Below are 56,094 nucleotides of genomic sequence, written 5' to 3'. Positions count from 1 at the left end.
ACGAGATCCGCGCCTACGGGCATTCGGAATCGGCGGCGAAATATGCGGGCATCAGCCCGACCAAGATCATCGTCGTGTCATTGCTGATTTCGGGCGGTCTGGCCGGGATGATGGCGATCAACAACGTGCAGGGCGAGGCAGAGCGCCTGGTGCTGAACGCTGTCGAAGGTGCAGGTTTCATCGGCATCGCCGTGGCGCTGATGGGCCGCAGTCATCCGCTGGGCGTATTTCTGGCCGCCATCCTGTTCGGTTTTCTGTATCAGGGCGGGGCAGAGCTGGCACTGTGGACCTCGATCCCGCGCGAATTGATCGTGGTGATTCAGGCGTTGGTGATCCTGTTCACCGGCGCGCTGGACAACATGGTGCGGATGCCGCTGGAACGGTTTTTCCTGTCGCGTCGCAAACCGCCCAAGCCTGACGCAAAATCGACGCCTGCCGTGGGGACGAACTGATGGATCTGCTGACACTGCTGCAACTGCTGGATTCGACCCTGCGACTGGCAACACCGCTGCTGCTGGCCTGTCTGGCCGGTCTGTTTTCCGAACGCGCCGGCATCTTTGACATCGGGCTAGAGGGCAAGATGCTGGCCGCGGCATTCCTGTCTGCCGCGATTGCCGCGGTCACGGGCAGCGTTTGGCTGGGCCTGCTGGCGGGCATTTTTGCATCCCTGCTGTTGTCTGCGATCCATGGGCTTGCCTCGATCACGTTCCGGGGCAACCAGTTGATTTCGGGCGTCGCCATCAACTTTCTGGCTGCGGGTCTGACGGTCGTCATCGCCCAGAGCTGGTTTGCCGAAGGCGGACGCACGCCGCAGCTGGCGGGGGCCGCACGGTTCAATCCGATCACCCTGCCGGGGGCCGAGGCACTGCGTGACGTGCCTGTGCTGGGCCCCATCTACTATGAGCTGATTTCAGGCCATACGATCATCGTCTATCTTGCGCTGCTGATCGTGCCGATCACGGCCTGGGTGCTGTTTTCCACCCGTTTCGGTCTGCGCCTGCGGGCCGTGGGTGAAAATCCGGCGGCCGTCGATACAGCGGGCATCAGCGTCGTGGGCCTGCGGTTCGCGGCCGTGGCCATCTGTGGCGTGCTGTGCGGGATTGCGGGTGCCTATCTGGCGACCGCCCTGCAAGCGGGGTTCACCAAGGACATGAGCGCCGGACGTGGCTATATCGCGCTGGCCGCGCTGATCTTTGCAAAATGGCGGCCCGTCTATTGTCTGTGGGCCTGCCTGCTGTTCGGTTTCCTGCAAGCCATCGCGCTACGGTCCGACCTGATCGAACGGGTGTTGCAATTCAACATCCAGTCGCAGCTGCTGGACGCCCTGCCCTACATCCTGACCGTCGTCATTCTGGCTGGTTTCGTCGGAAAGGCGATTCCACCGCGCGCAGGGGGTGAACCCTACGTCAAAGAGCGGTAAGGGTGCTATGACAGCCGGGCGCGGTTCTGCGCCCGGTTATCGTTTTCGTGCCACTGTCCGGATCAGACATGCAGATATACCTACCCATCGCCGAAGTTTCGGTCGACGCGTTCCTGTTGCTGGGCCTCGGGGGGCTGGTTGGGCTGCTATCGGGCATGTTCGGTGTGGGCGGCGGGTTTCTGATCACGCCGCTCTTGTTTTTTGTGGGCATTCCTCCGGCGGTCGCGGTTGCGACATCGACAAACCAGATCGTTGCCTCCAGCTTTTCTGCTTTGCTGGCCCATGTGAAACGCAAGACGGTCGATTTCCGCATGGGCACCGTGCTGCTGATCGGCGGCCTGATCGGGTCGTCGCTGGGTCTGGTCGTGTTCAACTACCTGCGCGCACTGGGTCAGGTCGATCTGTTGGTGAACCTGTTCTACGTGGTGTTTCTGGGCACCATCGGGTCGCTGATGATGATCGAGAGCCTGAACGCCATGCGCCGGGCGCGAAACCCGTCGGGTCCGCGTCGCGCCCGCCGTCAGCACAACTGGGTGCACAAGCTGCCGCTGAAGGTCAAGTTCAGGGTTTCGGGCTTGTATATTTCGGTCGTGCCGCCGCTGCTGGTCGGCGTGTTCGTCGGCATTCTGTCCGCGATCATGGGCGTGGGTGGCGGGTTCGTGATGGTGCCTGCGATGATCTATCTGCTGGGCATGCCGACCAAGGTGGTGATCGGCACATCGCTGTTCCAGATCATTTTCGTGACATCCTACACGACCATGCTGCACGCCACGACGAACTATACCGTGGACATCGTGCTCGCCCTGCTCTTGATCGTCGGCGGCGTGATCGGCGCGCAATTCGGGGCGATTCTGGGTCTCCGGCTCAAGGCTGAACAGCTGCGCATCCTGCTGGCGTTGCTGGTGCTGCTGGTCTGCGGAAAACTGGCACTGGATTTGTTGCTGCAACCGGCCGAACTTTATTCCATCAGCACAGGAGGCGTTTGATGTTTCGTCTCATTCTTCTTTTGCTGACGCTGACCGGTGCTGCCCGTGCAGAAACCATCGTTCTGGGATTAAGCCAGGATTCCGTGTCGATCACCGCGACCTTTGACGGCGATGACATCCTGATCTTTGGTGCTGTCCGCCGCGACGCACCCGCCCCGACAGAGGACGGCGATCTGGGCGTCATCGTCACCGTGGCTGGCCCCGACCAGCGCGTGTCGGTCTATCGCAAGGCGCGTCGGTATGGCATCTGGATCAACACCGACGAGGTCGAGGTCGATCATGCCCCATCATTCTATGCGGTAGCGACATCCGGCCCCTTGCAAGAGGTTTTGCGTGACACGTCAGACCTGCGCGAAGAAATCACGATCCCCCGCGCAATCCGGTCCGTTGGCGCAACCGTGCAGGACAGCGCCGCATTCACCCAAGCATTGATCCGCATCCGCGAGGCCGACAACCTGTATCAGACCCAGATCAACGGCGTCGATCTGGAACAGGATACGCTATTCATGGCGTCATTCGCCCTGCCTGCCAATCTGACCGAAGGCGATTATGTGGCGCGTATTTTCCTGACCCGTGACGGTCGCCCCATCGACGAGGCGAGCACCGTCATTCCCGTGCAAAAGGTCGGACTGGAACGCTGGCTCTACAACCTCGCGCATTCCGATCCGCTGATCTACGGGATGATGTCGCTGGTCCTTGCGGCGGCCGCGGGCTGGGCTGCATCAGCCGGATTTGCTGCACTGCGCCGCTAGTGGTCGTCGGTTTCGGCCTGCAAGACCAAAGGCGCAGGACCGGGTTTCAGATCATCGACCCGCAGGACCGGTTCCGCCGGTTTGCCCAGACGGTTCCGCACGACCCAGCGCAACTGCGTTTCCGCCCGCGTGATCGCAACATAGGCAAGCCGTTTCCAAAGCGGCTGGCCCGCCTCGACCCGGCCCATGCGGGACGCCATTTCGATATCGGGGGCAAAGACCTGCACCGTGTCCCACTGACTTCCCTGGGCCTTGTGGATGGTGACAGCGGCCCCGTGCAGGAACGTCGCCCCCATCTTGGCAGCAAAGGGGATAAAGGGTTCGGCGTCGCCCTCGTGTTCGATCTTGACGATACTGGCCGCCGACATCTGCGGGTCCAGCGCGCCGATCAGGTGCAAGCGGCTGAAACCGGGCCGCTTGCCCGGCCCGAGGTAGATGACCTGCGCGCCCTTGATCAGGCCACGCGCCTCGAGGTCGAGCCGTTTCTTGCGGTGTTTCATCGGCAGTTCGATGCCGTCGCAGATCAGCGGCTCGCCTTCCAGCAGGCTGTCGGGCGGTGCATCAAAGGCCGCGCGAAAGGCGTGAATCAACCTGATGCGCGTCTTGTTCGTCCAGACCAGAACCGGCGATCGTGCCATCAGATCGGATTCGACCCTTTGGGCCATGACAACACGTTCGTCGCGCGCGGCGGCCTCTGCAATCATCCGCTCGAAATGGTAGAAATCCAGCATCGGGTCGGCCAGCGCATGCGCCAGATCAAGGATCGGGTTGTCGGCATCCTGACGATGGATACGATTAAGTGTCTGCACCCGGCTCTCTGGGAGTGTCTCGAACACCATGCCGCCGCTGGACTGGACCGGCGGCAACTGCGCCGGATCACCGAACAACAGCAAGGTGGGAAAGATCTCGCGCAGATCTTCGAACTGTTTTTGATCCAGCATCGAGGATTCATCGACGAACCCGATATCCAGTGGTTCCTCGCGGCGTTTCCAGCCGGTGATGAAATCACTGCCGCGCAGACCGGCGGCGGCCAGTGCCGCGGGAATGGATTTGTGCAATTCGTAGGACGCGGCGGCACGGTCCAGTGACAGGTCCGTCAGGCCCTCGATTTCAGGCCGTTCGCCCTGTCCTGCCAGCCATTCGGCCACCCGTTCGTATTCGGGATCATAGACCGGCGTGTAGAGAATGCGGTGGATCGTCGTCGCAGGCACACCACGATTGCGCAAGACGCTGGCGGCCTTGTTCGTCGGTGCCAGGATCGCCAGCGTGCGGCGGTTGGGACGCTTTTTGCTCTCGTAGTCGCCCGACACGATATCGACGCCAGCGGCCTCCAGCGCGCGATAGAGTTCGGCCAGCAACATCGTTTTGCCGCTGCCCGCCTTGCCGATCACGGCCATCACATCGGAATCGTCCGTCTGCGGCGGTTGCAGCAGGTCACCATCAAGGTCGATGCCCGCCTGTCGCAGGATGACGGCAACATTGTCCCAGGCCTGCGCCTGGTCATCGGAAAAGGTGATCGCGGGGGTTTTCATGGCCGCGACACTACCTGTGGTGGCCCGGCCCTGCCAGCGCTAACCTGACCTGCGCAACGGGATCGTGCGATGCCTTGTTCAGTTCCGCAGGCGCGCACCGCCGCAGTCGGACCGCAGACGAAAAAGGGCCCGCCAAACCGGCGGACCCTTTCCCTCGTGGTGCAAAACTTACCCGCGCTGTTCGGCGCGTGCATCCTCGACGGTGCGCAGGCCAGCGCGCGGGCTTTGAACCAGAACGGCCATGTTGCCGGGCTTGTGTTCGTTCTTGCGCATCTTGGTGTGGGCGGCGGGGATGTCGTCCCAGCCAAACACCTCTGACATGCATGGATCCAGCCTGCGTTCGATCATCAACTGGTTCGCGGCAGATGCCTGCTTGAGGTTGGCAAAATGGCTGCCTTGCAGACGTTTCTGGTGCATCCACATGTAGCGCACATCGAATGTCAGGTTATAGCCGGTGGTGCCTGCGCAGATCACGACCATACCGCCACGTTTGCACACAAAGGTGGACACCGGGAACGTCGCCTCGCCGGGGTGTTCGAACACCATGTCGACGTTCACCCCCTTGCCGGTGATGTCCCAGATCGCCTTGCCAAACTTGCGCGTTTCGGCAAACCATTCCTTGTATTCGGGCGTGTTGACCGTGGGCATCTGGCCCCAGCAGTTGAAATCGTTGCGGTTCAGTACGCCCTTTGCGCCCAGCGACATGACGAAATCACGTTTGGATTCGTCCGAAATCACGCCGATTGCGTTGGCACCTGCCGTGTTGATCAGCTGGATCGCATAGGACCCCAGACCGCCCGACGCCCCCCAGACCAGAACGTTCTGACCCGGCTTCAGCTCGTGCGGGTGGTGGCCGAACAGCATCCGGTAGGCCGTGGCCAGCGTCAGCGTATAGCAGGCGGCCTCTTCCCATGTCAGATGCTTGGGGCGCAGCATCAGCTGCTGCGACTGCACGCAGGTGAACTGGGCAAAGCTGCCGTCAGGTGTCTCGTATCCCCAGATGCGCTGGCTGGGGCTGTCCATCGGATCGCCGCCGTTGCAATGTTCGTCGTCGCCGTCGTCCTGATTGCAGTGAATCACCACCTCGTCGCCGACTTTCCAGCGTTTGACCTTGTCGCCCACGGCCCAGACAATCCCCGAGGCGTCGGACCCCGCGATGTGATAATCCGCCTTGTGCACGTCGAACGGGCTGAGGGGAATGCCGAGGCCGGCCCAGATCCCGTTGTAGTTAACGCCTGCGGCCATCACCATGACCAGCACTTCGTTGCTGTCAGGCTTGGGCACGTCAACGACTTCGATCTCGAATGCCTTGTCGGGTTCGCCGTGACGCTCGCGCCGGATCGTCCACGCATACATCTGGTCCGGCACGTGGCCGAGAGGCGGCAACTGGCCGACCTCGTAGAGTGTCTTTTCCGCCGCCGCTTCGGTTGCGCTTCGATCTAGGGCCATGTCCGTCTCCATCGCGATGATCCACCAATTCGCTGCACCGCAGTACCGGCGCAGGAATTGTTTATGCGGTTGCAGCGTAACTATGCAACCCCCATATCGCTATTTTTGTAATTTAATTACGTGACGGATTTTTGTGGTCCTTCGGTCGGAAAGTGATGCGCGATGCTTGCGGCATAATACGGCAGGACCTCTTGCCCCGCCGGCGTGATCTCGATCCGGCCGCCAACCTCTTGCAGCAGACCCCGATTGCCCAATCGACGCAGCGTATCCTCGACCAGTTCTGCAGCGGACCGACGGGGCAGCGGCATGTCCTGTTCTGCCAAGGCCGCAAGGCAGTCCCGTGCCCGGCCCAGTAGCGCCTCACGATCCAATCCCGGTGTTTCCAGCAACAGGCGCGCGACCAGCGGCGTTGCCAGGACAGGAACCACCTGACGCACACGTTCCATCAGTTCATTGGCGACCGCCTCGGTCGGATCGCCTGTCACCTCTTTCAGAAACAACGACAGCTCCAATGGCTGCCCGAACCCGACGGATGCTGTCCCGAATGTATCGAACCGCCGCGTCAGCCGCGCCCACAGATGCGATGACACGCCGCGCAGCACCGTCGATGCAGGCGGACGAAACCTGCGATTGCCCCTCTTGTGGGCGCGAATCAGAAACTGATCCTCGATGGTGCGGTCATAGTTCAGACCGACCGGGATAAAGATCACGTCCCGCCCGCCGGGTTTGTAATTGGTGACGATATAGCTCAGCAGGCCCAGCTTTGCTGGCCGGACCTCGCCTGTCAGGGACAGGCCGCCCTCGGGGAACATCGCTTGTGTCACACCATTATCCGTCGCCATCTGCACATAGCGCGCCAGCACCCGACGATACAGATTGCCCCGCGACCTGCGCCGGATGAAATAGGCCCCCAGCGCGCGGATCAGGGCAGACAACGGCCAGACCCGCGCCCATTCACCCACCGCATAGGACAATGCCCCCGCCCTGCTGACCAGATAGGTCACCAGCACATAATCCATGTTCGACCGATGGTTCATGACAAAGATGATGGTCGCATTCGGGTCGAGCGATTCGAGTTCCTGACGGGGGAATGTTGCGATCCGCACGCGGTAGAGAGAGTTCGACAGCCAGCGCGCGATCCGCATCCCGAAACTGAAATAGGCAGTGGCGGAAAACCCCGGCACGATCTCGCGCGCGTATTTCTGTGCCTTTTCGAAGGCGACGTTTTCGGGCGTGTTTTCTTCGCGGGCGTATTCGACGATCGCAGCCGTCACCTCTGGGTCATAGATCAGACGCTGGATCATGTCGTGCCGCCGGGCCAGCTTGAACGGCTCGATCGGACGGGCAAGTCGCTGATTCAATCGCGCGATGACACGTTCGGCCCGCTTGCGGAAAAACCAGCGCACCGAGGGAAACAGAAAATGCGACGCAAAGGTGACCCCGGCGAAAATCAGGATTAGCCCAAAAGCCCAGAATGGTAAGGTCACCGGTTGCGTCATGCGCCATTGGTGGCAGGGAATCCGGCTCACGACAATGGGAACACGGTAGATGCTGCGACGCGGCATCTTGACGTTGTAGCAAAGTGTCCTCTATTCAGTTCATTACGAAATTTTGTTGCGCGATGATCGGAGCCGTGATGACCGAGACCATGAAAGACCGCCCCTGGCTATTCCGGACCTATGCGGGTCATTCCACGGCCAAGGCATCCAACGCGCTGTATCGCGGCAACCTTGCAAAGGGTCAGACGGGCCTGTCGGTCGCATTCGACCTGCCGACCCAGACCGGATACGACAGCGACCATGAGTTGAGCCAGGGCGAAGTCGGCAAGGTCGGCGTGCCCGTCTGTCACCTGGGCGACATGCGCGCATTGTTCGACGCCATTCCGCTGGAACAGATGAACACCTCGATGACGATCAACGCGACGGCCCCGTGGTTGCTGGCGCTGTATATTGCAGTGGCCGAAGAACAGGGCGCCGATATCAGCGCGCTGCAGGGGACCGTGCAGAACGACATCATCAAGGAATATTTGTCGCGCGGCACCTACATCTGTCCGCCAGAAGCATCGTTGCGCATGATTACCGACGTGGCGGCTTATACGCGCGCGCATTTGCCGAAATGGAATCCGATGAATATCTGTTCCTATCATTTGCAAGAGGCTGGCGCGACACCAGAAGAAGAATTGTCATTCGCGCTTGCAACCGCAACGGCAGTGCTGGACGATTTGCGCGACAAGGTGTCCGAGGCGGACTTTCCGGAAATGGTCGGGCGAATCTCCTTTTTCGTGAATGCCGGAATTCGATTCGTGACAGAGTTGTGCAAGATGCGCGCCTTTGTCGAACTGTGGGACGAAATCTGTCGTGACCGCTATGGAGTCGAGGACGCGAAATACCGCAGGTTCCGCTATGGCGTGCAGGTAAACTCGCTTGGCCTGACCGAACAGCAGCCCGAAAACAACGTCTATCGCATCCTGATCGAAATGCTGGCCGTGACATTGTCCAAGAACGCCCGCGCGCGCGCCGTGCAATTGCCCGCGTGGAATGAGGCCCTGGGCCTGCCCCGGCCATGGGACCAGCAGTGGTCGTTGCGGATGCAGCAGATCCTGGCCTATGAAACCGACCTTTTGGAATACGAGGATCTGTTCGACGGAAACCCCGCAATCGAACGCAAGGTGGAAACCCTCAAGCAGGGCGCACGCGCAGAGCTTGCGCAGATCGACGCGATGGGCGGCGCGGTCAAGGCGATCGGCTACATGAAAAACCGCCTTGTCGAAAGCAACGCAGCACGGATTCGCGGCATCGAAAGCGGTCACACCACCGTCGTCGGCGTGAACAAATGGCAGGCGGGCGAACCGTCACCCCTGACCGCTGGCGAAGACGCGATCATGGTTGCGGATGCCGCGGCAGAGGCGGATCAACTGACGCGGCTGGCGGCCTGGAAACAGGACCGCGACCCTGCCGCTGTGGAACAGGCGATCGCCGCGCTGCGGGCTGCCGCCCGCGATGGCAGCAACATGATGCCGCCGTCGATCCAGGCTGCAAAAGCAGGGGTCACAACCGGCGAATGGGCAGGTATCCTGCGCGAGGTCTTCGGCCAGTTCCGTGGGCCGACGGGGGTCGCGCGTGCGCCGTCCAACCAGACCGAAGGATTGGACGATCTGCGCGCCCGCGTCGATGCGGTGTCATCCACCCTGGGGCGAAGGCTGAAATTCATGATCGGCAAGCCTGGGCTGGATGGTCATTCCAACGGGGCCGAACAGATTGCCGCACGCGCCCGCGATTGCGGCATGGACATCGCCTATGAGGGTATTCGCCTGTCCCCCGACGCGCTGGTCGCCGCGGCAAAGCAGGACGATCCGCATGTGATCGGTTTGTCAATTCTTTCGGGTTCGCACATCCCACTGATTGCGACATTCATGGAAAAGATGCGCGAAAACGGCCTGTCCCACATTCCGGTCGTCGCCGGGGGCATTATTCCGGACGAGGACGCAGTGCGGTTATTGGAAATGGGGATCGCCAAAGTCTATACGCCAAAGGACTTTGAATTGAATAGAATAATGGACGATATTGTAACACTGGTTAATCCCACGGCTGTCGCTGCCGAATAATACAACTTGATTTCATCCCCTCGTTAATGCGAATGCTCTGCGATAACGCGTTTGGAAAACAAACGTTCATATAGGAGCGTCTTCATGACCATTAACCTGAACGAAATGTCGCGCAAGGAACTCGAAAAACTGCGCAAGGATGTCGACAAGGCCCTTAAATCCATCGAAGGCCGCGAGCTGAAAATGGCCCAGGAAGCTGCTGCCAAGGCAGCCGCGGAATATGGTTTCACACTGGCCGACCTGTCGAGTTTGCCGGGTGCGAAACGCGCGGCTTCAACGAAATCAGCGCCGAAATATCGCAACCCGAACGATGCGACGCAAACCTGGACCGGCAAAGGCCGTCAGCCAGACTGGTTCAAGACCGCTATCGCGGCCGGAACCGATCCGTCCACGCTGGAAATCTGATCTTTCAGCGTTGCAAGGCGCGCCGGAGATCCTCGTAGGTATAACCATCGAGGATCTCGCCGCTTGATCCCTTGCGAAAATCGGGGGCGACGGGCAGACAGCCCAACCCACACATCAGATGCACGCTGCGGTTACGCCCAGACACATACCACAGCCGCCCGCCGGGGGTTGAAACGTAGCCGTCCAGATAAAAATCGGCGTCCCCTTCGACATCCATCAGACTGGGCAATTCATTGAAATAGCCCGGATCATAGGCCCCGTGCGTGTGATAGGATGCGGTCACTGCCAGATCAGGTGGAAATGGGGCTGAACAGCTATCAATCGTCCCCTTTTCCGGTCGGCTGGCAACCAGGTCGCCGTCGGCATCGTATCCCAGAAACCCACAGTATTCGCGCCGTTCGGCGAAAGACACCGCTTGCAGGTCGGCGAGTGTCCGTTCGGCCAGGGCCAGCTCATCCAGGTCCTGCGCTGCGAGCGAGGTCAGCGGCAGGCCCATCAAAATGATCTTCAGCAGGTGCCGCATCGCTTTTCTTTCGCCGTGGTTTCGACCAATACTAGCGTCAAATTGCAAAGGAAGAACCCATGACACCTCACATTGCCGCCAAGCCTGGCGATATCGCTGAAACCGTCTTGATGCCCGGCGATCCCTACCGCGCGAAATGGGCGGCAGAAACCTATCTGACCGACGCCGTCTGCATCAACGAGGTCCGGGGCATGCTGGGCTTTACCGGGATGTGGAACGGAAACCGCGTCACGATCATGGGGTCCGGCATGGGCATGCCATCCATGTCGATCTACGCCAACGAACTGATGAAGGACTACGGCGCGCAGACCATCATCCGCATCGGAAGCTGCGGCGGCATGCAGGACAACGTCAAGGTCCGCGACGTCGTGCTTGCCATGACGGCCACATCGACAGGCACGCCATCATCGACGATCTTTCGTGAAATCGACTATGCGCCAGTGTGCGATTTCGGGCTGTTGCAGGCCGCCTATGCCGCGTCGCAAAAGCGTGACACGCCGACCCATGTCGGCAGCATCTATTCGTCCGACACGTTTTACGCGGAACGCAACGACCTGACCGAACAGATGATCCGCCACGGGGTTCTGGCCGTCGAAATGGAAGCGGCTGAACTGTACATTCTGGCAGCCCGCTACAAGCGCCGGGCGCTGGCAGTCATGACCGTGTCCGATCACATCATCACGGGCGAATCACTGCCCAGCGACCAGCGGGAACGCACGTTCGGCGATATGGTGGAAATCGCGCTCGAGGCCGCCTTCGCCTAACGCCCGTGACTGCGGTCGTATGAATTCAGCGGCGGCTCCGACCAAGGGGCCGCCTCTTTTGTGTCCAACACCTGCATATCAAGGGGATGGCAGACCGCGACATCGGATGAATGTTGCGCACTGCAATCGCCGCCCGGACAGGCGGACAACACCGCCAGCAGGTCGATCTCGGCCATCAGATCCAGATAATCCCCGGCGCGGACCGGGCTTGCCTTCATGAAATACTGGCCAGTGTCTGCGGTGAAACCGGTGCACATGAACACGTTCAGCACATCATGGACATGCGGTTCGGCCTCGACCAGCGACAGGCCGGATGCATCCGACAAGGCGCGGGTCAGGTTGGAATGGCAGCAGTGATGATACTGCGCCCCGCCCAGCAGATTGGCCGTGTAGGGATCGCAGCGCGTGCCGATCACATCGTGAACCGCGCCGCCGAAGGCATCGCGCCCGTACCACCCCAGACTGTCCGCCACGATGGTCGCGATAGGCCGCAAATACGGAAAACAGGACCAAAGCCGATCCCCGGTCGTCACATGCGACCCGTGCAGGGCCCGCGTCTTTCCTGAATAGAAACGTTCGGACAGGTCATGCGCGTTGAACAGGTTCAAATCACCAACCTGCGGACCATCGGGACACAGGATGCGCAGCACCTGCCCCGCCCGCACCCGCACAAAACCCGCATCGCGCGGTGGCACCCGCACGGTGTCCACGACCTGCATCGGCTGATGCGCGCGGTCCAATGCGGGTTGCGGCACGGGCAACGCATCATTGGGATAGCAAATCACCGGCGGCACTGCGCGGCGTGCGTCGGCATCCTCTGGCGGCATGTCATTCACAGTCATCCTCGCACCTCTCATTTGTCGTCGCGCCAAATGAAAACGCCGTCCCAGTCATGGGACGGCGTTTCTGCACCTACGTCATACAGAGCAAATCAAACGATCCGCTCGACCATCATGTGCTTGATTTCCGCAATCGCCTTGGCGGGGTTCAGACCCTTGGGGCAGGTTTTCGCACAGTTCATGATGGTGTGGCAGCGATACAGTTTGAACGGATCCTCGAGGTCGTCCAGACGCTCGCCTGTTGCCTCATCACGGCTGTCAACGATCCAGCGGTGTGCCGCCAAGAGCGCCGCCGGGCCAAGGTAGCGGTCCGAATTCCACCAATAGCTGGGGCAGGACGTCGAACAGCAGGCGCACATGATGCACTCATACCGACCATCCAGTTTCTCGCGGTCCTCGATAGACTGCTTCCATTCCTTGGCGGGCGCGTTTGTCTTGGTTTCCAGCCAGGGCATGATGCTGGCGTGCTGCGCGTAGAAATGCGTCAGGTCCGGGATCAGGTCCTTGACCACGGGCATATGCGGCAGCGGATAAATCTTGATGTCGCCCTTGGCCTCGTCCAGGCCAGAGATACAGGCCAGCGTGTTCACGCCGTCGATGTTCATGGCACAGGACCCGCAGATCCCCTCGCGGCAGGACCGGCGAAAGGTCAGCGTGGGGTCTATGTCTGTCTTGATCTTGATCAGGGCATCCAGGACCATCGGGCCGCAGTTGTCCAGATCGACGTAATAGGTGTCCAGACGCGGGTTTTTGCCATCGTCGGGGTTCCAGCGATAGACCTGCACCTTCTTGGTGTTGGTTGCACCCTCGGGCTTGGGCCATGTCTTGCCCGTCACCATGCGGCTGTTCTTGGGAAGCGTCAGTTCGACCATGTCTCAGACCTTTCGTCGGTGGGCGGATCGCCCGTCAAAGCGTGCCCTCAGCGGGCGGTATAAGGCGTCAGCGGTGCAGCACCGCTGAGCCGTGTGTAACATTCGGCATAGACCGTCGCAGGATCACGGCCGCGCAGGAAATCATCCGTCACGCCAATGGCGATTCCCGTCTGTACGCCCCGCGAACTGGACACGCCGATCGCGACCTGGCCTGTCGGCCCAGCGGCAGAGGCCGCCTGATCGGCACAGCGCGCCTCGATCTGCTGGATCGTCAGCGGTGCCGGTGGCCCGCAGGCCACCAGCACCGACAGTGCGATCAGGCTGATCCCGCGCAGCACCATCAGTAGACGCGCTTTTTCGGCGCGATCTTGGCCATGTCGATCCCGCCTTCGTCTTGGGTCGTCAGCGGATCGAGGTGGACCGGGCGATAATACAGGTCGGTCTTGTTGCCCGTGACCTTTGCCAGCGAATGCTTGCGCCAGTTGGTATCGTCACGCTCGGGGTAATCCTCGTGCGCATGTGCGCCGCGGCTTTCCTTGCGGGCCTCGGCAGAAACGATGGTCGCCAACGCATTTGGCATCAGGTTGGTCAGTTCCAGCGTTTCCATCAGGTCGCTATTCCAGACCATGCTGCGGTCCGTGACGTGCAGGTCATCCAGTTTCGCGGCAATGCCGGTCATGGTTTCCACGCCCTCGGCCAATGTCTTGTCCGTGCGGAATACGGCGGCATCGGCCTGCATGGCGTTTTGCATTTCCAGACGCAGCTCTGCGGTGGGGGTGCCACCGCTGGCGTGGCGCAGCCCGTCGAAACGATCGAACGCAGCATCGACCGATGCCTTGTTCAGGGGCGCGTTCGGCGTGTCGGGATCGACGACCTTGCCGGCGCGGATGGCAGCCGCACGACCAAACACCACGAGGTCGATCAGGCTGTTGGACCCAAGACGGTTCGCCCCGTGGACCGACGCACAGCCCGCCTCGCCCACGGCCATCAGGCCCGGCACGATGGCATCGGGGTTTTCCGCGGTCGGGTTCAGCACCTCGCCCCAATAGTTCGTGGGGATACCGCCCATGTTGTAGTGCACGGTCGGCTGCACGGGGATCGGTTCCTTGGTCAGGTCGACCCCGGCAAAGATGCGTGCGGATTCAGTGATACCCGGCAGACGCAGGTCCAGCGTTTCGGGCGGCAGGTGGTTCAGGTTCAGGTGGATGTGGTCCTTTTTCGGACCGACACCGCGACCCTCACGGATTTCCATCGTCATGCAACGGCTGACCACGTCACGGGACGCAAGGTCCTTGTAGGTGGGCGCATAGCGTTCCATGAACCGCTCGCCTTCGGAGTTGGTGAGGTAACCGCCCTCGCCGCGCGCGCCCTCTGTGATCAGGCAGCCTGCGCCGTAGATACCGGTGGGGTGGAACTGCACGAATTCCATGTCCTGCAGCGGCAGACCCTGACGGGCAACCATGCCGCCACCGTCGCCGGTGCAGGTATGGGCGGATGTCGCGCTGAAATAGGCACGGCCATAGCCGCCCGTCGCAAGCACCGTGGTCTTGGCGTTAAAGACATGCATCGTGCCGTCGTCAAGTTTCCACGCGACAACGCCCTGACACACACCGTCCTCGGACATGATCAGATCGGTCGCAAAATACTCGATATAGAACTCGGCCTTTTGCTTGAGCGATTGACCATAGAGCGTATGCAGGATGGCGTGCCCGGTGCGGTCGGCAGCCGCACAGGTGCGCTGCACGGGTGGGCCTTCACCGAATTCCGTGGTGTGACCGCCAAAGGGACGTTGATAGATTTCGCCCTTTTCGGTGCGCGAAAATGGCACGCCGTAGTGTTCCAGCTCGTACACGGCCTTGGGTGCCTCACGCGCGAGGTATTCCATGGCGTCGGTGTCGCCCAGCCAGTCGGACCCTTTGACGGTGTCGTACATGTGCCACTGCCAATGGTCGGGACCCATGTTGGACAAGGACGCCGCGATGCCGCCCTGGGCCGCAACGGTGTGTGAGCGGGTCGGAAACACCTTGGAAATGCAGGCCGTTTTCAGGCCCTGTTCCGCCAGACCCAGCGTCGCACGCAGGCCAGACCCACCAGCGCCGATGACGATGGCATCAAAGTTGTGGGTTTCGTAATCGTAAGCAGCCATTGGTCAGCTCCGGTTCAAAGTGCGAGACGCACGACGGCGAAAACACCGGCGGCGGCAGCAGCATAGCAAAGACAGATCATCGCAATGATCAGCGGTGTTTTCAGTGCGCCATGAATGTAATCTTCGATCAGCGTCTGCACACCACCGCGAAAGTGAAAGAAACTGACCGCGATGGTCAGTGCCGCGATCACGGACGGGAACGGGCGCTGATAATAGGCGACGACATCTGCGTAGGGCGCGCCGTAGATTGCGCCAAACGTGAATACGAAACACGGGATCAGGATCAGCAAAGCGACGGAAGATACCGTCATGAACCAGTGATGCTGGGTGCCGGATTTGGCGGACCCCATGCCGGTGGCGCGTTTACGGTCGGTCAAATATGCCATTGCTCGGCCCCCTTACAGCACGATGACGGTGAAGATGGTCAAGAGCACGGCGATCAGCACCATAGCCTGACCGGCCGTTTCGGCCTTGTCGATTTCCAGAAGATAGCCCTGATCCCAGATCAGGTGACGCAGACCGGCCAGCGTGTGATACCAAAGCGCTGCCATCGACAGGAACATGACCAGATCACCGAACCAGCTGGTCATGAAACCGTCAGCGGTTGCGAATGCATCCGGGCCGGACGCGGCCGCGACAAACCACCAGACGATCATCAGGCTGGCGACCAGCAGCGCGTTGCCTGTGATCCGGGTAAAGATGGACGTCATCGACGTCCACTGCGGACGATAGATCGTCAAATGCGGTGAAAGCGGGCGATTGCCCTGCTTGGCATCGGCCATAAGATTTCCCTTCGGTTCCCTTGGGCGCCGGGGCGAGCGGCGCATTTGTCCGTTATCTGCACCATTCCATACAGGAAGTCACGGAAATCATCCCCGGAATCACGCGTGAAATTGACGCGTCGGGCGAAATCCTGCGTTTCGTGATCACAAAATTTCAAAGCGTGATCACAACCGGTCACGGGTTGATGTAACCCTGCAGAAACCGCGCGATACCGGACAAGCGAGTCGCCCGCACTCCCAGCCGATCAGACCGGCATCAGCGCCCAGTAATCCAGATCCAGCAAGACATCCGTCAGGTATTTGCCCTCGGCATCGCGCAACGCACCTGTCGCACCTTTGGTGGCGACCAGACGCAGGCGGATGGCACCAACACCGGGGGCCGCCGTGTCGGCAATGTCCAGCACCTCGGACCATGCTCGAACGGTATCGCCGGCAAAGCAGGGGTTCGCATGGGCACCGCCGTTCAGCGCGACGATCATCTGCGCATTGGCCAATCCGTTGAACGACAGTGCACGGGCCAGGCTGATGACATGCCCACCATAGATCAGGCGTTTCCCATCCGGGCGGTTGGTGGCATCGAAATGCACCTTGGCCGTGTTCTGCCACAGCCGGGTGGCCAGCATGTGTTCGGCCTCTTCGATGGTGACACCATCGACGTGGTCGATCACCTCGCCGATCGCATAATCGCGCAAGCGATGCGGCTCGCCTGCCAGCTCAAAGTCATAGGCGCTGAAATCAAGGCCCGCCGGGATCACCAGTTCATCGGCCCCCACAGCGTCCATCAGTTTCGGGATCACGGTTTCCGGCGCAGGCCCGTCACCACGTTTGCGCACCATCACCCAGCGGACGTAGGACAGCAGTTCGTCGCCATGCTGATTGCGCCCCGTGGTGCGAACCCAGACAACGCCGCTTTTGCCGTTGGAGTTTTGCTTGACCCCGATAACCTCTGACGTGGCGGTGATCGTGTCACCGGGCCAGAGCGGTGTCAGCCAGCGACCTTCGGCATAACCGAGGTTGGCAACCGCATTCAGCGATACATCGGGGACTGTCTTGCCGAACACCGTATGAAAGGTGACCAGATCATCCAGCGGGCTGAACGGCAGACCGCAGGATTGCGCGAATGTATCGGCCGAATGCAGCGCGTGCCGGGCGGGATACAGCGCATGATACAACGCGCGTTCACCCATCTTGATGGTGCGCGGCACCGCATGGGTGATGACGTCACCCACGCGATAATCCTCGAAAAACCGCCCGGCGTTGGTTTTGGTCATTGCTGGCCCAGCTTCATGTCGGGATCGTAATCGGCGCTGATGTCCTTGGTGACGGCCTGACCACAGCGCATCACGCCATTGGCATGATCAAAGGCATAGGTCGGCGTGCCATACAGCTCCCACCCTTTGGACAGGGCATCGGACACCTTGTGGCAGAACGCGGATGTGTCGTCTTCGGTCAGCAGTCGATAAAGTTTTGTCATGTCTTATCCGAACGGGTTGTAGCCAAGCAGGATGTGGATTGCCGCGACGATCGCATAGATGACGATGGCGGCGACGATGGGAATGAATTCCTTGCGCGCGCTGCGGTGCGGTGGCGGGGTCCATTCCGGTTCGGCCCGGTTGATCAGGACGATTTCGGCCAGCGCCCAGACCAGCAACCCGCCGAACAACACGAACGACGGCACATCACCGTTGACCAGCAGATGCGCCACGGCCCAGATCGAAAAACCGATCAACTGCGGATGGCGGATCTTGCGACCCAGCCAGACGCGCGGCTTGCCGGGTTTGGGCGCACCGACCGCATAGATATAGAACGCCACCAACATCAGCAGGTTGTTCACGCCGGTGGACCAGCCAGCGCGCCCCCAATAGACCGCGCCGTCAGCAGCCCGGTAGCCGATCACCATCAAGACGACGGACGCGATGATCGCCAGGGCCGCAAACAGACGCCCTCGGTCGCCCATATCTGCCCGCGTTCCCGGGCTGACCCGTTTCCAGGTATGCGCCGCAACCCACAAAAGCAGGCCCAGAATAAGTAATGTCATGTCGTCTCCAATGCGGTGATGGCCTCTGCCTTGGCCAAGGTCGCCCGCGCGGTGACGATATGCAAGTTCTCAACGATGCGACCGTCCACGACGGCAACACCCTGTCCCGCGGCAGCCGCCGCGTCAAAGGCCGCGATCTGACGCCGGGCCAGATCAATATCCGCCTCTGACGGACCAAAGACCCGGTTGGCGATGTCCAGCTGCGCAGGATGGATCAGGGATTTGCCATCGAACCCCATGGCGCGACCGTCGGTGCATTCTGCCTGCAACCCTTCATCATCCTTGAACGCGTTGAATACACCGTCAATCGCCGTGATTCCCGCCGCACGCGCCGCCAGCAGGCAATGTTGCAGCGCGGTGCGCATGCCGTCGCGGGTTTGCGCGGCCAGATCCTTGGCCAGATCATTGGTGCCCATCACGATCCCGGCCAATCGGGGATGCGCGCAGATGGTTTGCGCATTCAGGACGCCCAAAGGCGTTTCCATCATCGCCCACAGCGGCACATCACCCACGACATCCGCAACCGCATCCAGATCGGCAGGGCTGTCGACCTTGGGGATCAGGACACCATCGCAGGGCATGCCCGCAGCGGCCCGGGCATCATCCTGGCCCCATTCGGTGTCAAAGCCGTTGATCCGCACCAGCGTCATCCGTGCACCATATCCGCCCTGTTCCAATGCTGCGCGCAGGGTGTCGCGCGCTGCGACCTTGGCGTCGGGTGAAACCGCATCCTCGAGGTCGAACAGGATCACGTCGCAGGGCAGGTCACGCGCCTTGTCCAGCGCGCGCGGCTTTGACCCGGGGATATAGAGTGCGGAACGGGTGGGACGATGGCGCATGCGGCCTCCATGTAACAAAGTTGCGCGCACAAGGCCAAATTCAGACGAATTGTTCAAGCCATTTTTCACCCCACGGAACCGGGCCGATTTCCGCACATGCCATGGGTCAGAACCGGCGGAATGCGGCGTGATGCAAAAATATTGTGACCAATCGACGCAACCAATTCCGACCTGCGCCGTTGAGTGACCAGAGGCGGACGGAGCAACCGATCGCCAAATAAAACTAAAGCAAGGTACTGAAAATGAAAAAGTTTCTCGCAACCACCGCTATCGCTCTTGTCGTGTCCAACGGCGCATTCGCAGCCAGCCACGAGGCAGAAACCGACACCATGGCACCTGCCGCCGAAGGCACCATGACCGACGAAATGCAATCCGGCGACACGATGATGGACACCGATTCCACCACCGAAATGGACACCGCAGAGCCCGTTGAGGACGCAGCGGAAGAAACCATGGACGCAGCCGGCGAAACGATGGATGCCGCAGGCGAAACCATGGACGAGACCATGGATGCAGCCGAACAGAACATGGAAGACACCGCTGACAACGTCGATGCGACCATGGAAGAGACAGCCGATGACATGACGGCCATGTCACCGCTGGACGGCTACACCCAGCTGATGAATGCTGACGTGACAGCCGAACAGCTGACAGATGCAGCCGTCTTTGGCACCAACGACGAAGAAATCGGCGAGATCAGCGACCTGATCGTCAGCGATGACGGCATGATCCAGCAGGTCGTCATCGAAGTCGGCGGCTTCCTTGGTCTGGGTGAAAAGGCCGTCGCGGTCGATTTTGCCGACGTGACCATCATGCAGGAAACCGATGGCGACGATATCCGCGCGTCGATCCCGCAGACCGAAGAGCAGCTGGAAGAACTGCCCGAGTATGAAGCCGAGATGTAATCTCTTTTTATACCGGAACATTGGCCGCTCCCCTTGGGGGCGGCCTTTTTTATTTCGTCAGGTCAGTGAAAGCCAGATCAGCCTGATCCCGGTCAGTGTCAGCGCGACATAGGTGATCCCGAAAAACAGTCTTTCGGATACGAAATAATGCGCCCGCACACCCAGCCACGCCCCCAGCAGTGCAACCGGTGCCAATATCAGGTCGGCCAGCAGGCTTTGCGCGGTAAAAATGCCCAGGAATCCATAGGGCACGAACTTCATCAGGTTTATGGCCCAGAATACGATCACACTGGTCGCCTGATACCGCGTCTTGTCCATGCCCATGCCCAGCGTGAATACCGCCACAGGCGGCCCGCCTGCATGACTGACGAAACTGGTAAAACCCGCGACCGATCCAGCGACCCAGGCCCAACCCCGCGAAAACGCGAAATTTGGGATGTTCAGCACGCCAGCAGCACGCGCCCATTGATAGGCAACAAACGCCAGGCAGATGACCCCGATCAGGATGCGGAAGCTGTCCGCATTCACGAATGAATAGATCACCGCCCCCAAGGCCACCCCCGGCACGGCCCCGACGATCAGCCCGCGCGCCGACGGACCATCCCATTTGCGCCAGTAAGGGCGCAGCGACGCAGCATCGATCAACATCAGCAAGGGCAACATCACGCCCAGCGCCAAGCCCGGGTCGACCAGCAGTGCCAACACGGCTGCCGAAACAAAGGCGGCACCCGATCCGAACCCTGCCTTGGAAATTCCGGCGAACAGCACGGCAGGCACTGCGACGACATAAAACATCGGGTCGAGCGGGGTCATGAAACGCTTTCACACAGGGGATTTTCAAATTGTTAGCGACGAAAGCACGCATTGACCATGACCGTCGCACTTGCAGGCTGACCACCAAAGGACTAACCCAACGCCCAAGTTTAACTTGCTAGACAGGAACCATTCCATGGCCAGACCCAAGATTGCACTGATCGGCGCCGGACAGATCGGCGGCACACTCGCCCACCTCGCAGCGGTTAAGGAACTGGGCGACGTCGTCCTGTTCGACATCGCCGAGGGCGCACCGCAGGGCAAGGCGCTGGATATCGCCGAATCCGGTCCTTCGGGCAAATTCGACGGTTCCTTCAAGGGCACGAATGACTACGCCGATATCGCTGGCGCAGATGTCTGCATCGTGACCGCCGGCGTGCCGCGCAAGCCGGGCATGAGCCGCGACGACCTGCTGGGCATCAACCTCAAGGTCATGAAGGCCGTGGGCGAAGGCATCAAGGAACACGCCCCCGATGCATTCGTCATCTGCATCACCAACCCGCTGGATGCGATGGTCTGGGCACTGCGCGAATTCAGCGGCCTGCCCCACAACAAGGTCTGCGGCATGGCCGGTGTGCTCGACAGCGCCCGCTTCCGCCACTTCCTCGCCGAGGAATTCAAGGTCTCGATGCGCGATGTGACTGCATTCGTGCTGGGTGGCCACGGCGACACGATGGTGCCGCTGACACGCTATTCCACCGTTGCAGGCATCCCCCTGCCCGATCTGGTCGACATGGGCTGGACCACCCAGGACAAGCTGGACGCCATCGTGCAGCGCACCCGTGACGGCGGCGCGGAAATCGTCGGCCTGCTGAAAACCGGATCAGCGTTCTACGCGCCCGCCACGTCAGCCATCGAAATGGCCGAATCGTTCCTCAAGGACCAAAAGCGCGTCCTGCCCTGTGCGGCACATGTCGATGGGGCCTACGGCCTCGACGGGTTCTATGTCGGTGTGCCGACTGTCATCGGTGCAGGCGGTGTCGAACGCGTCGTGGAAATCAAGATGAACAAGGAAGAGCAGGCGATGTTCGACAAATCCGTCGACGCGGTGAAGGGCCTTGTGTCCGCCTGCAAGGAAATCGATCCTTCGCTCGCCTGATCACACAGGATTGCACGGTTGAAAAAGGGCGCCCCGCGGGGCGCCCTTTGTCGTTTCAGAACGGATCACCGTGAACAAAATGTGTCTTGTGATCACACGCGATATTACTGTGATCACAAATGTCGGTTTTCCGCTGCATCCCGGCAAGTGTTCTTTTTTTCAACCCTGAAATATGCAATCCCGCTGCAAACTGATCCACACGAAGGACGCGCCATGAACATCCACGAATACCAGGCCAAGGCCCTGCTGCGCCAATACGGTGCCCCGGTCAGCGACGGCCGCGCCGTCACCCGCGCCGAAGAGGCGAAAACCGCCGCAGGCGAACTGGACGGACCGCTGTGGGTCGTCAAGGCGCAGATCCACGCTGGTGGTCGCGGCAAGGGCAAATTCAAGGAATCCGACGCCGGTGATGCTGGCGGCGTGCGTCTTGCCAAATCCGTCGAAGAAGCCGCAGAACAGGCCAAGAAAATGCTGGGCCGCACGCTGGTCACGCATCAGACCGGCCCCGCAGGCAAGGTCGTGAACCGCATCTACATCGAGGACGGCTCTGGCATCGAAACCGAACTCTACCTTGCGCTGTTGGTTGATCGCCAGACCAGCCGCATCGGGTTCGTCTGTTCCACCGAAGGTGGCATGGACATCGAAGAAGTGGCCGAAAACACCCCCGAAAAGATCCTGAATTTCACCGTCGATCCCGCAACCGGCTATCAGCCGTTCCACGGCCGTCGCGTTGCATTCGCGCTGGGACTGACCGGTGGTCAGGTCAAGCAATGCGTTCAGCTGATGGGTCAGCTGTACAAGGCATTCGTCGAAAAAGACATGGAAATGCTGGAAATCAACCCGCTGATCGTGACCGACAAGGGCGATCTGAAGGTGCTGGATGCCAAGGTCAGCTTTGACGGAAACGCGGTCTACCGCCACGCGGACATCGCCGCCCTGCGCGACGAAACCGAAGAAGACCCCAAGGAACTGGCCGCCAGCAAATACGACCTGAACTATATCGCGCTGGACGGTGAAATCGGCTGCATGGTCAACGGCGCCGGCCTTGCGATGGCGACGATGGACATCATCAAGCTGTATGGCGCAGAGCCTGCGAACTTTCTCGACGTGGGCGGCGGTGCGACCAAGGAAAAGGTCACCGAGGCCTTCAAGATCATCACCTCTGACCCCAACGTCAAAGGCATTCTGGTCAACATCTTTGGCGGCATCATGCGCTGCGATGTCATCGCAGAGGGCGTTGTATCCGCCGTCAAGGAAGTGGGCCTCAAGGTTCCGCTGGTCGTCCGCCTCGAAGGCACCAACGTCGAAAAGGGCAAGGAGATCATCAACAACTCCGGCCTTGACGTGATTGCTGCCGACGACCTCAAGGACGGCGCGCAAAAGATCGTCAAAGCGGTCAAGGGCTGAGGCAAGAGCGATGGACGTCGTCGCCCACATCGGCATCCCCAAGACTGGATCGTCCGCGATCCAGTCAATGCTGCGCAGCAATCGCGCGGCATTGGAACGCCAGGGCGTCGTCTATCGCAATTTCTCGTCCCAACTCAGCCATGCGGAATTTCTGATAGCGGGCCATCATCTGGTTGGCGTTCCGATCAAGGATCAGGGCATTCGTGCCCTGTTCAACCTGCGTGGACCGGATGATTATGCGCGTGTCACGCACCAGCTCGAGGCCGATCTGGACAAGGTGATCGCCGACCACCCCGACAAGCAATTGCTGATCTCCTGCGAGATGTTGGGCTGGCCGATGCGCGGGCCACGGTTCATCCAATCCTTTACCAACTGGCTCAAGGCGCGGTTCACGACGGTGCGGGTCATCGTCTACCTGCGGGCGCAAGACAGCTGGATCTTGTCGAACTATTCGCAGCAGTTGAAAAACGGCAGCGCCGAGACGTTCGATGCCTATCTGGCCCGTCAAAAGGTGCCTGATTACGCTGTGTTCCTGACGCGTTGGGAACGTGCGGTGGGTGCTGATGCCGTCACCGTTCGCCTATTTGATCGCGCACGGCTGCGGGGCGGTGATCTGGGTCAGGATTTCTGCGCCGCCCTGGGTGTCACCCTGCCCGACACCCAAGAAGCCCCCACCCGCAATGCGACCTTGTCAGCCCGTGGCAGCCGCTGGATGCGCAGGTTGAACGCCCTGTCCGGTGGGCTGGGCAACAGCCGTCCGGGGTTCGCGATCATGCGCGTGTTGCGGCGCGGCCTGATCGCCTGCGATCTGGGTGATGGTGGGCGCTTGCGCCTGACCGATGCACAGCGGGAAACGCTGCTGGCCCAGACCGGCCCCGGCAATGCCGCAGTCCGCAATCGCTGGTTCCCGCAGCTCGACAGGCTGTTCCCGACCATGCCCGAAACAGTGACGCCATGACCTACCCCGAAAGGACGACCATGACGAAAATCCTTGCCCCGATATGTGCGATTGCACTTTTGTCGGCGTGCAGCGGTGCGGGCCTTGACGTTCGGACCGGGCCGCAGGCGGCCGCACCATCCGGCGATACCGGAAGGTTTGCGGCCACAACTGACATGACCACGCCGACGCAAGTCATCATCGCAGCGCCGTTGACGGCAATGCGATCAACGTCCGAAACCCCAGCCGATGTGACGGGCGGACAGATCCCGACCGCGACGGCGTTCAACTAACTTTCAACACGACAGACCAGATGGCGAAGCCTTCGTCATGCTAAAGAGGTAAAAAATGGCCATTCTCGTAGACGAAAACACCCGCGTGATCTGCCAGGGCCTGACCGGCTCTCAGGGGACGTTCCACACTGAACAGGCAATCGCCTACGGCACCAAGATGGTCGGCGGCGTTACCCCCGGCAAAGGCGGCCAGACACATCTGGACCTGCCCGTGTTCGATTCCGTGCACGAGGCCCGCGCCCGCACAGAGGCGAACGCCTCTGTCATCTACGTCCCGCCGCCCTTTGCTGCCGATTCCATCCTCGAGGCGATCGACGCCGAAATGGAACTGATCATCTGCATCACCGAAGGCATCCCGGTGCTGGACATGATGCGCGTGAAAAAGGCGCTGGAAGGGTCGAAATCCCGTCTGATCGGGCCGAACTGCCCCGGCGTGATCACGCCTGACGCCTGCAAGATCGGCATCATGCCCGGCCACATCCACAAACGTGGGTCCGTCGGTGTTGTGTCGCGCTCGGGCACACTTACATACGAGGCTGTGAAACAGACATCCGACAGCGGCCTTGGCCAGTCCACAGCAGTGGGCATCGGCGGTGACCCCATCAAGGGAACCGAGCATATCGACGTGCTGGAAATGTTCCTGGCTGACCCCGAAACCCATTCGATCATCATGATCGGTGAAATCGGCGGTTCCGCCGAAGAAGAAGCCGCACAGTTCCTGGCAGACGAACGCAAGGCCGGTCGCTGGAAGCCCACCGCCGGTTTCATCGCCGGGCGCACCGCACCTCCGGGCCGTCGCATGGGCCATGCCGGTGCCATCGTCGCCGGCGGCAAGGGTGACGCGGAATCCAAGATCGAAGCGATGAAATCCGCCGGTATCGTGGTTGCCGACAGCCCCGCCACGCTGGGTGAGGCCGTCCTGGCCGCAATCGACAAGAACTAAATTTAGCCGGGCAGGCCAATGGCCTGCCCATTCAACTGTGGCGGGATCAGCCCGTCCGACCGTCAGGTGATCAGATGAACGACCAGTCCCCCAACGACGTTTTCCACGGGTCCAGCTTCTTGCAGGGCCATAATGCCGAATATGTCGAACAGCTGTACGCACGCTATGCCGACAATCCGGCAGCGGTCGACGAAAGCTGGCACGCGTTTTTCAAATCCCTTGGCGACGCCCCCGCTGATGCCAAGGCCGAAGCCGCAGGCGCAAGCTGGAACCGCATGGACTGGCCGCCGGTGCCGAACGATGACCTGACAGCTGCGCTTGATGGTCAGTGGGCGCAGGAACCTGCCGCCGCCGCCAAAAAGATCGAGGCAAAAGCCGCTGAAAAGGGTGTGGGCCTGTCCCAGACACAGGTGCGCAATGCTGTGCTGGATAGCCTGCGCGCGCTGATGCTGATCCGCGCATACCGTATTCGCGGCCACCTGATCGCCGATCTGGACCCGCTGGGCATGCGCGAACAGACGCCGCATCCCGAACTCGATCCCGCATCCTATGGCTTTACCAAGGCTGACATGGATCGCCCGATTTTCATCGACAACGTGCTTGGCCTCGAAGTGGCCACCATGAACGAGATCATGGCGATCGTGAAACGCACCTATTGCGGCACCTTTGCGCTGCAGTACATGCATATCTCGAACCCGGACGAGGCCGCCTGGCTGAAGGAACGCATCGAAGGTCTGGGCAAGGAAATCACCTTTACCCAGAACGGCCGCAAGGCGATCCTGAACAAGCTGGTCGAGGCAGAGGGTTTCGAAAAATTCCTGCACGTCAAATACATGGGCACCAAGCGGTTTGGTCTGGACGGCGGTGAATCCCTGATCCCTGCGATGGAACAGATCATCAAACGCGGCGGCCAGCTGGGGCTGGAGGAAATCGTCATCGGCATGCCGCACCGCGGCCGCCTGTCCGTCCTCGCCAACGTCATGAGCAAACCCTACCGCGCGATTTTCAACGAATTCCAGGGCGGCAGCTTCAAGCCCGAAGAGGTCGAAGGCTCTGGCGACGTGAAATATCACCTCGGCGCATCCAGCGACCGGGAATTCGACGGGAATTCGGTTCACCTGTCGTTGACCGCGAACCCCAGCCACCTCGAGGCGGTGAACCCGGTCGTGCTGGGCAAGGTCCGCGCCAAGCAGGACGAAAAGAAAGACACCGAACGGACCAAGGTCATGGCCGTGCTGCTGCATGGTGACGCGGCCTTTGCCGGGCAGGGTGTCGTGGCCGAGGGTTTCCAGCTGTCAGGCATTCGCGGTCACCGCACGGGCGGCACCATGCATATCGTGGTGAATAACCAGATCGGTTTCACGACCTCGCCGCATTTCTCGCGCACTTCGCCCTATCCCACCGACATCGCGCTTATGGTCGAGGCCCCGATTTTCCACGTCAACGGCGATGACCCCGAGGCCGTGGTGCACGCCGCCCGCGTCGCGACCGAGTTCCGTCAGAAGTTCCACAAGGACGTGGTGCTGGACATCATCTGCTACCGCCGGTTCGGTCACAACGAAGGCGACGAGCCGATGTTCACCAACCCGGTGATGTACAAGAAAATCAAGAAGCAAAAGACGACGCTGACGCTTTACACGGATCGACTGGTCAAGGACGGCCTGATCCCCGAAGGCGAGATCGACGAAATGAAGGCCGCATTCCAGGCCACGCTGAACGAAGAGTTCGAGGCCGGCAAGGAATACAAGCCCAACAAGGCCGACTGGCTGGACGGCCGTTGGTCAGGTCTGGCGCGTGACAAGGACAACTATCAGCGCGGTCAGACCGCAATCGCACCGGAAACAATGGCAGAAATCGGTAGCGCCTTGATCAAGGCACCCGATGGATTCGCCACGCACAAGACGATCGACCGCCTGCTCAAGGCAAAAGCCGAAATGTTCGAGACCGGCAAAGGGTTCGACTGGGCAACCGGCGAGGCCTTGGCATTCGGTTCGCTGCTGACCGAAGGCTATCCCGTGCGTCTGGCCGGTCAGGACAGCACGCGCGGCACGTTCAGCCAGCGTCATTCCGCGTTGATCGATCAGAACACCGAGGACCGCTATTACCCGCTCAACAACATCCGCGATGGGCAGGCCAACTACGAAGTCATCGATTCCATGCTGTCGGAATATGCCGTGCTTGGTTTCGAATACGGCTATTCACTGGCCGAACCGAACACCCTGACCCTGTGGGAAGCGCAGTTTGGCGATTTTGCCAACGGCGCGCAGATCATGTTCGACCAGTTCATCAGTTCCGGCGAGGCCAAGTGGCTGCGGATGTCCGGGCTCGTCTGCCTGATGCCGCATGGTTACGAAGGCCAGGGACCGGAACATTCCAGCGCGCGTCTGGAACGGTTCTTGCAGATGTGCGGCAATGACAACTGGATCGTCGCAAACTGCACCACGCCCGCAAACTATTTCCACCTGCTGCGGCGTCAGATCCATCGTAGCTTCCGCAAACCGCTGATGCTGATGACGCCGAAATCGCTGTTGCGGCACAAGATGGCCGTGTCCGACGCCGAGGATTTCACGACAGGTTCGTCGTTCCACCGCGTCCTTTGGGATGACGCCGAAAAGGGTCATTCCGACACCAAACTGGTGGCAGATGACAAGATCAAGCGCGTCGTGATGTGTTCCGGCAAGGTCTATTACGATCTGCTCGAGGCACGCGACGAGGCCGGGATCGACGACATCTATCTGCTGCGGTTCGAACAGTTCTACCCCTTCCCCGCGCAATCGGCGGTCAAGGAACTGGAACGATTCAAGGACGCCGAAATGATCTGGTGTCAGGAAGAACCCAAGAACCAGGGGGCATGGACCTTTATGGAACCCAACCTTGACTGGTGCCTGACGCGCATCAACGCCAAGCATACGCGCCCGACCTACGTGGGCCGCGCCACATCCGCCAGCCCGGCCACGGGTCTGGCCAGCCAACACAAATCGACACAGGCGGCGCTTGTCGCCGAAGCCCTGAACCTCAAAGGAGCCAAGTAATGAGCACCGAAGTCCGCGTACCCACCCTTGGCGAATCCGTGACCGAAGCGACGGTCGCCACGTGGTTCAAGCAACCCGGCGATGCCGTGGCCGTTGACGAGATGCTGTGCGAGCTGGAAACTGACAAGGTCACGGTCGAGGTCCCCTCGCCCGTCGCCGGCACCCTGTCTGAAATCGTCGCCGCCGAAGGCGATACCGTCGGTGTCGACGCCCTGCTGGCCCAGATCAGCGAAGGCGAAGCAGCCAGCACCAAATCGGATGCCCCCAAGGCAGAGGCAAAGGCAGACGACACCAAATCGGATCAGGTCGACGACAGCTATACCGGCGACGCCCCTGCCCCCGCCGGAAACCGCACCGATACCGAAGACGCACCCTCCGCCAAAAAGCTGATGGCCGAAAAAGGTCTGTCGGCGGATGACGTGACCGGCACCGGCAAGGACGGTCGCATCATGAAAGGCGACGTGCTGGACGCGCTGTCCAAGCCGCAGGCCGCATCCGCGCCCGCACCTGCCGCACCGCGCCCTGCTGCACAGGCCGACCGCGAGGAACGGGTCAAGATGACGCGCCTGCGCCAGACCATCGCGCGCCGCCTCAAGGACAGCCAGAACACCGCGGCCATGCTGACGACCTATAACGAGGTCGACATGACGGCGGTCATGGACCTGCGCAATGAATACAAGGACCTGTTCTTAAAAAAGCACGGCGTAAAGCTTGGCTTTATGTCCTTTTTCACCAAGGCCTGCGTCCATGCGCTGCACGAGGTGCCAGAGGTCAACGCCGAAATCGACGGCACCGACGTTGTCTACAAGAACTATGTCAACATGGGCATCGCCGCCGGCACGCCGACCGGCCTCGTCGTGCCGGTCATCAATGACGCCGACCAGATGTCCTTTGCCGCCATCGAAAAGGCGATTGCCGAAAAGGGCGCAAAGGCGCGCGACGGCAAGCTGTCGATGGCCGAAATGCAGGGCGGCACCTTCACCATCTCCAACGGCGGTGTCTATGGGTCGCTGATGTCCTCGCCGATCCTGAACCCCCCGCAGTCCGGCATCCTCGGCATGCATAAAATCCAGGACCGTCCGATGGCCATCAACGGTCAGGTCGTGATCCGCCCGATGATGTATCTGGCCCTGTCCTACGACCACCGCATCGTCGACGGCAAAGGGGCCGTGACCTTCCTCGTCCGCGTCAAAGAGGCGCTCGAGGATCCGCGCCGGCTGTTGATGGACCTGTAAACCAACTGACCGCCGCGCCCAGCGCGGCGGTCTATGTCAAAGGACACCCCCATGACCCCCGAAATCACGGTCCTGGCCCTCGCAGGTATCCTCCAAGCGGTGCAATTCGCGCTGGTCTCGATCCGCGCCAACATCGAATTGCCAGCAGGCAAGACGATGGGCCCGCGCGATCCGGACCGCCTGGGCAAGCCCATCACCGAACAGGTCAGCCCGAAAACCGGCCGCCTGTTTCGTGCGCTGAACAACCATTTCGAGGGGTTGATCCTGTTTACGCTCGCCGTGGTGGTTGTCACGCTTGCCGACCGTGCCACGGGGTTTTCCGCGATCTGCGCCTGGACCTATCTGGCGGCACGCATCGCCTATGTTCCCGCGTATTACTTTGGACTCGTCCCGTGGCGGTCGATCATCTGGATGATCGGCTTTCTGGCGACGAACCTCATGCTACTGTCTGTTTTCGTCGTCTAGACGCAAACCCCACAATCTACGGAGGCCCTCATGGCCAGCTATGACGTCATCATCATCGGTTCCGGCCCCGGCGGCTATGTCTCGGCCATTCGCTGCGCGCAACTGGGCCTGAAAACCGCCTGCGTCGAAGGCCGCGATACGCTGGGCGGCACCTGCCTGAACGTCGGTTGCATCCCGTCCAAGGCGCTGCTGCACGCAACCCACATGCTGCACGAGGCAGAGCACAACTTTGCCGACATGGGCCTCAAGGGCAAAACGCCGTCTGTCGATTGGGACGCCATGCTGGCCTACAAGGACAAAACCGTGGGCCAGAATACCGGCGGCATCGAATTTCTGTTCAAGAAGAACAAGGTCGACTGGCTCAAGGGCTGGGGCAGCATCCCCGAGGCAGGCAAGGTCAAGGTCGGTGACGAGGTCCACGAGGCCAAGCACATCATCATCGCCACCGGGTCCGAACCGGCCCCGCTGAAAGGTGTCGAGGTCGACGAGGAAACCGTCGTCACATCGACCGGCGCGCTGAAGCTGAAGAAAATCCCCAAGTCGCTGGTGGTGATCGGTGGCGGCGTCATCGGGCTCGAGCTGGGCAGCGTCTATGCGCGTCTGGGATCAGAGGTGACGGTCGTCGAATACCTCGACGCGATCACCCCCGGTCAGGATGCAGAGGTCGCCCGCCAGTTCCAGAAACTGCTGACCAAGCAGGGGATCAAGTTCGTGCTGGGTGCAGCCGTCCAGGGCGTCACCGTCAAGAACAAGAAGGCGACCGTCAGCTACAAGATGCGCAAGGACGACGCAGAGGCTGAAATCACGGCGGACACGGTCCTGCTGGCGACCGGCAGACGCCCCTTTACCGACGGTCTTGGACTGTCGGATCTGGGTGTCGCCCTGTCGGATCGCGGCCAGATCGAGGTCGACGGCAGCTACAAGACCAACGTCGATGGCATCTACGCCATCGGCGATGCGATCAAGGGCCCGATGCTGGCCCACAAGGCCGAAGACGAAGGCATGGCCGTTGCCGAAATGCTCGCCGGTCAGAAACCGCATGTGAACTACAACGTGATCCCCGGCGTGATCTACACCCACCCCGAAGTCGGGAGTGTCGGCGAAACCGAGGAAACCCTGAAAAAGGCCGGTCGCGCCTACAAGGTCGGCAAGTTTCCGTTTCTGGGCAACGCACGGGCCAAGGCGAACCACGCAGGCGATGGTTTCGTGAAAATCCTCGCGGACAAGGAAACGGACCGCATCCTTGGCGCGCATATCATCGGGCCGATGGCGGGTGACCTGATTCACGAAATCTGTGTCGCCATGGAATTCGGCGCCGCAGCCGAGGATCTGGCCCGGACCTGCCACGCGCATCCGACCTATTCAGAGGCCGTGCGCGAGGCAGCACTGGCCTGTGGCGATGGTGCCATCCACGCTTGAAACACCTGTCGGCCCCCGGACCATATCCGGAGGCCGCGCTGTTTACGGTCATCGGCATCCCTGCCTGTACCGCCCCTCCCGTCTGCACGAACACAGTTAAATTTGCGTCAACGCACACAATCGCTGTTTTCCAAATATCCTCGGGGGGAGGCGCGTCCCGCGCCGGGGGGCAGACAGCCCCCCTCCTACGCCTTGAGCAGGCGCAGACCCTTGGTCACATCGGACCGGACCGCCAGCCGCAGGCCCGGCTCGTCACCCGCGCGCAGGGCCGCGATGATGTGCCGATGATCGACCGGCGGTGACGTACGGTTCAGCCGGCCATACAGCGCCCGCATCGTGGGGCCCAATTGCAACCAGACCGTTTCCGTCATCGCAAGGATCGCGGGGGCCTGTGCGCGCAGGTACAGCGTCCGATGAAATTCCAAGTTCATGCGGATATAGCCCGATGCATCATGCCGCGCGACCATCTGGCTGACGCCTTGATTGATCACCTCCAGCCTGTCGATCAACGCAAAATGCGCCCGTGGCAGCGCACGCGACGCCAGCTCTGGCTCCAGCAGGGCCCGTAGGGTGGCCAGCTCCTCGATTCGCTCGTTTGTCAGTGCAGGGGTCGTCACGCGCCCCGTCGCCGACATCGAAAGGGCACCCTCGGACACCAGACGCCTGACAGCCTCGCGGGCGGGGGTCATGGATACATCATGATCCCTTGCGATACCGCGTAGGGTCAGCGTTGTGCCGGGGTCGATATGCCCGTGCAGAATCTGCGCCCGCAACGCGCGAAACACCCGGTCGTGGGCAGCCCCCGACCCAGCGGCTGGGCGCACCGGGATCATTCCGTGTCAAACCGGACTGCGTGCAGCCGGTCTCCGTGATCGCGGAGCCAGCGGCGGTGCACGGCAAAATTGGGGTCCAGCCGTGCCACGATGGCCCAGAACGCGTCGGAATGGTTCATCTGTTCCAGATGCGCCACCTCATGCGCGGCAACGTAATCCAGCACCGCGGGGGGGGCCATGATCAGCCGCCAGGAATACATCAGGCCGCCCGTGCTGGTGCAGGACCCCCAGCGGGACCGCGTATCGCGCAAGGTCAGCTTGGTATAGCTGCGACCGATCAGGCCTGCGTAATGGTCGGACGCAGCCGCCAGCCGGTCGCGGGCACGCGCCTTGAGATAGGCGCGAATCGCAGGTGCACCGGCCCCGGGCGGTAGCAGCAACAGGTCGTCCCTGACCGTCACGCTCCGCACATCAGCAACCTGCACTGTGATGTCACGCCCCAGATAGGGCAACGCCTTACCCGGTCCGGCGGTCACAGCGGGGCGAATGTCGTCCAGATGCCCGCGCAACCAGTCTTCACGCTCGGTCAGGAAATCAATGGCCTGACGTTCCGGTGCACGCGGCGGCATGGTCAGCGTCACCTTGCCATCCAGCCGCGACACGCGCAGCGACAGACGACGCGCCCGCGCGGACCGCCGCAGGTCGACCTCAATCGGGGGGTTGCCAATACGCAGGGCGCGGCCCATATGCATCCTTTGATTACAGCTGTATGCGTCGGCTCTCGACACCGTCCCGCCCTTATGGCAGTGGACCGGGAACCGCCGCAAGGCCAGCCATGCAACCGAAGGAATACCCATGCCGAAGGAAGAGTGGGGCACCAAGCGCCTGTGCCCCGAAACAGGCAAGCGATTCTACGATCTCAACAAGGATCCGATCATCAGCCCCTACACGGGCAATGTGGTGACGATCGATACATCAAAGACTCGCACGATGGTCGCCGATGCCGCCGACGCACAATCCGCCAAGATCAAGGAAAGCGACGACGACGATGATCTGGTTCTCGATGATGACGAGGACGATGATGACGTGGATCTGGGCGATGATGTGCTCGAGGACGATGATGACGACGATACCGTCAGCCTCGACGACATCGCCGACGTGTCCAAGCCGGACGACGAATAAAATACCTGACCCGTGGCGTGATTTTAGCTCTTGATCTCGCCACGGGGGCTGCATAGACAGCCGCCAATGGGGCCTTAGCTCAGCTGGGAGAGCGCTTGCATGGCATGCAAGAGGTCAGGGGTTCGATCCCCCTAGGCTCCACCATTTCCCTATACTTGCAATGATTTGATCGGATGTTTCAGATCGATCCGCATGCCGTCCTTGCCGATGATCAGCGGCCCGGCCCATGTCTTGCGGGTCAGTGCGATCCAGTCGTCATCGCTGAAACCGGCCAGACCGTCTGGCACGAAATGCGTCAGCGCCAGACAGCCCACCCCCGCATCCCGCGCAATACGTCCGACATCATCCGCTGCCGTGTGACTGCGCAACAAATGGTGTCGCAACCGATTATCCCCGTTGCCCGTTGCCGCGACCAAGGCATCGACACCAGAGGGAAGAAGCGCCTCGTGGACCAGCAGATCGACGCCCCTCGCAAATTCTGCGAGGGCAGGCAGATAGGCCGTGTCGCCGGACAGGCATAGTCTGCCACCCCCGCCATCAAATCGCAGCGCGAAACTGTCGACCAGCGGCGGATGGTCGTTGCGCATTGCGCGCATGCAGACATCGCCCAAGTCGACATCATGCGCCGCGTCCAGCACGCGGATCTGGACCAGACCTGCGAGGTCGACGCGACCCTCGTCCATGATGCGCAGCGCGATATCATCCTGCATCGCGTCCAGAAATGCCTGCCAATAGCGTTCGAGGCCCGCTGGCCCGTAGACCGTCACCGTTGTTTTCAAACCTGCCGTCCAGGCGGTGTGCAACAGCGGGCCCAGTTCGATGTAATGATCCGAATGCAGATGCGTGATGACGATGGTTTGCAGCGTCGGCAGATGAACACCTTGATCGCAAAGCGCGCGTGTCACGCCCAAACCGGCATCCACCACGATCCGCTGACCGCCCAGCACCACCAGTTGCGCGGTCGGCATCTGTGACCCCGGCCGGATCGCCGGACCACCCTTTACACCCAACAGGACGATATGATCGTCCCCGGCTGTGCTGGCATCAGTGGTCATGCCCATGGCCTGTGTCGCATCTGCGCGCCCCCCTTGTGTGCAAATGCCAACCTTGGCCAGGATGCATAAAATCGACAAGATCAAAGCCACATGATCGAGAGGAGCCTCAACGTGAATATTCTGGACGGTATCCATGCAAAACGGTTTGTGGTGGTTGGTCGGGTCGGCATGGATCTCTTTACCGCCCCCGGCGTCACCACCGAGGATGCAACAGAATTTCAGGCTGACATGGGCGGGTCATCCGCAAATATTGCAGCAGGGCTGGTCAAGCTCGGTGCAAAGGCGGCACTGGTGACCTGCGTATCGGACGATGCGGTTGGCAGCTTCTGCCTCCGGAAACTGCGCGACTACGGGATTGACTCATCCTACGTGAAAAAGGTGTCAGGAGAGCCGCGCAACTCTCTGGCGATCTACGAATCGCGCACCGAAAACCATCGCAACGTCATCTACCGCAACAACGCGGCCGACTTTCAGATGACAGTTGCAGATGTCGAGGCCGTCGATTGGTCCGCCTATTCCGCGCTTGTCACCGCAGGAACGGTTTTCGCCGCTGAACCATCCCGCAGCGCTGCATTCCGCGCCTTCGCATTGGCGCAGACCGCAGGCCTGCCCATCATCTTTGACGTGGACTATCGCCCCTACAGCTGGTCGTCAGCCCAAGACGCATCAGACGTGTTGTCGCGCGCTGGGGCCATGTCTGACGTGATCGTCGGCAATGACGACGAATTCGGATTCATGGCCGGGGACAAGGCCCGGGGTCTGGCCATGGCCCGCAGCCTCGTTGCCGGGCGCGCGCAGATCGCCATCTACAAAATGGGTGAAAACGGTGCCGTCACCATCACACCCGCAGGAGAGGACAGGACCGGCATCTACCGGGTCGATGCGCTGAAACCCACCGGCGCGGGTGACAGTTTCATGGCCGGGCTGCTTGCCTCGCTCGCCGATGGGTACGACCTGCGCTGCGCTGTCCTGCGCGGATCGGCCTGTGCTGCGATCGTGGTTGCGAAACCCGGTTGCGCGCCTGCGATGCCGGATGCTGCTGCACTTTCCGCGTTCCTGTCGGATCACCCCGGCCCCGGCTAGATCCCGCACACCCCGCAAGACGGCGGGTTCAGCGCTGGTCCCATGGGCCAGGCCCAGCTAGGCTGGTAAACAACCACACAGGGAAAATCCCATGTTTCGTTTCTGCGCATTGCTACTGATCCTCTTGGCCGGGCCAGCCCTTGCCCAGTCACGCGCACAGATCGAAACACAGTTTCGCAGCTGGCAGGAAGCGACGCTCTGGCCGCAGGTCAGCCGGGCGGGGGTCAGCCGGGCGGTTTTCGATGCGGCGCTGAACGGCGTGACGCTGGACTGGGATCTGCCCGATCTGGTCGCCCCCGGTTCCGCCCCCGCGCCGCGCGGTGTGCCGCGTCAGGCTGAATTTCGCGCGCCAGCCCGCTATTTTGCGCCCGACACGGTGAACGGGACGGCCAGCACCGGGCGCCAGATGGCGCAGCGCCATGCCGCGACACTGGCAGCGACGACACGTGCAACGGGCGTGCCCGCGCATATCATCCTCGCCATCTGGGGCCGCGAGAGCGCCTATGGTCGCGCCGCGATCCCGCATGATGCCGTTCGCGTTCTGGGAACCAAGGCGTTCATGAGCACCCGCGCCGATTATTTCACCGCGGAACTTGTCGCCGCCATGCAGATCATGCAGGCGGGCCACGTGTCACCGCGCGCCATGAAATCCAGCTGGGCGGGCGCATTGGGCCAGCCGCAATTCATGCCATCGAATTTTCTGCGCTATGCGGCGGATGGCAATGGTGACGGACGGGCCGACATCTGGGGATCAGAGGCGGATACCATCGCCAGCATCGGCACCTATCTCGCGCAGCATGGCTGGGTGGCGGGCCGCGACTGGGGATTCGAGGTGACGGTGCCCGGCAATCTGTCCTGCGCACTGGAAGGCCCGGATCAGGGCCGCCGCATCGCGGACTGGGAGGCAGCCGGCGTCTCGCGCGTCGGCAATCGCGCCTTTCCGGCGCATGAACGCGGACAAGTCGGATACCTGCTGATGCCCGCCGGACGCGGTGGTCCGGCGTTCATTGTCACACCGAATTTCTACGTGCTGAAGGACTACAACGAAAGCGACCTCTATGCGCTGTTCGTAGGCCACGTCGGGGACAAGATCGCCTATGGCGTTGGTCCGTTCACCGCCGGCTGGAACAGCATCGACACGCTGACACGCGGCCAGGTCGCCGCCATGCAGAGCAGCCTGATGCGGATGGGGCTGGATACCGGCGGCGCTGACGGACTGGCCGGGTTCCGCACACGTCGCAGCATCGGGCAGTGGCAACAGGCGACCGGTCAGTCACCGACCTGTTTTCCGAACCGCGCCATTCTACGCGCCCTGGGCGGATGATCACGGGGGCCTTGCCCCCGTACCCCCAGGATATTTTCAACCAGAAGAAGGCAGGCCCGCCAGAAGCCGTTTTGCCTGTTTCAGGTGCGGCATGTCATACATCTTGCCGTCGATGCCGATGGTTCCGACGTCAGGCTGATCGGCAAAGGCCTGCACGACGCGGCGTGCCAGTGCGATCTGTGCGTCGGTCGGCGTGAAATCAGCGTGGATCGCATCGACCTGTGCAGGATGTATCGCCAACCGTCCGACAAATCCGTCGCGGCGGGCGGCGCGACCCGTCTGTCGAAAACCATCGGCGTCGCGAAAATCAGCGTGCAATGTCTCGATGGCTGCGACACCTGCATTGGCCGCGCCCAAAAGGCACAGATCGCGCACCATCCGGTAGGGCGTGGTCAGGGTGCCATGCGCGTCACGGTTGCTGGTCGCGCCAAGCTCTGCTGCCAGATCCTCTGCCCCCCAGGTCATGGCAACGAGGCGCGGGTGTGCCGGGGCATAGCTGCCCAGCGCAAAGACGGCCGCAGGCGTTTCGGTCGCGATCACCATGATCCTGACACTGTTAGGCGGCATGCCTGCCGCCTGTTCCAGTGGTGTGATCATTTCGGCCAGCCGTGCGACATCGGTGCCGCCACTGGCTTTGGGTAAAACCACACCGTCGAGCCCGGGACGCACGACAGCGCGCAGGTCGTCCTGCGTCAGCCCACTGTCCAGCGGGTTGACGCGCACAAAGAACGCCCAATCGCGAGGGTTCGGGGTGATCCATGAGGACAACCCCGCGCGCGCCGCAGCCTTGTGGCCGGCGGCAACCGAATCCTCGAGGTCAAGGATCAGCACATCGGCACCGATGCCCTGTGCCTTGGCGAACTTGCGTTCGGAATCCGCGGGCACGAACAGCCAGGACCGCATCCTCATGCGGGGGCCTTGCGCATCAGCGCGTTGCGGGTCGCCTCGCAGACCAGTTGGTCGCGCTGGTTCAGGCCGCGATGCACAAAGGTAACGATCCCTTGGGTCGGGCGCGACTTGCTTTCGCGCATGGCCAGCACCTCGGTTTCGACCCGGATCGTGTCGCCGTAGAACACTGGCGATGGAAAGGTCGTGCGTTCGAACCCCAGATTGCCGACCGTGGTGCCCAATGTCGTTTCATGCACCGAAATGCCCACCACAAGCCCCAGGGTGAACAGTGAATTCACCAGCGGCTGGCCAAATTCTGTTTCAGCGGCAGCGGCATAATCCAGATGCAGCGCGGCGGGATTCATCGTGGCCGTGGTAAAGGTGATATTGTCAGCCTCTGTCACCGTGCGGCGGATGGCATGGGTGATGACCTGCCCCACGCGGAATTGGTCATACCACAGACCGCTCATGCGCGGCCTCGTGCGGCAAAGCGCGGGAGCATCGCGGAGAAGTCGCGGCCGGTACCGTCCTCATCCTCGACAAAGCGGCGATAGAGATCGGTCGCGGCCTGCCCCAGTGGCGTATCGGCATCGGCCCCTTCTGCGGCCTGCTGCGACAGGCGCAAGTCCTTGAGCATCAGGTCTGCGGCGAACCCGGGTCTGTAGCCATTATCGGCGGGCGAAGTCGGACCGACGCCGGGTGCCGGACAATAGGCGTTCATCGACCACGACGACCCGGAGGACGTGCTGACCACATCGAACATCGCCTGCCGGTCCAGCCCCAGTTTGTCCGCAAGGGCAAAGGCCTCGCAGGTGGCGATCATCGTGACGCCAAGGATCATGTTGTTGCAGATCTTGGCCGCCTGCCCGTTGCCTGACGGCCCGCAATGCACGGCCTTTTGGCCCATGATGTCGAACAGCGGTTTGGCACGGGCAAAGGCATCGGCGTCACCGCCGACCATGAAGGTCAGCGTGCCGCCCTGCGCGCCGCCAATGCCGCCAGAGACCGGCGCGTCCAGCGCCCCCAGACCCGCGGCCTGCGCATCGGCCGCGACAGCGCGGGCGCTGTCCACATCGACGGTCGAACAATCCAAGAGCACCGCACCTGCTGGCAGGGCCGGAATAACCTCGGCCGCGACCTGGCGCAGGATCGCGCCATTGGGCAGCATGGTGATCGCCACATCCGCGCCGGCACAGGCCGCAGCGGCACTGTCTGCCATCCGCAGGCCGTCAGGACGCGCGGCCAGATCGAAGCCCGTCACGTCATGGCCTGCCGCCATCAGGTTGGCCGCCATCGGACCGCCCATATTGCCCAAACCGATAAAAGCGATTTTCATAGTCGTTCCTTTGTTCATAGCACCAGCGCGTCGTCGCCCAACGGGGCAAGCATCGCGTCGATCTGTGCTTTGGTGACCTCTGCTGCCGTGCTGTGCGTCCATACCGGATTGCGGTCGCGGTCGATGATCGCCGCACGTATCCCTTCGAGAAAGTCGCCCTGCTGCTGCGCGCGAAAGGTATAGCGAAACTCTTGGCGCAAGGCTTCTGTCAGTCCGGTTCCGGCGCGCGCCGCGCGGATCAAACGCAAGGCACAGGCCATGGCCAGCGGCGCATTGCGCGACAGCGCCCTGGTCGCGGTTTCGGCAACAGCGCCCTCGGCCGCGCCGCAGGCCACGACGATACTGCCAAGCGCGTCATGGGCAAAAAGCGCGTCGATCTCGACCGCGTCCTTGGCCATTTGCGATGGTGGTGCGGTGTCCGTGACCTGATGAACCGCCGCCACATCACCGGTCCGTTCCAGCGTGTGGATCAGTTCAGCCCAGCGGTCGCGCGGCACGTAATGATCGGCAAAGCCCGCGTGGATCGCATCGCCCGGCCCCATGCGCGCTGCCGTCAGGCCAAGGTATTCACCCAGATGCCCCGGTGCGCGGCCCAGCAAATGCGAGCCGCCCACGTCGGGCACCAACCCGATGCTGCATTCGGGCATGGCGATCTGGCTGTTTTCGCAGACGATCCGGTGGCTGGCGTGGCAGCCGACACCGACGCCGCCGCCCATCGTGAACCCCTGCAAAAGCGTCACGATCGGTTTCCCATAGCCCGCGATCTGCGCGTTCATCCGGTATTCCTGCCGCCAGAAATCCTGACCAAATCCGAACTGCCCAGCCGTGCCTTGCGCATAGAGGTCGGCAATATCGCCGCCTGCACAGAAGGCTTTGTCGCCGGAGGCGTCGATTACGACCAGCCTGACCGCCGAGTCGCTGGCCCAGCGGTTCAGCGCAGCCTCAATTGCCTCGCTCATCGCGGCGGTCAGGGCGTTCAGCGCATCGGGTCGGTTCAGCGTGATCCGTCCGGCTGTGCCGATACGGCGAATGTCGATCTCACTCATGTCTGGGCCAAGAGTTGCCGCGCCACGATCAGACGCATGATTTCGTTCGTGCCCTCGAGGATCTGATGCACGCGCAAATCACGCACGATCTTTTCGATCCCGTAATCAGCGAGGTAGCCATAACCGCCATGCAATTGCAGGCATTGGTCTGCGACGCGTGATGCGGCCTCGGTCACGTGTTTTTTCGCCATGGCACAGAACATGGTGGCATCGGGCGCGCCGGTATCCAGTTTCCACGCAGCCTGCCGCAGAAACGTCCGCGCGGCCTGCAATTCGATCTCCATCTCGGCCAGCCGGAACTGAAGCGCCTGAAAATCCGTCAGCGCCTGACCGAAAGCCTTGCGTTCGCGCATATAGGCGATCGTGGCATCCATCGCGGCTTGTGCGCCGCCAAGTGCGCTGGCGGCGATATTCAGGCGGCCACCGTCCAGCCCTTTCATCGCATAGGCGAAACCGCGCCCCTCCTCGCCCAGCAGGGTAGCGGGGCAATCGTCCAGCTGCACCTGCCGGGTCGGCTGTGACCGCCAGCCCATCTTGTCCTCCAGACCGCCGAACGACAAACCCTGCGCGCCGTCGTCGACCAGATAGGCGCTGATACCACGCGGGCCGGCGTCACCACTGCGGGCCATCACGATATACAGGTCCGAATAACCACCGCCCGAAATGAACGCCTTGGTCCCCGTCAGCGCCCAGCCGTTGCCGGTCTGGACAGCCCTGGATTTCATCGCAGCGGCATCCGATCCGGACCCCGGTTCGGTCAGGCAATAACTGGCAAAGCGTTTCATCGCGATCAGGTCAGGCAACAGCGCCGCCCGTGTCGCATCGTCCGCAAAGCTGTCGATCATCGCAGCACACATGTTGTGGATCGACAGGAAACTGGCGACCGACGGGCAGGCCATCGACAGCGCCTCGAACACCAGTGTCGCGTCCAGCCGCGACAGGCCCGCACCGCCCGATTCCTCGCGCACATAAAGTCCGCCAAACCCAAGTTCGCCGACCTCTGGCCAGAGGTCCTTGGGGATGGTGCCAGCGGCCTCCCAGTCGCGGGCATGCGGTGCGATGCGATCCTGTCCAAAAGCATGGGCCATATCGTAAATGGCCGATTGTTCATCGGTCAGTGCAAAATCCATGGTCGTCCTCCCTGAAGTTGGACGATACCGAAACGCAGGCTGTGGGCAAGGCTTGCGGCGTCAGACGCCCTGCGACTTTTCCCAATGCCGCTTGATCCCCTTGGCCAGCGACCAACGGTGCACCTCTGACGGGCCGTCGTAGATGCGGAACGCCCGGATTTCGCGGAACACCTGTTCCACGATGGTCGCATCACTGACCCCCGTGCCGCCCATGACCTGCACACAGCGGTCGGCCACACGCATCAGCGCCTCGCTGACGGCGACCTTGGTCATCGAACTTTCGCGGCCGGCCCGTTCGCCGCGATCCAGCGCATCGGCGGTCCAGTCGATCATCAGGCGCGCCTGTTGCAGGTCGATCAGGTTGTCGGCCAGCATGAACCCCACGCCCTCGTGGTCGATCAGATGTTTGCCAAAGGCCCGCCTGCGGTTGGCGTAATCCGTCGCAATCTCGTTGCAACGGATGCAGGCCCCCAGCCAGCGCATGCAATGGGTCAGCCGCGCGGGGGCCAGACGCACCTGTGCGTATTTGAACCCCTCGCCCGGCTCGCCCAGCATCTGATCGGCGGGGATGCGCAGGTTTTCGATGTCGACGGTGCAGTGCCCGCCCGGCAGGCTGTTGTCGATCGTCTTGGGCTGGTGGACGATGCGGATCGCGGGGTTCGGCAAATCCACGAGGAACATGCAGGCCCCCTGTTCGGCCTTGGCCATGACGATCCCGATTTGTGCCTGTGCGGCACCCGTGATCCAGCATTTGCGCCCGTTCACGACCCAATGATTGCCATCGGGCTTGCAGGTCGTCTGCATCATCGACGGGTCTGATCCGGACCCGCCGTCCTCCCACGGCTCTGACATGAAAAATGCGGACCGCGCCGTGCCTGCCACCAGTGGGTCGAGAAAACGGCGTTTCAGGTCCTCTGACCCGACCTTGCCCAGCAGATAGATATTGCCCTCGTCCGGGGCGGCTGTGTTGCAGGCCAGAGGCCCCAGCGGTGACAGCCCCGATGCGATCAACACCTGCGCCGTTTCGCGGTGCGTCAGGTGGCTGTCATCCGCGCGGATATGCGGCGTCATGACGTCTGCCTTGCGGGCCAGAACACGCAGGTCAGCGATCACCTCCTCGGTCGGGCAATTGTGGTCGTCGCGGCGTGGGTCCTTTTCAAAGGGTGCAACGATGTCGCGAACGAATGCCTCGACGCGGGCGGCGATTTCTGTGGCGGATTCGGTCATTTCGGAGCCATGCGGATCGCGCCGTCCAGACGGATCACCTCGCCGTTGAGCATGGGGTTTTCAGCAATCGCCTGCACCAGACGCGCGTATTCATCAGGATCACCCAGACGGTTCGGGAACGGGACCTGCGCGCCCAGACTGTCCTGCGCCTCTTGCGGCAGGCTTTCCATCAGGGGGGTCAGGAACAGACCCGGTGCGATGGTCATGACCCGGATGCCGAACCGCGCCATTTCGCGCGCGGCAGGCAGGGTCAGCGCCGCGACACCGCCCTTGGACGCGGCATAGGCAGGCTGGCCGATCTGACCGTCGAATGCAGCGACGGATGCCGTATTGATGATGGCACCCCGTTCCTCGCCTATTGGGTCCAGCTTTTGCAGATGAGCCGCGAATTTTGACATCACGTTGAAGGTGCCGATCAGGTTGATGGTCACGATCCGGGTGAATTCCGCCAGCGGCAGGGGCGTGCCATCGCGGTTCACGATCTTGGCCGGTGGGCCGATGCCCGCGCAATTCACGCACAGGCGCGGCGGTGTCGGCCCGGCAAAGGCCGCATCCATCGCCTGCGTCACGGCGGCATCGTCTGTCACGTCAGCCCGGGCAAAGGTTCCGCCAATCTCAGCCGCGAGCGTCTGACCGAGGTCGGCGTTCATGTCGATGATCGTGACCTTTGCACCGGCTGTCGCCAGCCGCCGCGCGGTCGCAGCCCCCAGCCCCGAGGCCCCGCCAGCAACGACAACACCCATTCCCTGAATATCCATCACACCCTCCCACGATTGAATTGCCGCCACCCTAGCAGCGCCCGCCGCCTGCGCCACCCATAACGCGCCGTGACGCATCCGGCGGGCCGAGCGGCGATCTTGGCCTATCGTGGCAGAGCAGAGCACGCGATAAGGGGGTAATTCTCCGCGAAAGGGCTGCCTATGTTCCTGTCCATCACCGACGTGTTCAAAATCGGGGTCGGCCCGTCGTCGTCCCACACGATGGGGCCGATGACCGCAGCGGCGCTGTTTCTGGCGGACCTGCGTGGTGGTGTGGAACGCATCCCCGGCGCGGGCGATCTGGGCGCTGTGACCGTCACCCTGCACGGCAGTCTGGCGTTTACCGGCAAGGGCCACGCGACCGACCGCGCGGTGCGTCTGGGTCTGCTGGGCATGGAACCTGCGACATTCGACGCGGACAAGGCCGCGGCACTGGATGCAGAGCTGTTTGCGACAAAAACGATTCTGGCCGGCGGCCTGCCGCCGCTCCGGTTCGACCCCGACAAGGACGTGATTTTCGACTATGGCCCTGCGCTGGAGCTGCACGCCAATGCGCTGGTGTTTCGCGCGTTCGATACCGGCGGACGCCCCTATTACACCCAGACCTATTATTCCGTCGGCGGCGGTTTCGTGATGACAGAGGCCGAACTGCGGGCCGAACGCGATGGCGGCACGACAGCCCGCACGCCGGAACACACCTACCCCTACCCCTTTGCCACCGCGCGCGAGATGTTGGCGATGGGCGAGGCTTCGGGCAAGAGCATCGCCCAGATGAAACGCGCCAACGAGGCGCTGATCCACGGGCGCGCCGTCGACGCAAAAATCGACGCGATCTGGGCCGCGATGGACGATTGCATCGACCGTGGGCTGGCCACCGACGGCATTCTGCCCGGCGGGTTGAACGTGCGCCGCAGGGCCCGCGCGATCCATGACAAACTGCTGGCAGAACGTGGCACGAACCTGGCCCAGCCGCATGTCGCCAACGACTGGATGAGCGTCTACGCCATGGCCGTGAACGAGGAAAACGCCGCCGGTGGGCGTGTCGTCACCTCGCCTACGAACGGGGCGGCGGGCGTGGTGCCTGCCGTCGGGCGCTACTACCGCGATCACTGCGTCGGGGCCACATTGCAGGGCCTGCGCGATCTGCTGCTGACGGCGGCCGCCATCGGCGGGTTGATCAAACACAACGCCAGCATTTCGGGCGCAGAGGTCGGCTGTCAGGGCGAGGTGGGGTCAGCCGCCGCCATGGCTGCCGCCGGGTTATGCGCGGCCCTTGGCGGGACCAACGCGCAGATCGAGAATGCGGCAGAGATTGCGCTGGAACACCACCTTGGGATGACCTGCGACCCGGCAGCAGGGTTGGTGCAGGTGCCTTGTATCGAACGCAACGCGCTGGGCGCGATCAAGGCCGTCAGTGCGGCCAGCCTCGCCCTGCGCGGCGACGGGGCGCATTTCATGCCACTGGACAATTGCGTGCAGGTGATGCTGGAAACCGGGCGTGAAATGGACGCCAAGTACAAGGAAACCTCGACCGGCGGCATCGCGGTCAACCTGCCCGAATGCTGACGGTTGCAACGCACGGCGCAGCGCGGCACGATCGCACCGTCTGCAAGGGGGGAACAGCATGACCGAGACCTATATCTTTGGGGCCGCGCGCACGCCGATGGGCGCATTCATGGGCGAATTGGCCGGGGTTGAGGCCACGCAACTGGGCGCTGCCGCGATCACCGCAGCACTGTCGCAGTCGGGCATTGCGGCCGATCAGATCGACGAGGTGTTCATGGGCAATGTCCTGCCCGCCGGTCTGGGACAGGCCCCCGCGCGCCAGGCCGCCATCCATGCAGGCATCGCGCAGCGCACACCCTGCACCACCGTGTCAAAGGTCTGTGGTTCAGGCATGCGCGCCGCGATGTTCGCGCAGGACGCCATCGCCTTGGGCCATGCGGAACTGGTTGTCGCGGGCGGCATGGAAAGCATGTCGAACGCCCCCTACCTGCTACCCAAGGCGCGGGGCGGCTACCGGATCGGTCACGGACAGATGCTGGATCACATGATGCTGGACGGGCTGGAGGACGCCTATGACATTGCCCCGGACGGCACCCGCCGGGCGATGGGCACATTTGGCGAGGATTGCGCCGCGCATTACCATTTTTCCCGCCAGCAGCAGGATGATTTCGCCATCGCCAGCGTCACGCGCGCACAGCAGGCGGCGGCATCAGGCGCATTCGACTGGGAGGTGTCCCGCGTGACGGTCAAGACCCGCAAGGGCGATCAGGTCATCGACAGTGACGAAGGTCCGCGCCGGATCGACCCTGCGAAAATTCCCGGCCTGCGCACCGCGTTCAAAAAGGACGGCACCATCACGGCAGCGTCGTCATCCTCCATCAACGATGGTGCGGCAGCACTGATCATCGGCGGTGCGACCGCGGCCGAGGCGCATCAGCCCATCGCGCGGATCGTGGGTCAGGCGGCCTTTGCAGCGGCACCGGGCTGGTTCACCACCGCCCCCATTCACGCGATGGACCGGTTGTTCGAGCGCATCGGCTGGACCTACGCGGACGTCGACCTGTTCGAAATCAACGAGGCATTTGCCGTGGTGCCCATGGCCGCCATGAAAGACCGCGACATTTCCCATGACCGCGTCAACGTCCACGGCGGGGCTTGCGCGCTGGGGCATCCCATCGGCGCATCGGGCGCACGGATCATCGTGACCCTGCTTGGGGCCTTGCGCGCGCGGCGCCTGACACGCGGTGTCGCATCCATCTGCATTGGCGGCGGCGAAGGCACCGCCATCGCGGTCGAGCTGATCTAAAGCGGAAAGCCAAAGCGGTGGACAAGGTTGAGCCATACCTTGCGCCAACCGCCCTTGGTATCGACCTCGTTCAGCGCGTGCATCGTCAGCGCGGCCCCCAGCCAGCGGAACGGTTCGCGCGGGATGCGGCCGGGCAGCGTGCTGGCCAGCGCAAGGTCCAGATCGGGCGATCCGGTCTGGTCCAGCGCCTCTAGCCCCAGCCGCGCGCCGAAACGCGACCCGGTGACGCCAAACCCCGAATAGCCGCCCGCATAGATCCCCTTGCCGCCGTAGTAGGGTTGCAAATGCACCGCCATGCGGGTGGTCAGGTCAATCGGGCCGGACCACGCGTGCGAGAACTTGACGTCGCCCAGCTGCGGAAAGGTCTGCGCGAAATAGCCCGCCAGGCGTTCGTAGACCTGCGGTTGGCGGTCGCCCACCGGGTCGGTCGCGTCGTTGAAATAATAGCCGATCCGCCCGCCATAGACGATCCGGTTGTCACGGGTCAGCCGCATGTAGTTCAGCTGTTTGCGGGTGTCGTAGATGCCTTGCCGGTTGGACCAGCCGATGCGGTCCATCTGTTCGGGCGTCAGCGGTTCGGTTGCCAGAACCCGGTCGCGCATGGCCACGACATAGCGTTTGATGTGCTTGTGCCCCGCGCCCCAGGCATTGGTTGCAAACAGTACCCGCCGCGCGTCGATGCGCCCGTCGTGTGTGGTGATGCGCAGCTGCGCCCCCAGATCCGTGACCGACAGCATCGGCGTATGTTCATGCACCCGCACCCCCAGCGTCAGCGCAATCGCCTTGAGTCCCCAGGCCAGCTTTGCAGGCTGCACCGTTCCGGTCCGCTGCCGCGACCAGATCGCACCCTCGAACAGGGGTGACGCAACCTGAGCCTGTGTTGCGGCACGGTCCAGCATCACCGCGTCGTGGCCATGCTGCTGGTGCAGCGCGTATTCCTCTTTCAGGTCCGGCAGATGCGCAGGATCGACGGCAACCGTCATTTCACCGCCCCAAGTGAGGTCGGCGTCGATGCCGTAAGCTTCGATGGTGGCGCGCCAGGCGTCCAGATTTTCAATCCCCAGCCGTTCCAGCACGTCCATGTCACCCGGAAAAACCCGTTTGGCATTGCCCAGTCCGTGAATGACGGATGTGGATACGATCCCACCGGGTCGCCCTGATGCCCCGTGCGCGACCTTGCCTGCCTCGATCACCACTACATCGCGCCGGGGGTCACGCTGTTTGGCGATAATCGCAGCCCACAGGCCGGTGAACCCGCCCCCGACGATCAGCAGATCGGTGTCCGCCGGTCCGATCAGGTTCGGACAGCTGTCCGGGGCCGGTCCGTCATCCAGCCAGAACGGATAGAACGTGACGTCTGACAGCGCGGTCATGGGGCCGCGATCCCATAGCCTGCGGCATCCAGCGACACCGCCAGCTGCCGTGCAATCGCCAGCGCCGCCTCACCATCACCATGCACGCAGATCGTGTCGATGGGCACGCGCAACAGCCTGCCCCCTGTCGTGGTGATACCGCCGTCGCGCAACATCGCCACGATCCGGTCAGCAGCCACCTGCGGGTCATGGATCATGGCCCCGGGCTGGCTGCGGTCGGTCAGCGTGCCGTCGTCGTTATAGCTGCGATCGGCAAAGACTTCGGACGCCGTGGCGGCCCCCAGATCGCGGGCGGCCTGTTCCAGCGCCGTTTGCGGCATGACCACGAGGGTCAGATCAGGCTGCACGGCAAGTGCTGCGCGATAGCAGGTTGTCGCCATCTCTAGGTCCTCAGACGCCATGTTGGACAGCGCGCCATGTAGTTTGACATGCGCAAGACGCGCGCCGCGCGCCTGTGCAAGCGCCATCGCCGCCCCCAGCTGATATTGGATCATATGGGTCAATTCCGGTCCCGACAGCGGGATGCGGCGACGCCCAAACCCTTGCAGGTCGGCAAAGCCGGGGTGGGCACCGATGGCGACACCCGCCGCCAAGGCAAGATCCATCGTCCGCCCCATGGTGACCGGATCGCCCGCGTGAAATCCGCAGGCAATGTTGGCAGAACTGACGATGTCCAGCAGGGCCGCGTCATTGCCCATCGGCCAGGGACCGAACCCTTCGCCCATGTCGGCGTTCAGATCGACGGTACGGGTCATGGGGTTGGCTCCTCTGGGTCACCGGCGGTCACGCCGTCGATCAGTTGATAGGACAGCAGGTCGGGAATGTCAGCGGGGTCACGCACCAGCGGCCTGACCTGTGCCGCGACCTCGCGCAGGTGTTGCGCGACACTGCGATAGGCCGCATCGGCCTGTGCGGTGGTGACCCATTCAAACCGCAGGGGCGCACCACTGGCCGCCTGTGCGACTCGCGGGAGGTCGTCTGCGATCACCGTGCCGATGCGGGGGTAGCCGCCGACGGTCTGGCATTCTGCCAGCATGACAAACGGCGTCCCGTCTCCGGTGATCTGCACATCACCCGCCCGGATAAAATCCGACACCGGCCCCCGCGATCCTGCTGGCCCAAGGCGGTGTCCGTCGTAGTCAAGCGGGGATCCCGTGCGACTGCTGCGGGCACCGCGCCCAAAGGTGATCTGCGTCAGACGCTGGCGCGTGGCCGGATCAAACATCTGTGTTTGCGGACCGGGCATGATCCGCAGCAATCCGCCCGACAGGCGATCCTCGGGCGTGATGATCTGTGGCGGGCGGTCACGCTGCGGGTCCTGCCCGATCACCAGCGTATCACCTGCCGCAAGCGGTGCGCCCAGACCGACCGAAAGATGCGCCGACAGGCTGTCCAGCAGGCGGGCACCCGTGACACCACCCGCCGGCACGAGATAGCCGTAGGCCCCGGCCAGCACACCGCCGATCCGCAGATCCTGTCCCGGATGCAGCACGTGCGATGCATTCCAGCGCAGCGGCTGGCCGTCGATCTGCGCATCCATCCGCGCCCCTGTCAGCGCAAAGCGCATCGGCGCATCGGTGCGAAATGTGCCGCCCAATCCGGCCATCTCGATGCCGGCAACAACGTCGCTCAGCCCCAGCAGCGCGGCCCCCTCGATCATGGCAGCGCGGTCCATTGCGCCACCCGGCGACAACCCGACACCGATGCGCCCCGGCCGGCCCATGTCCTGCACCGTCATCAACGGTCCAGACTGATCAATGTGCAGGGCCGTCATGTCAGCATCCGGCATGTGGCACCGCCCAACCCGTCAGGCTGGTTCCGGCGCAATTGGTCGATGGTTCCGGCGTCGGTCGCCGCAAACTGCACAAAATCGCCCGCGCGTAGCGCAAAAGGATCAGGGCGGTCAGGCTGGAACGGCACAAAGGCGCAGCGGCCGATCCAGCGCCAGCCGGTCGGGCTGGGATTGGCAAACAGCACAAGCTGACGCAGGGCCGTCACCAGCGCACCCGCTGGCACCTGTGGCGTGAGGTCGGTCTGCCGCGGCATGTCCCATGCACCCGGCAGATGCCCCAGATAGGGCTGCCCCGGCGCAAAGCCGATGGCCAGCACCGAGAGCCGCACATCGGTCAGTGCAGCGATTGCTGCCGTTTCTGTCAGACCTGCGTGACGCGCCGCATCGGCCAATTGCGGCCCGTCGAAAACGGCCGGTATCGTCCATAGCCGCCCCGGCCCATCATCCGCGTCACCGGATGGCTGCGACAGCACCTCATGCAGACGGTCTGCCAGTTGCGCCCGCGAAATCCGGTCCGGCGCGAAACGCACCAGCACAGAGGCCAGCGCGGTCGCGATTTCGACCACGCCGTCGATCCTGGCGTGCTCGATTGCCCTGGCAGCGGTCAGGGCGGATTGCGTGGCGACAGCGAACCCATCGCCGAACCGCACCAGAATACCGTCCTGCCCCATCGGGTGCAGGTCCATCTGCGGGGCTGTCGTCGCCTCTGACACCTGGGGATCCTCTCTCGGGCACATCGCCGGGCAATGGTCACTGCCGTCATCGTTCTGCACTGACAGCATTGCCGTTTCCAGCCGAACACACAAGAAATCGCCATGAGGGTAGTCGACATGATCCCAAGTCCGGGGCAAGGTTCATGATGCGCGCTGGGGTTGCACCACGCCGTTCAAGGAGGTGAGCAAAGCAAGATGAAGATGCTGACGAACAGACGGCGCATTCTGGGTTGGGCGGGTGCCGCACTGGTTGCGCTGGCCGGGACCACCCCAGTTGTGGCGCAAACCGTCGACCTCGATTCGCTTGAATACGATCTGGTCCAGCTTGAGCCCAACTTTGTCTTTCTGTTTCCGATGGATGGTCTTGTGGTCGTGGGGGCCGATGGCCCCGCTGCCAATCCACAGGGATTGCTGACGGAACCCGCCCATGCGCTGACGCTGGAATGGCAAGGGCGGCGGGTCTACATCGACCGTGTCGATATTACCTTTGACCTGTTCCACATCGACTGGCTTCTGGTGCAGAGCAAATTTGACCGCGTCGATATGTTCGAAAACCAGATGTTCGCCAATCAGCAGGGCCTCGAGGTTGGCCGTCAGGTCATTTCGGACCCGGTGGCACCGGGTCAACGCCTGACCCGCTATTTTGTCATCGTCGGGAACAATGGCTATCTGATCAGTCCCGCAGACAGCAGCGCAAACGCATTTTCCGATCTGATCGCGGGCAGCATGACCTACCTGGGCAACGATGCGCCTTGGGGGCAATTGACACCGACACAACCGGCCACGTTCGGCGATTTCAGCGTGATGGTTGATCGTGCCTTGACCGTTGGCAATGGCCCCGACGGCGACCTGATCGTGCGCAACGCCGGATCGCCGGATGACAGCAGCGTCGTGCTGCGCGTCACCGACACCACCAGACAGGACGACCCGCGACAGGACTTTGTGGATCGACTGATCGCAGAGGGATACACCCCGCAGGACACGACCCGCGAATTCAACCGCCTGTCCATGATCATGACCCGCCCCGATGAAAGCCGATACATCGCTTATATGACGGTTGGCGAAAACGGGACGACCGTGTCACTGGTCACCCCGTCCTACATCGACAACGCGCCGCTTTGGCTGGCGGCGCACAAGCTTTATATTGATGCAACCACCGCACTCGAGGACATGCCCTGATGCAGAATTTGAAAACAGTCACACTTTGCGCCGCGATCATTGGGGCGGGGCCTGCCGTGGGTCAGATTGTCGATACCTCTGAAAACGGTGAATGGCGCACAATCGAGAGCGAGACCGTTCTGGAAATCCCCGACTGGCCCGAGGTGCGCGACCGCGTTGTGGCGCTGTGGGGGCCGGACGATCTGGTCGAGATTCCATTGTCGCCTGACAATATTCTGGGCGTGCCTGATCTGCCTGAAACCTACACATCCAGCGTGGACGGGGTCGAGGTCGTCCACCTCGAGGGGGCACCCGATGATCCACAGGCGCTTGTGTTTCTCGCTCAGCTCTTTCCCGATATCGGCGCAGAGGATCTGACCGATTTTCAGGATGGCGTGCGCATGGAAACGATCAACCTTTATGCAGATCGCTACGAGGTGACCGTTCTTTTTCTTGACCGCGTTGATGATGTGACAGAACCCGCAGCCCCCGCGACGGCCCCCGGCACGCTGGGCGATGCGCTGGAATCCGCGATGCGCGACACCGGCGCGCTGGATGATGATCTGCCCGGTTTCAGCATGTCCAACCCGTTCATCTTTGTCGAATTGCCGATCACACAGGTCACGCCGCTGGTGCAGGACGTCATTGCCGGGCGCGGTATAGACGTGACGGCAACCGAAATCCCCGGCAGCGGCACACAGTTCATGGGCGTCAGCGCAGGTGGTGCGACGCTCGTGAACGTCAGCGCGGTCGAGGACGGCGTCACCATGATCACGCTGGTGTCTCAGCCCGAAGGCTGAGGCACAGACTGACCCTAAAGGTCAGCGAAAGCCTTGAAATGCAAAAAGCCCCCGCATCGCTGCGGGGGCTTTCGTTTTGGAGCGAGGGTCTGATTACAGACCGGTGCTCACGTCGATGGTGTTACCCTCTTCGAGGGTGACATAGGCCTTCTTGACGTCCTTGCGGGTGCCCAGCGAACCGCGGAAGCGCTTCACTTTGCCCTTGGTGATCGTCGTGTTGACGGCCTTCACCTTTACACCGAACAGGGCCTCGACGGCCTGTTTGATCTGCGGCTTGTTGGCGTCGATGGCGACCTCGAAAACAACACCGTTGTTTTCCGATGCCAGCGTGGCCTTTTCCGTGATGATCGGCTTGCGGATCACGTCGTAGTGTTCTGCCTTGGCGCTCATTTCAAACGGGCCTCCAGTGCTTCGATACCGGCCTTGGTGATGACCAGCGTATCGCTTTTCAGGATGTCATAGACGTTGGCACCCTGGCTGGGCAGCACGTCGATGTTTGCGAGGTTCTGTGCCGCACGGCTGAAGTCGGCGTTGACCTCGGCACCGTCGATGATCAGCGCACGCTTCCAGCCACGCTCGGAGACGTGCTTGGACAGCGTGGACGTCTTGGCGTTCTCGATTGCCAGTGCGTCGATGATGACCAGCTCACCGGCCGCCTGCTTGGCGGACAGCGCGTGGCGCAGGCCCAGCTTGCGGAACTTCTTGGTCAGCTCGTGACCGTGGCTGCGGGGCACCGGGCCCTTGTAGACACCACCGTGACGGAAGATCGGCGCGCCCTTGGACCCGTGACGTGCGCCACCGGTGCCTTTTTGGCGATAGATCTTCTTGGTCGAGTAGGACACTTCGGACCGACCCAGGGTGGAGTGCGTACCAGCCTGCGCCTTGTTACGCTGCCAGCGCACGACACGGTGCAGGATGTCCTTGCGGGGCTCCAGACCAAAGATGGCGTCGTCCAGGTCCACGGACCCTGCGGATGCGCCGTCAAGTTTGATTGCATCAGCTTTCATTGTTGTCACCACCTTCAGCAGCGTTGGTTTCGTCCGTCGTCGGCGCATCTGCAGCAAGTTCGGCCTCGGCAGCTTCCAGAGCTTCCTGTTCGGCTTTTGCTGCTGCTTCTGCTGCTGCGGCTTCAGCGGCTGCGGCTTCTGCCGCTGCTTCTTCGGCCAGACGCTTGGCTTCGTCGTCCAGCGACTTCAGACCAGCGGGATAGATGACGTTCTCGGGTGTCGGCTTTTTCACCGCATCCTTGATCGTGACCCAACCGCCCTTGGAACCGGGAACGGCACCCTTGACCATGATCAGGCCACGGTCGGCGTCGGTGCGGATGACCTGCAGGTTCTGCGTCGTCACGCGGGCAGACCCCATGTGACCGGCCATTTTCTTGCCCTTGAAGATCTTGCCCGGGTCCTGACACTGACCGACCGAACCGTGCGAGCGGTGCGACACGGACACACCGTGCGAGGCGCGCAGACCGCCAAAGTTGTGACGCTTCATCGCGCCGGCAAAACCTTTACCGATGGATGTGCCACAGACGTCGACGTACTGGCCTTCGAAATAATGGTTCGCGGTCAGCTCTTCGCCGACGTTGATCATGTTTTCTTCGGCAACGCGGAATTCGGCGACCTTGCGCTTGGGCTCGACGTTTGCAGCGGCAAAGTGGCCACGCATCGCCTGGCTGACGCGCTTGACCTTGGCTGTGCCTGCGCCCAGCTGGACGGCAGTGTAGCCATGCTTGTCGGCAGTGCGCTGAGACACGACCTGAAGCTTGTCAAGTTGCAGAACGGTCACCGGAATCTGGCGGCCGTCTTCCATGAACAGACGGGTCATGCCCATCTTTTTTGCGATAAGTCCTGTGCGGAGCATACTGATCACTCCCCCTTACACGCTGATCTGCACGTCCACGCCAGCGGCGAGGTCGAGCTTCATCAGGGCGTCAACGGTCTGCGGCGTCGGATCGACGATGTCCAGCAGGCGCTTGTGCGTGCGGATCTCGAACTGGTCACGCGACTTCTTGTCGATGTGCGGACCGCGCAGAACGGTGAATTTTTCGATCTTGTTCGGCAGCGGGATCGGGCCACGCACGGATGCGCCGGTGCGCTTTGCGGTGGAAACGATCTCTGCGGTGGAGGCGTCGAGGACGCGGTAGTCAAACGCCTTCAGGCGAATGCGGATGTTCTGGCTGGCTGCCATGTGACATCACCCCTATTTGCAGGGCTCTAACGGAGAGGAAGATGCAGGCTCATCCGGCACCCTCGTCGCGTCTTATGATCCAACGGAAAAGGGCGCGCACAGCGCACCCCGTTTGGATTTGGTCGCTATAGGGTGTCACTTGGGGGGAGTCTACCCCGTTTTCCGGCAAACACCGCATTTTCGGCGGATAATCGACCGCCTACAGACTGCCCAGCAAAAGTTGCATCGCAAGCAGTGCAATGACGCCGCCGACCAGGATCTCGACGGCGACCAGGATCCGGGCGGTGGCTGTGCCCGATGCGACCTGGGACAACGCGCTTTCGCGCAGGCCCACGGCCGTCAGCGCAACCAGTCCTGTCAGGCTGGCGGTGCCGATCCCCATGATGAAAACGCCGACGATACCGGCCCAGACCAGCCCAAGCGCATAGGTCAGGATTAGCAAAAACAGCGCACCCGTACAGGGACGGATCGCAATGGCACCAACGATCACGACGGCATCCCGGACGGAACGAACCGCTGCGGCCTGCGCGGGCGTGGGTGCATGCGCATGGCCGCAACTTGCACAGACGCCGTGATGATCGTGCGCGTGGGCATGGTGATCGCCCTGCGCAGCGACAGGCTTGCGCAAGGCCAGCGCCTTGCGGCCCCCGCGCAGGAACAGCCACAGCCCGACACCCGCGATCATTGCATAACTGATAGGTGCCATGACCCCATCCGCGACGCCGCCGACCTGTTCGCGCCCCCATCCGAACACCCAGATCGCAAGGTAGACCAAAACGACTGCCGACAGGGCCTGCGCAAGTGACGACACAACAGCGAGGCCCATCAACCGCCCCACTGGAACGCGCGCACCCAGACCATAGCCACCGATCACCAGCTTGCCATGTCCGGGACCTGCGGCATGCACGAAACCATAGGTGAAACACAGCGTCCACAAACCGGCGAGCGCACCGGGCTGCCCGCCCCGCAGGGCGCGCAGACTGGCGGCCATCGCATTCTGGACTTCCCGTTGTGTCGCACTGGCCCACCGCCCTATCGCGTCCGCCAGCGGCCCCCACACGACCCAACCGACAACCAAGAGGCCGATTGCAAGGGCAATCCAGACTATGCGTCGCATGTGATCGTGATGGTTGCGGCGAATTCCACGCCGACAGCGGGGAATTCCTCGTCGGGACCGACATCGCTGGCGGGCCGACCGTAAAGCAGTTCTTCGACCAATGCGTAGGCGTTGTGCAGATCGGGCGGTGTGACCGCGCTGGAACACTGGTCTGTGCCGGTAATGTTGACGGGTTCCACCAGATCATAGGCGACGTAGTAGAAAGGATCATAGACCCGCACTGTCAGGGGATCATCCGTCAGATCGGGATCAAGGGGGCGGGAATGCACCTCTCTTACAAGGCCGTTTTCAAAGACCATGCGGTGATCCTGCTTGGGCAGAAGCGTTATAACCTCGTCATTCTGCATGACCTCGAGGTCGCCGTTGAAATCTGCGGGCCATTCCGTCACGGCCTGCGCCAGGATCGCTTCTTCTTCTGGGGTCAGGACCAGATCGCCGTCCAGATCGATTCCCAGATCGGACGTCAGCAAGAGCGAGAAATAATCATCATACAGCCAGCTGAGTTCGACAGCCGTCGGCACTCCATCGGCATAGACGACAGTGACAGAGGCCGTGACGAAAACATGCGGATGCGCCACGGCGGAAACCGTGGGGAAACAACAGGCAAAAGCAGTGACAAACAGTCCCGGACGCATGTGCATCGCATAAGGTATCGCAGGGGCGCTGACAATCTGACGGCAATGACGTGGCGGTGATATGCCGATCCCGAAAACAGGCCCACAGCCAAGCAAAAGGCCGCCTCCTTTCGGGGGCGGCCTTTCGGATGTGTGTCGCTGCGGGCGGTGCCCGCGGTGCGGCTTATTCGACGATCTTGGACACCACGCCAGCGCCGACGGTG

At 62.1% G+C, this 56,094-nt stretch carries 59 protein-coding genes and 1 tRNA gene (1 of these 60 only partly in view); 25 read left to right on the top strand and 35 right to left on the bottom strand.

Annotated features, from left to right (window positions below):
* The 4 genes from AN189_RS05565 to AN189_RS05550 form a co-directional block, all read left to right on the top strand.
* Positions 1–452: the 3' end of an ABC transporter permease gene (locus tag AN189_RS05565; protein ID WP_056032359.1), read on the top strand. Its footprint begins 679 nt before the window's first position; only the last 452 of its 1,131 coding nucleotides appear in the window; its start codon lies beyond the left edge, outside the window; the stop codon is at positions 450–452.
* On the top strand, positions 452–1,420 hold the full coding sequence (locus AN189_RS05560; RefSeq protein WP_056032356.1) for an ABC transporter permease: 969 nt from the start codon (positions 452–454) through the stop codon (positions 1,418–1,420). Before AN189_RS05565 ends, AN189_RS05560 begins: the two co-directional genes overlap by 1 nt.
* Before the next feature lie 68 nt (positions 1,421–1,488).
* A complete protein-coding gene (locus AN189_RS05555; protein WP_056032353.1) occupies positions 1,489–2,406 on the top strand; it encodes a sulfite exporter TauE/SafE family protein in 918 nt (305 codons plus the stop codon).
* A complete protein-coding gene (locus AN189_RS05550; protein WP_056032351.1) occupies positions 2,406–3,158 on the top strand; it encodes a TIGR02186 family protein in 753 nt (250 codons plus the stop codon). The genes AN189_RS05555 and AN189_RS05550 overlap by 1 nt, the downstream gene beginning before the upstream one ends.
* On the opposite strand, the gene AN189_RS05545 is transcribed toward AN189_RS05550, so the two are convergent.
* The 3 genes from AN189_RS05545 to AN189_RS05535 all read right to left on the bottom strand — a co-directional run bounded on the left by AN189_RS05545 (position 3,155) and on the right by AN189_RS05535 (position 7,638).
* The gene (locus tag AN189_RS05545) at positions 3,155–4,690 is read right to left on the bottom strand and encodes an ATP-dependent RecD-like DNA helicase (RefSeq protein WP_056032348.1); all 1,536 of its coding nucleotides are present in this window, start codon (positions 4,688–4,690) and stop codon (positions 3,155–3,157) included. The two genes, AN189_RS05550 and AN189_RS05545, sit on opposite strands and share 4 nt — an antisense overlap.
* A gap of 168 nt (positions 4,691–4,858) precedes the next feature.
* The gene (gene ccrA / locus AN189_RS05540) at positions 4,859–6,139 is read right to left on the bottom strand and encodes a crotonyl-CoA carboxylase/reductase (protein ID WP_056033191.1); all 1,281 of its coding nucleotides are present in this window, start codon (positions 6,137–6,139) and stop codon (positions 4,859–4,861) included.
* A gap of 116 nt (positions 6,140–6,255) precedes the next feature.
* A complete protein-coding gene (locus AN189_RS05535) occupies positions 6,256–7,638 on the bottom strand; it encodes a 1-acyl-sn-glycerol-3-phosphate acyltransferase (protein WP_056032344.1) in 1,383 nt (460 codons plus the stop codon).
* 137 nt (positions 7,639–7,775) lie between these two features.
* On the opposite strand from AN189_RS05535, the gene AN189_RS05530 reads away from it, so the two are divergent.
* Together AN189_RS05530 and AN189_RS05525 are read left to right on the top strand one after the other, a co-directional pair.
* A complete protein-coding gene (locus tag AN189_RS05530) occupies positions 7,776–9,743 on the top strand; it encodes a protein meaA (RefSeq protein ID WP_056033188.1) in 1,968 nt (655 codons plus the stop codon).
* Positions 9,744–9,827: 84 nt separating this feature from the next.
* Positions 9,828–10,148, top strand: a complete 321-nt coding sequence (locus AN189_RS05525; protein WP_056032342.1) for an H-NS family nucleoid-associated regulatory protein — start codon at positions 9,828–9,830, stop codon at positions 10,146–10,148.
* A gap of 4 nt (positions 10,149–10,152) precedes the next feature.
* Here the strand turns inward: AN189_RS05525 and AN189_RS05520 are convergent, their stop codons facing one another.
* Positions 10,153–10,671, bottom strand: a complete 519-nt coding sequence (locus tag AN189_RS05520; protein WP_056032340.1) for a DUF4329 domain-containing protein — start codon at positions 10,669–10,671, stop codon at positions 10,153–10,155.
* A gap of 59 nt (positions 10,672–10,730) precedes the next feature.
* On the opposite strand from AN189_RS05520, the gene deoD reads away from it, so the two are divergent.
* On the top strand, positions 10,731–11,435 hold the full coding sequence (gene deoD, locus AN189_RS05515; protein WP_056032337.1) for a purine-nucleoside phosphorylase: 705 nt from the start codon (positions 10,731–10,733) through the stop codon (positions 11,433–11,435).
* Here deoD and AN189_RS05510 read toward each other — a convergent pair.
* The 10 genes from AN189_RS05510 to AN189_RS05465 all read right to left on the bottom strand — a co-directional run bounded on the left by AN189_RS05510 (position 11,432) and on the right by AN189_RS05465 (position 18,951).
* Positions 11,432–12,277 (bottom strand): DUF1989 domain-containing protein, encoded by an 846-nt coding sequence (locus tag AN189_RS05510; protein WP_056032333.1) that lies wholly within the window; start codon positions 12,275–12,277, stop codon positions 11,432–11,434. The genes deoD and AN189_RS05510 overlap by 4 nt on opposite strands.
* A gap of 89 nt (positions 12,278–12,366) precedes the next feature.
* Positions 12,367–13,146: a succinate dehydrogenase iron-sulfur subunit gene (locus AN189_RS05505; protein WP_056032330.1), complete on the bottom strand. Its 780-nt coding sequence runs from the start codon at positions 13,144–13,146 to the stop codon at positions 12,367–12,369.
* A 47-nt stretch (positions 13,147–13,193) separates the two neighbouring features.
* A complete protein-coding gene (locus tag AN189_RS05500) occupies positions 13,194–13,487 on the bottom strand; it encodes a hypothetical protein (protein ID WP_056032327.1) in 294 nt (97 codons plus the stop codon).
* Entirely contained in the window at positions 13,487–15,292 is a 1,806-nt protein-coding gene (gene sdhA, locus AN189_RS05495; protein WP_056032324.1) for a succinate dehydrogenase flavoprotein subunit, read from the bottom strand. The genes AN189_RS05500 and sdhA overlap by 1 nt, the downstream gene beginning before the upstream one ends.
* A 14-nt stretch (positions 15,293–15,306) precedes the next feature.
* Complete coding sequence (gene sdhD, locus AN189_RS05490) at positions 15,307–15,678, bottom strand: succinate dehydrogenase, hydrophobic membrane anchor protein (RefSeq protein WP_056032320.1); 372 nt, start codon at positions 15,676–15,678, stop codon at positions 15,307–15,309.
* Between the two features lie 12 nt (positions 15,679–15,690).
* The gene (gene sdhC, locus AN189_RS05485; RefSeq protein WP_056032317.1) at positions 15,691–16,074 is read right to left on the bottom strand and encodes a succinate dehydrogenase, cytochrome b556 subunit; all 384 of its coding nucleotides are present in this window, start codon (positions 16,072–16,074) and stop codon (positions 15,691–15,693) included.
* Positions 16,075–16,319: 245 nt separating this feature from the next.
* Positions 16,320–17,345, bottom strand: coding sequence for a MaoC family dehydratase (locus tag AN189_RS05480; RefSeq protein WP_056032314.1), 1,026 nt, complete (start codon positions 17,343–17,345; stop codon positions 16,320–16,322).
* Complete coding sequence (locus tag AN189_RS05475; RefSeq protein ID WP_056032311.1) at positions 17,342–17,548, bottom strand: DUF1737 domain-containing protein; 207 nt, start codon at positions 17,546–17,548, stop codon at positions 17,342–17,344. Before AN189_RS05475 ends, AN189_RS05480 begins: the two co-directional genes overlap by 4 nt.
* A gap of 3 nt (positions 17,549–17,551) precedes the next feature.
* Positions 17,552–18,112 carry an NnrU family protein gene (locus AN189_RS05470; protein ID WP_056032308.1) on the bottom strand — a complete coding sequence of 187 codons (561 nt, stop codon included), beginning with the start codon at positions 18,110–18,112 and terminating at the stop codon, positions 17,552–17,554.
* Entirely contained in the window at positions 18,109–18,951 is an 843-nt protein-coding gene (locus AN189_RS05465) for a CoA ester lyase (protein WP_056032304.1), read from the bottom strand. Before AN189_RS05465 ends, AN189_RS05470 begins: the two co-directional genes overlap by 4 nt.
* Before the next feature lie 242 nt (positions 18,952–19,193).
* Here AN189_RS05465 and AN189_RS05460 point away from each other — a divergent pair, with 242 nt between their 5' ends.
* On the top strand, positions 19,194–19,856 hold the full coding sequence (locus tag AN189_RS05460) for a PRC-barrel domain-containing protein (RefSeq protein WP_056032302.1): 663 nt from the start codon (positions 19,194–19,196) through the stop codon (positions 19,854–19,856).
* Between the two features lie 57 nt (positions 19,857–19,913).
* On the opposite strand, the gene AN189_RS05455 is transcribed toward AN189_RS05460, so the two are convergent.
* On the bottom strand, positions 19,914–20,669 hold the full coding sequence (locus AN189_RS05455) for a sulfite exporter TauE/SafE family protein (RefSeq protein WP_056032299.1): 756 nt from the start codon (positions 20,667–20,669) through the stop codon (positions 19,914–19,916).
* Between the two features lie 136 nt (positions 20,670–20,805).
* On the opposite strand from AN189_RS05455, the gene mdh reads away from it, so the two are divergent.
* The 9 genes from mdh (at position 20,806) to lpdA (ending at position 31,499) form a co-directional block, all read left to right on the top strand.
* Entirely contained in the window at positions 20,806–21,768 is a 963-nt protein-coding gene (gene mdh, locus AN189_RS05450) for a malate dehydrogenase (RefSeq protein WP_056032298.1), read from the top strand.
* 213 nt (positions 21,769–21,981) lie between these two features.
* Entirely contained in the window at positions 21,982–23,175 is a 1,194-nt protein-coding gene (gene sucC, locus AN189_RS05445; RefSeq protein WP_056033185.1) for an ADP-forming succinate--CoA ligase subunit beta, read from the top strand.
* A 10-nt stretch (positions 23,176–23,185) separates the two neighbouring features.
* Positions 23,186–24,133 carry a hypothetical protein gene (locus AN189_RS05440; protein ID WP_056032295.1) on the top strand — a complete coding sequence of 316 codons (948 nt, stop codon included), beginning with the start codon at positions 23,186–23,188 and terminating at the stop codon, positions 24,131–24,133.
* Between the two features lie 20 nt (positions 24,134–24,153).
* Positions 24,154–24,405, top strand: a complete 252-nt coding sequence (locus AN189_RS05435; protein ID WP_157057390.1) for a hypothetical protein — start codon at positions 24,154–24,156, stop codon at positions 24,403–24,405.
* Positions 24,406–24,460: 55 nt separating this feature from the next.
* A complete protein-coding gene (gene sucD, locus AN189_RS05430; RefSeq protein WP_056032290.1) occupies positions 24,461–25,348 on the top strand; it encodes a succinate--CoA ligase subunit alpha in 888 nt (295 codons plus the stop codon).
* Between the two features lie 74 nt (positions 25,349–25,422).
* Complete coding sequence (locus tag AN189_RS05425; protein ID WP_056032288.1) at positions 25,423–28,380, top strand: 2-oxoglutarate dehydrogenase E1 component; 2,958 nt, start codon at positions 25,423–25,425, stop codon at positions 28,378–28,380.
* A complete protein-coding gene (gene odhB, locus AN189_RS05420; RefSeq protein ID WP_056032286.1) occupies positions 28,380–29,615 on the top strand; it encodes a 2-oxoglutarate dehydrogenase complex dihydrolipoyllysine-residue succinyltransferase in 1,236 nt (411 codons plus the stop codon). Before AN189_RS05425 ends, odhB begins: the two co-directional genes overlap by 1 nt.
* 51 nt (positions 29,616–29,666) lie before the next feature.
* Positions 29,667–30,080, top strand: coding sequence for an MAPEG family protein (locus AN189_RS05415; protein ID WP_056032281.1), 414 nt, complete (start codon positions 29,667–29,669; stop codon positions 30,078–30,080).
* A 30-nt stretch (positions 30,081–30,110) separates the two neighbouring features.
* A complete protein-coding gene (gene lpdA, locus AN189_RS05410; protein WP_056032279.1) occupies positions 30,111–31,499 on the top strand; it encodes a dihydrolipoyl dehydrogenase in 1,389 nt (462 codons plus the stop codon).
* Between the two features lie 185 nt (positions 31,500–31,684).
* Here the strand turns inward: lpdA and AN189_RS05405 are convergent, their stop codons facing one another.
* Together AN189_RS05405 and AN189_RS05400 are read right to left on the bottom strand one after the other, a co-directional pair.
* Positions 31,685–32,332, bottom strand: coding sequence for a GntR family transcriptional regulator (locus AN189_RS05405; RefSeq protein WP_056032275.1), 648 nt, complete (start codon positions 32,330–32,332; stop codon positions 31,685–31,687).
* Positions 32,329–33,018: a M48 family metallopeptidase gene (locus AN189_RS05400; protein ID WP_056033182.1), complete on the bottom strand. Its 690-nt coding sequence runs from the start codon at positions 33,016–33,018 to the stop codon at positions 32,329–32,331. Before AN189_RS05400 ends, AN189_RS05405 begins: the two co-directional genes overlap by 4 nt.
* A gap of 109 nt (positions 33,019–33,127) precedes the next feature.
* Between AN189_RS05400 and AN189_RS05395 the strand changes: the two genes are divergently transcribed.
* Both AN189_RS05395 and AN189_RS05390 read left to right on the top strand, forming a co-directional pair.
* The gene (locus tag AN189_RS05395) at positions 33,128–33,454 is read left to right on the top strand and encodes a TIGR02300 family protein (RefSeq protein ID WP_056032273.1); all 327 of its coding nucleotides are present in this window, start codon (positions 33,128–33,130) and stop codon (positions 33,452–33,454) included.
* Between the two features lie 68 nt (positions 33,455–33,522).
* Positions 33,523–33,598 (top strand) — tRNA-Ala (locus AN189_RS05390).
* A 5-nt stretch (positions 33,599–33,603) separates the two neighbouring features.
* Here AN189_RS05390 and AN189_RS05385 read toward each other — a convergent pair.
* On the bottom strand, positions 33,604–34,509 hold the full coding sequence (locus AN189_RS05385; protein ID WP_056033179.1) for an MBL fold metallo-hydrolase: 906 nt from the start codon (positions 34,507–34,509) through the stop codon (positions 33,604–33,606).
* Positions 34,510–34,620: 111 nt separating this feature from the next.
* Here AN189_RS05385 and iolC point away from each other — a divergent pair, with 111 nt between their 5' ends.
* A complete protein-coding gene (gene iolC / locus AN189_RS05380) occupies positions 34,621–35,592 on the top strand; it encodes a 5-dehydro-2-deoxygluconokinase (protein ID WP_056032271.1) in 972 nt (323 codons plus the stop codon).
* 91 nt (positions 35,593–35,683) lie between these two features.
* Positions 35,684–36,916 (top strand): lytic murein transglycosylase, encoded by a 1,233-nt coding sequence (locus AN189_RS05375; protein ID WP_056032268.1) that lies wholly within the window; start codon positions 35,684–35,686, stop codon positions 36,914–36,916.
* Between the two features lie 36 nt (positions 36,917–36,952).
* On the opposite strand, the gene AN189_RS05370 is transcribed toward AN189_RS05375, so the two are convergent.
* From AN189_RS05370 to AN189_RS05340, 7 genes are read right to left on the bottom strand one after another with little or no spacing between them, the layout of a single operon-like run.
* Positions 36,953–37,825 (bottom strand): CoA ester lyase, encoded by an 873-nt coding sequence (locus AN189_RS05370; RefSeq protein ID WP_056032265.1) that lies wholly within the window; start codon positions 37,823–37,825, stop codon positions 36,953–36,955.
* On the bottom strand, positions 37,822–38,274 hold the full coding sequence (locus tag AN189_RS05365) for a MaoC family dehydratase (protein WP_056032262.1): 453 nt from the start codon (positions 38,272–38,274) through the stop codon (positions 37,822–37,824). Before AN189_RS05365 ends, AN189_RS05370 begins: the two co-directional genes overlap by 4 nt.
* The gene (gene mmsB, locus AN189_RS05360) at positions 38,271–39,140 is read right to left on the bottom strand and encodes a 3-hydroxyisobutyrate dehydrogenase (RefSeq protein ID WP_056032260.1); all 870 of its coding nucleotides are present in this window, start codon (positions 39,138–39,140) and stop codon (positions 38,271–38,273) included. The genes AN189_RS05365 and mmsB overlap by 4 nt, the downstream gene beginning before the upstream one ends.
* Before the next feature lie 14 nt (positions 39,141–39,154).
* A complete protein-coding gene (locus tag AN189_RS05355; protein WP_056032257.1) occupies positions 39,155–40,186 on the bottom strand; it encodes an enoyl-CoA hydratase/isomerase family protein in 1,032 nt (343 codons plus the stop codon).
* A complete protein-coding gene (locus AN189_RS05350) occupies positions 40,183–41,316 on the bottom strand; it encodes an acyl-CoA dehydrogenase family protein (protein WP_056032255.1) in 1,134 nt (377 codons plus the stop codon). Before AN189_RS05350 ends, AN189_RS05355 begins: the two co-directional genes overlap by 4 nt.
* A gap of 60 nt (positions 41,317–41,376) precedes the next feature.
* A complete protein-coding gene (locus AN189_RS05345) occupies positions 41,377–42,543 on the bottom strand; it encodes an acyl-CoA dehydrogenase family protein (RefSeq protein ID WP_056032250.1) in 1,167 nt (388 codons plus the stop codon).
* Positions 42,540–43,301 (bottom strand): SDR family NAD(P)-dependent oxidoreductase, encoded by a 762-nt coding sequence (locus AN189_RS05340; protein WP_056032247.1) that lies wholly within the window; start codon positions 43,299–43,301, stop codon positions 42,540–42,542. Before AN189_RS05340 ends, AN189_RS05345 begins: the two co-directional genes overlap by 4 nt.
* Positions 43,302–43,463: 162 nt before the next feature.
* On the opposite strand from AN189_RS05340, the gene AN189_RS05335 reads away from it, so the two are divergent.
* A complete protein-coding gene (locus AN189_RS05335; protein ID WP_056032244.1) occupies positions 43,464–44,867 on the top strand; it encodes an L-serine ammonia-lyase in 1,404 nt (467 codons plus the stop codon).
* A gap of 58 nt (positions 44,868–44,925) precedes the next feature.
* Positions 44,926–46,113 carry an acetyl-CoA C-acyltransferase gene (locus AN189_RS05330; protein WP_056032243.1) on the top strand — a complete coding sequence of 396 codons (1,188 nt, stop codon included), beginning with the start codon at positions 44,926–44,928 and terminating at the stop codon, positions 46,111–46,113.
* Here the strand turns inward: AN189_RS05330 and AN189_RS05325 are convergent.
* From AN189_RS05325 to AN189_RS05310, 4 genes are read right to left on the bottom strand one after another with little or no spacing between them, the layout of a single operon-like run.
* Complete coding sequence (locus tag AN189_RS05325) at positions 46,110–47,486, bottom strand: FAD-binding oxidoreductase (RefSeq protein WP_056032241.1); 1,377 nt, start codon at positions 47,484–47,486, stop codon at positions 46,110–46,112. The genes AN189_RS05330 and AN189_RS05325 overlap by 4 nt on opposite strands.
* On the bottom strand, positions 47,483–48,241 hold the full coding sequence (locus tag AN189_RS05320; RefSeq protein WP_056032238.1) for a LamB/YcsF family protein: 759 nt from the start codon (positions 48,239–48,241) through the stop codon (positions 47,483–47,485). The genes AN189_RS05325 and AN189_RS05320 overlap by 4 nt, the downstream gene beginning before the upstream one ends.
* Positions 48,238–49,260 (bottom strand): biotin-dependent carboxyltransferase family protein, encoded by a 1,023-nt coding sequence (locus tag AN189_RS05315; RefSeq protein WP_056032236.1) that lies wholly within the window; start codon positions 49,258–49,260, stop codon positions 48,238–48,240. The genes AN189_RS05320 and AN189_RS05315 overlap by 4 nt, the downstream gene beginning before the upstream one ends.
* Positions 49,257–49,991, bottom strand: coding sequence for an allophanate hydrolase subunit 1 (locus AN189_RS05310; RefSeq protein ID WP_253279557.1), 735 nt, complete (start codon positions 49,989–49,991; stop codon positions 49,257–49,259). Before AN189_RS05310 ends, AN189_RS05315 begins: the two co-directional genes overlap by 4 nt.
* Before the next feature lie 201 nt (positions 49,992–50,192).
* Between AN189_RS05310 and AN189_RS05305 the strand changes: the two genes are divergently transcribed.
* Positions 50,193–51,170 (top strand): hypothetical protein, encoded by a 978-nt coding sequence (locus AN189_RS05305; protein ID WP_157057389.1) that lies wholly within the window; start codon positions 50,193–50,195, stop codon positions 51,168–51,170.
* The gene (locus AN189_RS05300) at positions 51,170–51,949 is read left to right on the top strand and encodes a hypothetical protein (protein WP_056032229.1); all 780 of its coding nucleotides are present in this window, start codon (positions 51,170–51,172) and stop codon (positions 51,947–51,949) included. The genes AN189_RS05305 and AN189_RS05300 overlap by 1 nt, the downstream gene beginning before the upstream one ends.
* Positions 51,950–52,042: 93 nt before the next feature.
* Here AN189_RS05300 and AN189_RS05295 read toward each other — a convergent pair whose 3' ends face one another.
* The 6 genes from AN189_RS05295 to AN189_RS05270 form a co-directional block, all read right to left on the bottom strand.
* Positions 52,043–52,339, bottom strand: coding sequence for a 50S ribosomal protein L23 (locus AN189_RS05295; RefSeq protein ID WP_056032227.1), 297 nt, complete (start codon positions 52,337–52,339; stop codon positions 52,043–52,045).
* Positions 52,336–52,956: a 50S ribosomal protein L4 gene (gene rplD / locus AN189_RS05290; RefSeq protein ID WP_056032224.1), complete on the bottom strand. Its 621-nt coding sequence runs from the start codon at positions 52,954–52,956 to the stop codon at positions 52,336–52,338. The genes AN189_RS05295 and rplD overlap by 4 nt, the downstream gene beginning before the upstream one ends.
* A complete protein-coding gene (gene rplC / locus AN189_RS05285; RefSeq protein WP_056032220.1) occupies positions 52,946–53,812 on the bottom strand; it encodes a 50S ribosomal protein L3 in 867 nt (288 codons plus the stop codon). Before rplC ends, rplD begins: the two co-directional genes overlap by 11 nt.
* 15 nt (positions 53,813–53,827) lie before the next feature.
* Positions 53,828–54,139 (bottom strand): 30S ribosomal protein S10, encoded by a 312-nt coding sequence (gene rpsJ / locus AN189_RS05280; protein WP_056032218.1) that lies wholly within the window; start codon positions 54,137–54,139, stop codon positions 53,828–53,830.
* A gap of 199 nt (positions 54,140–54,338) precedes the next feature.
* Positions 54,339–55,130 carry a nickel/cobalt transporter gene (locus tag AN189_RS05275; RefSeq protein WP_367379430.1) on the bottom strand — a complete coding sequence of 264 codons (792 nt, stop codon included), beginning with the start codon at positions 55,128–55,130 and terminating at the stop codon, positions 54,339–54,341.
* A gap of 113 nt (positions 55,131–55,243) precedes the next feature.
* Entirely contained in the window at positions 55,244–55,891 is a 648-nt protein-coding gene (locus AN189_RS05270; protein ID WP_056033176.1) for a DUF1007 family protein, read from the bottom strand.
* Between the last annotated feature and the right edge of the window lie 203 nt (positions 55,892–56,094).

It is taken from the genome of Loktanella sp. 3ANDIMAR09 (assembly GCF_001420005.1).
In the GTDB taxonomy this organism is placed as follows: Bacteria; Pseudomonadota; Alphaproteobacteria; order Rhodobacterales; family Rhodobacteraceae; genus Loktanella.
Note: the sequence above shows the minus strand (reverse complement) of the source record. Positions and strands in the feature narration are given on the sequence as shown.

Coding starts and splice junctions, on each gene's coding strand:
- AN189_RS05560 (WP_056032356.1), top strand. CDS start 452: ATGGATCTGCTGACACTGCTGCAACTGCTGGATTCGACCCTGCGACTG.
- AN189_RS05555 (WP_056032353.1), top strand. CDS start 1,489: ATGCAGATATACCTACCCATCGCCGAAGTTTCGGTCGACGCGTTCCTG.
- AN189_RS05550 (WP_056032351.1), top strand. CDS start 2,406: ATGTTTCGTCTCATTCTTCTTTTGCTGACGCTGACCGGTGCTGCCCGT.
- AN189_RS05545 (WP_056032348.1), bottom strand. CDS start 4,690: ATGAAAACCCCCGCGATCACCTTTTCCGATGACCAGGCGCAGGCCTGG.
- ccrA (WP_056033191.1), bottom strand. CDS start 6,139: ATGGCCCTAGATCGAAGCGCAACCGAAGCGGCGGCGGAAAAGACACTC.
- AN189_RS05535 (WP_056032344.1), bottom strand. CDS start 7,638: ATGACGCAACCGGTGACCTTACCATTCTGGGCTTTTGGGCTAATCCTG.
- AN189_RS05530 (WP_056033188.1), top strand. CDS start 7,776: ATGACCGAGACCATGAAAGACCGCCCCTGGCTATTCCGGACCTATGCG.
- AN189_RS05525 (WP_056032342.1), top strand. CDS start 9,828: ATGACCATTAACCTGAACGAAATGTCGCGCAAGGAACTCGAAAAACTG.
- AN189_RS05520 (WP_056032340.1), bottom strand. CDS start 10,671: ATGCGGCACCTGCTGAAGATCATTTTGATGGGCCTGCCGCTGACCTCG.
- deoD (WP_056032337.1), top strand. CDS start 10,731: ATGACACCTCACATTGCCGCCAAGCCTGGCGATATCGCTGAAACCGTC.
- AN189_RS05510 (WP_056032333.1), bottom strand. CDS start 12,277: ATGACTGTGAATGACATGCCGCCAGAGGATGCCGACGCACGCCGCGCA.
- AN189_RS05505 (WP_056032330.1), bottom strand. CDS start 13,146: ATGGTCGAACTGACGCTTCCCAAGAACAGCCGCATGGTGACGGGCAAG.
- AN189_RS05500 (WP_056032327.1), bottom strand. CDS start 13,487: ATGGTGCTGCGCGGGATCAGCCTGATCGCACTGTCGGTGCTGGTGGCC.
- sdhA (WP_056032324.1), bottom strand. CDS start 15,292: ATGGCTGCTTACGATTACGAAACCCACAACTTTGATGCCATCGTCATC.
- sdhD (WP_056032320.1), bottom strand. CDS start 15,678: ATGGCATATTTGACCGACCGTAAACGCGCCACCGGCATGGGGTCCGCC.
- sdhC (WP_056032317.1), bottom strand. CDS start 16,074: ATGGCCGATGCCAAGCAGGGCAATCGCCCGCTTTCACCGCATTTGACG.
- AN189_RS05480 (WP_056032314.1), bottom strand. CDS start 17,345: ATGACCAAAACCAACGCCGGGCGGTTTTTCGAGGATTATCGCGTGGGT.
- AN189_RS05475 (WP_056032311.1), bottom strand. CDS start 17,548: ATGACAAAACTTTATCGACTGCTGACCGAAGACGACACATCCGCGTTC.
- AN189_RS05470 (WP_056032308.1), bottom strand. CDS start 18,112: ATGACATTACTTATTCTGGGCCTGCTTTTGTGGGTTGCGGCGCATACC.
- AN189_RS05465 (WP_056032304.1), bottom strand. CDS start 18,951: ATGCGCCATCGTCCCACCCGTTCCGCACTCTATATCCCCGGGTCAAAG.
- AN189_RS05460 (WP_056032302.1), top strand. CDS start 19,194: ATGAAAAAGTTTCTCGCAACCACCGCTATCGCTCTTGTCGTGTCCAAC.
- AN189_RS05455 (WP_056032299.1), bottom strand. CDS start 20,669: ATGACCCCGCTCGACCCGATGTTTTATGTCGTCGCAGTGCCTGCCGTG.
- mdh (WP_056032298.1), top strand. CDS start 20,806: ATGGCCAGACCCAAGATTGCACTGATCGGCGCCGGACAGATCGGCGGC.
- sucC (WP_056033185.1), top strand. CDS start 21,982: ATGAACATCCACGAATACCAGGCCAAGGCCCTGCTGCGCCAATACGGT.
- AN189_RS05440 (WP_056032295.1), top strand. CDS start 23,186: ATGGACGTCGTCGCCCACATCGGCATCCCCAAGACTGGATCGTCCGCG.
- AN189_RS05435 (WP_157057390.1), top strand. CDS start 24,154: ATGACGAAAATCCTTGCCCCGATATGTGCGATTGCACTTTTGTCGGCG.
- sucD (WP_056032290.1), top strand. CDS start 24,461: ATGGCCATTCTCGTAGACGAAAACACCCGCGTGATCTGCCAGGGCCTG.
- AN189_RS05425 (WP_056032288.1), top strand. CDS start 25,423: ATGAACGACCAGTCCCCCAACGACGTTTTCCACGGGTCCAGCTTCTTG.
- odhB (WP_056032286.1), top strand. CDS start 28,380: ATGAGCACCGAAGTCCGCGTACCCACCCTTGGCGAATCCGTGACCGAA.
- AN189_RS05415 (WP_056032281.1), top strand. CDS start 29,667: ATGACCCCCGAAATCACGGTCCTGGCCCTCGCAGGTATCCTCCAAGCG.
- lpdA (WP_056032279.1), top strand. CDS start 30,111: ATGGCCAGCTATGACGTCATCATCATCGGTTCCGGCCCCGGCGGCTAT.
- AN189_RS05405 (WP_056032275.1), bottom strand. CDS start 32,332: ATGATCCCGGTGCGCCCAGCCGCTGGGTCGGGGGCTGCCCACGACCGG.
- AN189_RS05400 (WP_056033182.1), bottom strand. CDS start 33,018: ATGGGCCGCGCCCTGCGTATTGGCAACCCCCCGATTGAGGTCGACCTG.
- AN189_RS05395 (WP_056032273.1), top strand. CDS start 33,128: ATGCCGAAGGAAGAGTGGGGCACCAAGCGCCTGTGCCCCGAAACAGGC.
- AN189_RS05385 (WP_056033179.1), bottom strand. CDS start 34,509: ATGACCACTGATGCCAGCACAGCCGGGGACGATCATATCGTCCTGTTG.
- AN189_RS05375 (WP_056032268.1), top strand. CDS start 35,684: ATGTTTCGTTTCTGCGCATTGCTACTGATCCTCTTGGCCGGGCCAGCC.
- AN189_RS05370 (WP_056032265.1), bottom strand. CDS start 37,825: ATGAGGATGCGGTCCTGGCTGTTCGTGCCCGCGGATTCCGAACGCAAG.
- AN189_RS05365 (WP_056032262.1), bottom strand. CDS start 38,274: ATGAGCGGTCTGTGGTATGACCAATTCCGCGTGGGGCAGGTCATCACC.
- mmsB (WP_056032260.1), bottom strand. CDS start 39,140: ATGAAAATCGCTTTTATCGGTTTGGGCAATATGGGCGGTCCGATGGCG.
- AN189_RS05355 (WP_056032257.1), bottom strand. CDS start 40,186: ATGAGTGAGATCGACATTCGCCGTATCGGCACAGCCGGACGGATCACG.
- AN189_RS05350 (WP_056032255.1), bottom strand. CDS start 41,316: ATGGATTTTGCACTGACCGATGAACAATCGGCCATTTACGATATGGCC.
- AN189_RS05345 (WP_056032250.1), bottom strand. CDS start 42,543: ATGACCGAATCCGCCACAGAAATCGCCGCCCGCGTCGAGGCATTCGTT.
- AN189_RS05340 (WP_056032247.1), bottom strand. CDS start 43,301: ATGGATATTCAGGGAATGGGTGTTGTCGTTGCTGGCGGGGCCTCGGGG.
- AN189_RS05335 (WP_056032244.1), top strand. CDS start 43,464: ATGTTCCTGTCCATCACCGACGTGTTCAAAATCGGGGTCGGCCCGTCG.
- AN189_RS05330 (WP_056032243.1), top strand. CDS start 44,926: ATGACCGAGACCTATATCTTTGGGGCCGCGCGCACGCCGATGGGCGCA.
- AN189_RS05325 (WP_056032241.1), bottom strand. CDS start 47,486: ATGACCGCGCTGTCAGACGTCACGTTCTATCCGTTCTGGCTGGATGAC.
- AN189_RS05320 (WP_056032238.1), bottom strand. CDS start 48,241: ATGACCCGTACCGTCGATCTGAACGCCGACATGGGCGAAGGGTTCGGT.
- AN189_RS05315 (WP_056032236.1), bottom strand. CDS start 49,260: ATGACGGCCCTGCACATTGATCAGTCTGGACCGTTGATGACGGTGCAG.
- AN189_RS05305 (WP_157057389.1), top strand. CDS start 50,193: ATGCTGACGAACAGACGGCGCATTCTGGGTTGGGCGGGTGCCGCACTG.
- AN189_RS05300 (WP_056032229.1), top strand. CDS start 51,170: ATGCAGAATTTGAAAACAGTCACACTTTGCGCCGCGATCATTGGGGCG.
- AN189_RS05295 (WP_056032227.1), bottom strand. CDS start 52,339: ATGAGCGCCAAGGCAGAACACTACGACGTGATCCGCAAGCCGATCATC.
- rplD (WP_056032224.1), bottom strand. CDS start 52,956: ATGAAAGCTGATGCAATCAAACTTGACGGCGCATCCGCAGGGTCCGTG.
- rplC (WP_056032220.1), bottom strand. CDS start 53,812: ATGCTCCGCACAGGACTTATCGCAAAAAAGATGGGCATGACCCGTCTG.
- rpsJ (WP_056032218.1), bottom strand. CDS start 54,139: ATGGCAGCCAGCCAGAACATCCGCATTCGCCTGAAGGCGTTTGACTAC.
- AN189_RS05275 (WP_367379430.1), bottom strand. CDS start 55,130: ATGGCCGCCAGTCTGCGCGCCCTGCGGGGCGGGCAGCCCGGTGCGCTC.
- AN189_RS05270 (WP_056033176.1), bottom strand. CDS start 55,891: ATGCGTCCGGGACTGTTTGTCACTGCTTTTGCCTGTTGTTTCCCCACG.